General features: G+C 39.7%; 50 protein-coding genes, 8 tRNA genes and 1 riboswitch. Of the genes, 38 read left to right on the top strand and 20 right to left on the bottom strand.

The features are described 5' to 3' along the window. Positions 1 to 251: 251 nt before the first annotated feature. From lexA to PULV_RS15230, 5 genes are all read left to right on the top strand, one after another. The gene (gene lexA, locus PULV_RS15250) at positions 252 to 869 is read left to right on the top strand and encodes a transcriptional repressor LexA (RefSeq protein ID WP_193332177.1); all 618 of its coding nucleotides are present in this window, start codon (positions 252 to 254) and stop codon (positions 867 to 869) included. Positions 870 to 1,118: 249 nt separating this feature from the next. After that, the gene (coxB, locus tag PULV_RS15245) at positions 1,119 to 2,246 is read left to right on the top strand and encodes a cytochrome c oxidase subunit II (protein ID WP_086743105.1); all 1,128 of its coding nucleotides are present in this window, start codon (positions 1,119 to 1,121) and stop codon (positions 2,244 to 2,246) included. A 4-nt stretch (positions 2,247 to 2,250) separates the two neighbouring features. Then, a complete protein-coding gene (gene ctaD, locus PULV_RS15240; protein ID WP_193332176.1) occupies positions 2,251 to 3,828 on the top strand; it encodes a cytochrome c oxidase subunit I in 1,578 nt (525 codons plus the stop codon). Beyond that, complete coding sequence (locus PULV_RS15235; protein WP_086743107.1) at positions 3,828 to 4,400, top strand: cytochrome c oxidase assembly protein; 573 nt, start codon at positions 3,828 to 3,830, stop codon at positions 4,398 to 4,400. The genes ctaD and PULV_RS15235 overlap by 1 nt, the downstream gene beginning before the upstream one ends. Then, positions 4,384 to 5,265: a cytochrome c oxidase subunit 3 gene (locus tag PULV_RS15230; RefSeq protein ID WP_193332175.1), complete on the top strand. Its 882-nt coding sequence runs from the start codon at positions 4,384 to 4,386 to the stop codon at positions 5,263 to 5,265. Before PULV_RS15235 ends, PULV_RS15230 begins: the two co-directional genes overlap by 17 nt. Here PULV_RS15230 and PULV_RS15225 read toward each other — a convergent pair. Next, the gene (locus PULV_RS15225; protein ID WP_086743109.1) at positions 5,165 to 5,470 is read right to left on the bottom strand and encodes a DUF2909 domain-containing protein; all 306 of its coding nucleotides are present in this window, start codon (positions 5,468 to 5,470) and stop codon (positions 5,165 to 5,167) included. The genes PULV_RS15230 and PULV_RS15225 overlap by 101 nt on opposite strands. 19 nt (positions 5,471 to 5,489) lie before the next feature. Between PULV_RS15225 and PULV_RS15220 the strand changes: the two genes are divergently transcribed. The 13 genes from PULV_RS15220 (at position 5,490) to PULV_RS15160 (ending at position 18,354) form a co-directional block, all read left to right on the top strand. After that, a complete protein-coding gene (locus PULV_RS15220; protein WP_176365132.1) occupies positions 5,490 to 6,227 on the top strand; it encodes an SURF1 family protein in 738 nt (245 codons plus the stop codon). Next, positions 6,220 to 6,717 carry a hypothetical protein gene (locus tag PULV_RS15215; RefSeq protein WP_086743111.1) on the top strand — a complete coding sequence of 166 codons (498 nt, stop codon included), beginning with the start codon at positions 6,220 to 6,222 and terminating at the stop codon, positions 6,715 to 6,717. Before PULV_RS15220 ends, PULV_RS15215 begins: the two co-directional genes overlap by 8 nt. A 15-nt stretch (positions 6,718 to 6,732) precedes the next feature. Continuing rightward, complete coding sequence (locus PULV_RS15210) at positions 6,733 to 7,728, top strand: COX15/CtaA family protein (protein ID WP_086743112.1); 996 nt, start codon at positions 6,733 to 6,735, stop codon at positions 7,726 to 7,728. A gap of 13 nt (positions 7,729 to 7,741) precedes the next feature. Further along, positions 7,742 to 8,659 (top strand): heme o synthase, encoded by a 918-nt coding sequence (cyoE, locus tag PULV_RS15205; RefSeq protein ID WP_086743113.1) that lies wholly within the window; start codon positions 7,742 to 7,744, stop codon positions 8,657 to 8,659. Beyond that, positions 8,659 to 9,252, top strand: a complete 594-nt coding sequence (locus PULV_RS15200) for an SCO family protein (protein ID WP_193332174.1) — start codon at positions 8,659 to 8,661, stop codon at positions 9,250 to 9,252. The genes cyoE and PULV_RS15200 overlap by 1 nt, the downstream gene beginning before the upstream one ends. 175 nt (positions 9,253 to 9,427) lie before the next feature. Then, positions 9,428 to 9,697 (top strand): STAS domain-containing protein, encoded by a 270-nt coding sequence (locus tag PULV_RS15195; protein ID WP_086743115.1) that lies wholly within the window; start codon positions 9,428 to 9,430, stop codon positions 9,695 to 9,697. An 11-nt stretch (positions 9,698 to 9,708) separates the two neighbouring features. Further along, entirely contained in the window at positions 9,709 to 10,071 is a 363-nt protein-coding gene (locus PULV_RS15190) for a response regulator (RefSeq protein WP_086743116.1), read from the top strand. A gap of 18 nt (positions 10,072 to 10,089) precedes the next feature. After that, positions 10,090 to 12,177, top strand: a complete 2,088-nt coding sequence (locus PULV_RS15185) for a chemotaxis protein CheA (protein ID WP_086743117.1) — start codon at positions 10,090 to 10,092, stop codon at positions 12,175 to 12,177. Then, entirely contained in the window at positions 12,178 to 12,690 is a 513-nt protein-coding gene (locus tag PULV_RS15180; protein WP_086743118.1) for a chemotaxis protein CheW, read from the top strand. A gap of 24 nt (positions 12,691 to 12,714) precedes the next feature. Further along, complete coding sequence (locus PULV_RS15175; protein ID WP_193332173.1) at positions 12,715 to 15,792, top strand: methyl-accepting chemotaxis protein; 3,078 nt, start codon at positions 12,715 to 12,717, stop codon at positions 15,790 to 15,792. 71 nt (positions 15,793 to 15,863) lie between these two features. Further along, positions 15,864 to 16,679 (top strand): CheR family methyltransferase, encoded by an 816-nt coding sequence (locus tag PULV_RS15170; RefSeq protein WP_193332172.1) that lies wholly within the window; start codon positions 15,864 to 15,866, stop codon positions 16,677 to 16,679. 2 nt (positions 16,680 to 16,681) lie between these two features. After that, positions 16,682 to 17,299 (top strand): chemoreceptor glutamine deamidase CheD, encoded by a 618-nt coding sequence (gene cheD / locus PULV_RS15165; protein ID WP_176365141.1) that lies wholly within the window; start codon positions 16,682 to 16,684, stop codon positions 17,297 to 17,299. 11 nt (positions 17,300 to 17,310) lie between these two features. Next, complete coding sequence (locus PULV_RS15160) at positions 17,311 to 18,354, top strand: protein-glutamate methylesterase/protein-glutamine glutaminase (protein WP_193332171.1); 1,044 nt, start codon at positions 17,311 to 17,313, stop codon at positions 18,352 to 18,354. On the opposite strand, the gene PULV_RS15155 is transcribed toward PULV_RS15160, so the two are convergent. Beyond that, positions 18,351 to 19,409 (bottom strand): polysaccharide deacetylase family protein, encoded by a 1,059-nt coding sequence (locus PULV_RS15155; RefSeq protein ID WP_193332170.1) that lies wholly within the window; start codon positions 19,407 to 19,409, stop codon positions 18,351 to 18,353. The genes PULV_RS15160 and PULV_RS15155 overlap by 4 nt on opposite strands. A 27-nt stretch (positions 19,410 to 19,436) precedes the next feature. Here PULV_RS15155 and PULV_RS15150 point away from each other — a divergent pair, with 27 nt between their 5' ends. Next, the gene (locus tag PULV_RS15150) at positions 19,437 to 20,708 is read left to right on the top strand and encodes an MATE family efflux transporter (protein ID WP_193332179.1); all 1,272 of its coding nucleotides are present in this window, start codon (positions 19,437 to 19,439) and stop codon (positions 20,706 to 20,708) included. Here PULV_RS15150 and PULV_RS21995 read toward each other — a convergent pair. Both PULV_RS21995 and nfuA read right to left on the bottom strand, forming a co-directional pair. Continuing rightward, on the bottom strand, positions 20,659 to 20,931 hold the full coding sequence (locus tag PULV_RS21995) for a hypothetical protein (RefSeq protein WP_405127495.1): 273 nt from the start codon (positions 20,929 to 20,931) through the stop codon (positions 20,659 to 20,661). The genes PULV_RS15150 and PULV_RS21995 overlap by 50 nt on opposite strands. A 17-nt stretch (positions 20,932 to 20,948) precedes the next feature. Beyond that, positions 20,949 to 21,524 carry a Fe-S biogenesis protein NfuA gene (gene nfuA, locus PULV_RS15145; RefSeq protein WP_086743124.1) on the bottom strand — a complete coding sequence of 192 codons (576 nt, stop codon included), beginning with the start codon at positions 21,522 to 21,524 and terminating at the stop codon, positions 20,949 to 20,951. A gap of 142 nt (positions 21,525 to 21,666) precedes the next feature. On the opposite strand from nfuA, the gene PULV_RS15140 reads away from it, so the two are divergent. Further along, positions 21,667 to 24,222, top strand: coding sequence for a M14 metallopeptidase family protein (locus PULV_RS15140; RefSeq protein ID WP_086743125.1), 2,556 nt, complete (start codon positions 21,667 to 21,669; stop codon positions 24,220 to 24,222). 4 nt (positions 24,223 to 24,226) lie between these two features. Here PULV_RS15140 and PULV_RS15135 read toward each other — a convergent pair whose 3' ends face one another. After that, entirely contained in the window at positions 24,227 to 24,910 is a 684-nt protein-coding gene (locus tag PULV_RS15135; protein WP_193332169.1) for a ComF family protein, read from the bottom strand. Positions 24,911 to 24,977: 67 nt separating this feature from the next. Between PULV_RS15135 and bioH the strand changes: the two genes are divergently transcribed. From bioH to PULV_RS15120, 3 genes are all read left to right on the top strand, one after another. Next, complete coding sequence (gene bioH, locus PULV_RS15130) at positions 24,978 to 25,718, top strand: pimeloyl-ACP methyl ester esterase BioH (protein ID WP_193332168.1); 741 nt, start codon at positions 24,978 to 24,980, stop codon at positions 25,716 to 25,718. Positions 25,719 to 25,835: 117 nt separating this feature from the next. Further along, the gene (locus PULV_RS15125; protein WP_086743128.1) at positions 25,836 to 26,123 is read left to right on the top strand and encodes a hypothetical protein; all 288 of its coding nucleotides are present in this window, start codon (positions 25,836 to 25,838) and stop codon (positions 26,121 to 26,123) included. A gap of 2 nt (positions 26,124 to 26,125) precedes the next feature. Continuing rightward, positions 26,126 to 27,061, top strand: a complete 936-nt coding sequence (locus tag PULV_RS15120) for a putative metalloprotease CJM1_0395 family protein (RefSeq protein WP_086743129.1) — start codon at positions 26,126 to 26,128, stop codon at positions 27,059 to 27,061. A 3-nt stretch (positions 27,062 to 27,064) separates the two neighbouring features. On the opposite strand, the gene yrfG is transcribed toward PULV_RS15120, so the two are convergent. Next, complete coding sequence (gene yrfG, locus PULV_RS15115) at positions 27,065 to 27,721, bottom strand: GMP/IMP nucleotidase (RefSeq protein WP_086743130.1); 657 nt, start codon at positions 27,719 to 27,721, stop codon at positions 27,065 to 27,067. Between the two features lie 63 nt (positions 27,722 to 27,784). Here yrfG and nudE point away from each other — a divergent pair, with 63 nt between their 5' ends. The 11 genes from nudE (at position 27,785) to PULV_RS15060 (ending at position 30,666) form a co-directional block, all read left to right on the top strand. Next, positions 27,785 to 28,351, top strand: coding sequence for an ADP compounds hydrolase NudE (gene nudE / locus PULV_RS15110; RefSeq protein WP_086743131.1), 567 nt, complete (start codon positions 27,785 to 27,787; stop codon positions 28,349 to 28,351). A gap of 1 nt (position 28,352) precedes the next feature. Beyond that, the gene (cysQ, locus tag PULV_RS15105; RefSeq protein ID WP_193332167.1) at positions 28,353 to 29,147 is read left to right on the top strand and encodes a 3'(2'),5'-bisphosphate nucleotidase CysQ; all 795 of its coding nucleotides are present in this window, start codon (positions 28,353 to 28,355) and stop codon (positions 29,145 to 29,147) included. A 163-nt stretch (positions 29,148 to 29,310) separates the two neighbouring features. Then, positions 29,311 to 29,387, top strand: a tRNA-Met gene (locus PULV_RS15100). A gap of 59 nt (positions 29,388 to 29,446) precedes the next feature. Beyond that, positions 29,447 to 29,523 (top strand) — tRNA-Met (locus tag PULV_RS15095). Between the two features lie 61 nt (positions 29,524 to 29,584). Then, a tRNA-Met gene (locus tag PULV_RS15090) sits at positions 29,585 to 29,661 on the top strand. 61 nt (positions 29,662 to 29,722) lie between these two features. Then, a tRNA-Met gene (locus PULV_RS15085) sits at positions 29,723 to 29,799 on the top strand. Between the two features lie 61 nt (positions 29,800 to 29,860). Continuing rightward, positions 29,861 to 29,937 (top strand) — tRNA-Met (locus tag PULV_RS15080). Between the two features lie 61 nt (positions 29,938 to 29,998). Continuing rightward, a tRNA-Met gene (locus PULV_RS15075) sits at positions 29,999 to 30,075 on the top strand. A gap of 61 nt (positions 30,076 to 30,136) precedes the next feature. Further along, positions 30,137 to 30,213: transfer RNA gene (locus PULV_RS15070), tRNA-Met, on the top strand. A gap of 61 nt (positions 30,214 to 30,274) precedes the next feature. Further along, positions 30,275 to 30,351, top strand: a tRNA-Met gene (locus tag PULV_RS15065). 135 nt (positions 30,352 to 30,486) lie between these two features. Next, positions 30,487 to 30,666: a hypothetical protein gene (locus PULV_RS15060; RefSeq protein WP_086743133.1), complete on the top strand. Its 180-nt coding sequence runs from the start codon at positions 30,487 to 30,489 to the stop codon at positions 30,664 to 30,666. Between the two features lie 53 nt (positions 30,667 to 30,719). Here PULV_RS15060 and hemB read toward each other — a convergent pair whose 3' ends face one another. The 10 genes from hemB to ubiE all read right to left on the bottom strand — a co-directional run bounded on the left by hemB (position 30,720) and on the right by ubiE (position 39,357). Next, positions 30,720 to 31,730: a porphobilinogen synthase gene (hemB, locus tag PULV_RS15055; protein ID WP_086743134.1), complete on the bottom strand. Its 1,011-nt coding sequence runs from the start codon at positions 31,728 to 31,730 to the stop codon at positions 30,720 to 30,722. Between the two features lie 8 nt (positions 31,731 to 31,738). Continuing rightward, positions 31,739 to 33,565, bottom strand: coding sequence for a sensor domain-containing diguanylate cyclase (locus PULV_RS15050; RefSeq protein ID WP_193332166.1), 1,827 nt, complete (start codon positions 33,563 to 33,565; stop codon positions 31,739 to 31,741). A 44-nt stretch (positions 33,566 to 33,609) separates the two neighbouring features. Further along, positions 33,610 to 34,398 carry a TatD family hydrolase gene (locus tag PULV_RS15045; protein ID WP_193332165.1) on the bottom strand — a complete coding sequence of 263 codons (789 nt, stop codon included), beginning with the start codon at positions 34,396 to 34,398 and terminating at the stop codon, positions 33,610 to 33,612. Beyond that, the gene (locus tag PULV_RS15040; protein ID WP_086743137.1) at positions 34,398 to 34,934 is read right to left on the bottom strand and encodes a hypothetical protein; all 537 of its coding nucleotides are present in this window, start codon (positions 34,932 to 34,934) and stop codon (positions 34,398 to 34,400) included. Before PULV_RS15040 ends, PULV_RS15045 begins: the two co-directional genes overlap by 1 nt. Before the next feature lie 3 nt (positions 34,935 to 34,937). Further along, complete coding sequence (gene tatC, locus PULV_RS15035; RefSeq protein ID WP_086743138.1) at positions 34,938 to 35,690, bottom strand: twin-arginine translocase subunit TatC; 753 nt, start codon at positions 35,688 to 35,690, stop codon at positions 34,938 to 34,940. Beyond that, positions 35,683 to 36,003 carry a Sec-independent protein translocase protein TatB gene (tatB, locus tag PULV_RS15030; protein ID WP_193332164.1) on the bottom strand — a complete coding sequence of 107 codons (321 nt, stop codon included), beginning with the start codon at positions 36,001 to 36,003 and terminating at the stop codon, positions 35,683 to 35,685. Before tatB ends, tatC begins: the two co-directional genes overlap by 8 nt. A 3-nt stretch (positions 36,004 to 36,006) precedes the next feature. After that, positions 36,007 to 36,249, bottom strand: coding sequence for a Sec-independent protein translocase subunit TatA (gene tatA / locus PULV_RS15025; protein WP_086743140.1), 243 nt, complete (start codon positions 36,247 to 36,249; stop codon positions 36,007 to 36,009). Between the two features lie 105 nt (positions 36,250 to 36,354). Next, positions 36,355 to 37,971, bottom strand: coding sequence for a ubiquinone biosynthesis regulatory protein kinase UbiB (gene ubiB, locus PULV_RS15020; protein WP_193332163.1), 1,617 nt, complete (start codon positions 37,969 to 37,971; stop codon positions 36,355 to 36,357). Positions 37,972 to 37,978: 7 nt separating this feature from the next. Further along, the gene (locus tag PULV_RS15015) at positions 37,979 to 38,590 is read right to left on the bottom strand and encodes a ubiquinone biosynthesis accessory factor UbiJ (protein WP_193332162.1); all 612 of its coding nucleotides are present in this window, start codon (positions 38,588 to 38,590) and stop codon (positions 37,979 to 37,981) included. Positions 38,591 to 38,601: 11 nt separating this feature from the next. After that, a complete protein-coding gene (gene ubiE / locus PULV_RS15010) occupies positions 38,602 to 39,357 on the bottom strand; it encodes a bifunctional demethylmenaquinone methyltransferase/2-methoxy-6-polyprenyl-1,4-benzoquinol methylase UbiE (RefSeq protein WP_086743143.1) in 756 nt (251 codons plus the stop codon). A gap of 180 nt (positions 39,358 to 39,537) precedes the next feature. Here ubiE and PULV_RS15005 point away from each other — a divergent pair, with 180 nt between their 5' ends. Then, positions 39,538 to 41,484, top strand: coding sequence for an EAL domain-containing protein (locus PULV_RS15005; protein WP_176365134.1), 1,947 nt, complete (start codon positions 39,538 to 39,540; stop codon positions 41,482 to 41,484). Here the strand turns inward: PULV_RS15005 and PULV_RS15000 are convergent. After that, positions 41,468 to 42,475, bottom strand: a complete 1,008-nt coding sequence (locus tag PULV_RS15000) for a GGDEF domain-containing protein (protein WP_227009422.1) — start codon at positions 42,473 to 42,475, stop codon at positions 41,468 to 41,470. The genes PULV_RS15005 and PULV_RS15000 overlap by 17 nt on opposite strands. 301 nt (positions 42,476 to 42,776) lie before the next feature. Here PULV_RS15000 and PULV_RS14995 point away from each other — a divergent pair, with 301 nt between their 5' ends. Continuing rightward, positions 42,777 to 44,522, top strand: a complete 1,746-nt coding sequence (locus tag PULV_RS14995; protein ID WP_227009421.1) for a DUF885 domain-containing protein — start codon at positions 42,777 to 42,779, stop codon at positions 44,520 to 44,522. Positions 44,523 to 44,631: 109 nt separating this feature from the next. Then, a riboswitch (cyclic di-GMP riboswitch) is annotated at positions 44,632 to 44,717 on the bottom strand. Between the two features lie 155 nt (positions 44,718 to 44,872). Continuing rightward, a complete protein-coding gene (locus PULV_RS14990) occupies positions 44,873 to 45,940 on the top strand; it encodes a potassium channel family protein (RefSeq protein ID WP_193332160.1) in 1,068 nt (355 codons plus the stop codon). A gap of 5 nt (positions 45,941 to 45,945) precedes the next feature. On the opposite strand, the gene PULV_RS14985 is transcribed toward PULV_RS14990, so the two are convergent. Together PULV_RS14985 and PULV_RS14980 are read right to left on the bottom strand one after the other, a co-directional pair. Beyond that, entirely contained in the window at positions 45,946 to 46,194 is a 249-nt protein-coding gene (locus PULV_RS14985) for a hypothetical protein (RefSeq protein WP_086743147.1), read from the bottom strand. A 310-nt stretch (positions 46,195 to 46,504) separates the two neighbouring features. Beyond that, the gene (locus PULV_RS14980; protein WP_193332159.1) at positions 46,505 to 46,969 is read right to left on the bottom strand and encodes an EVE domain-containing protein; all 465 of its coding nucleotides are present in this window, start codon (positions 46,967 to 46,969) and stop codon (positions 46,505 to 46,507) included. Positions 46,970 to 47,069: 100 nt separating this feature from the next. Between PULV_RS14980 and tesB the strand changes: the two genes are divergently transcribed. Further along, positions 47,070 to 47,939 (top strand): acyl-CoA thioesterase II, encoded by an 870-nt coding sequence (tesB, locus tag PULV_RS14975; RefSeq protein ID WP_086743149.1) that lies wholly within the window; start codon positions 47,070 to 47,072, stop codon positions 47,937 to 47,939. Here tesB and plsB read toward each other — a convergent pair. After that, complete coding sequence (plsB, locus tag PULV_RS14970; RefSeq protein ID WP_193332158.1) at positions 47,932 to 50,385, bottom strand: glycerol-3-phosphate 1-O-acyltransferase PlsB; 2,454 nt, start codon at positions 50,383 to 50,385, stop codon at positions 47,932 to 47,934. The two genes, tesB and plsB, sit on opposite strands and share 8 nt — an antisense overlap. Positions 50,386 to 50,682: the final 297 nt, after the last annotated feature.

The raw sequence follows: 50,682 nt of genomic DNA, 5'->3' as shown, positions 1-50,682 counted from the left end.
GACATCGCCAGGCTCCTATTAAGAAAAGCCCGACTCATTGAGTCGGGCTTTTTGCTGTCTGGTGTTTAAACTCACTTTTAGTATTCACTCTACCCCTTTGAACTTTGTATAGTGTTTTTAGTTCTGTTCAATTTTTATTTTACTCATTTCATCATTATTTCTTCAATCTTTTAAGAATTTAGATAATAGATTGCGATTTATATTACCCTGTATATAATCACAGTTATCTTTACTGTATGGAAATCCAGTGTATGCGACCACTTACAAATCGTCAGGCTCAAATACTTGAGCTTATAAAGGTATTTATTAAAGATACAGGTATGCCACCGACTCGAGCAGAGATTGCCAATACGCTAGGTTTTAAAAGCGCAAATGCAGCTGAAGAGCACTTGAAAGCCCTTTCAAAAAAAGGCTTTATCGAAATGGTACCAGGTGCAAGCAGGGGCTTAAGACTAGTTGAAGAAGAAGAACCGGAACAATTAGGTTTGCCATTAATTGGCAAAGTTGCTGCAGGTGAACCTATTTTGGCTCAAGAGCATGTCGAAAGCCACTATCAAGTCGATCCCATGTTATTTAAACCTGCGGCAGATTTTCTGCTCAGGGTGAATGGCATGAGTATGAAAGATATTGGTATTATGGATGGTGATCTTTTAGCTGTTCATCGATGTGCCGTTGCGCGTAATGGACAGGTTGTTGTTGCTCGTGTAGGTGAAGATGTTACGGTTAAGCGATTTGAGCAAAGAGGTAAAAAAGTTTTCCTTCATGCTGAAAATGATGACTTCAATCCTATTGTTGTTGATTTGTCGGAAGAATCTCTTGATATTGAAGGACTTGCTGTTGGTGTAATCCGAAATGCTGATTGGATGTAAAATTTTTGTTAAATTTTGATATTGTTAGTTATTACAACTAACATATTGATTAATATCTTTTTATTTTAGTGCGCTTGCCGCACTTTCTTTTTTATAGTTAAAAATCCCCTCTCCTTTCTTGCTTAACACACTATCCTTGACTAGTTTTCAATTACGGTTGGTTGAAAAATCAACTTTTGGATTCTAATTAATAATAATAATGAAGAAATTACTCGTTGTGCTTAAATTTCTTCACTAAAGGAGTGTGCTATGGGTAAGGTCTTTATGTCCTTGCTCGTTATGTTCGTTTTGCCATCGTTTGTATTTGCCCAAAGCAACTATAATATGACGACCGGCGTGACTGACATCAGCGAGAATGTTTATAACCTACATATGACAATTTTTATAATTTGCTGTGTGATAGGTGTGATTGTTTTCTCTATTATGTTTTGGGCTTTGTTCCATCATCGAAAGTCAAAAGGTGTTACCGCTTCACAATTTCATGAAAGCACCAAAGTCGAAATCTTGTGGACAGCTATTCCATTTGTAATTTTGATTTTAATGGCTATTCCCGCTACAAAAACTTTGATAGCGATGGAAGATACGACAAAAGCAGATCTCACCATTAAGATTACGGGTTCACAATGGAAATGGCATTATGAATATCTTGAACACGATTTAAATTTTTACTCCATCCTATCTACACCTCAAGAGCAGATCAAAAATCAAAAAGATAAAACAGAAAATTACCTCCTCGAAGTTGATAAGCCTCTTATTATCCCTACAAATCGTAAAGTTCGTTTCCTCATGACATCTGATGATGTCATTCATTCTTGGTGGGTGCCGGACTTTGCGGTAAAAAAAGATGCTAATCCTGGATTTATTAATGAAGCTTGGACAAGAGTCAACGAAACGGGTATTTATCGAGGTCAATGTGCTGAACTTTGCGGTAAAGATCATGGCTTTATGCCTATCGTTGTTGAGGCTGTTACTCCTGAATCTTTTGAGTCTTGGCTTATCAATACCAAGAATGAAAGCGAACAGGCTGCTCAAGCTGATAGGCAACTATTAGATCAAACTTTATCTGAAGATGAGTTGATGACCTTAGGCGAACAAGTTTATGTAGCTAGTTGTGCAGCTTGCCATCAAGTGACAGGTTTAGGGTTAGGTGGCGTTTTCCCTGCATTGAAAGATAGCCCTATTGCAAAGGGTGAAATAAATGATCACATCGATATTGTATTGCACGGTAAGCCTGGCACAGCGATGCAAGCTTATGTAAAGCAACTTTCTTTAAAACAATTAGCTGCTGTTATTACCTATGAACGAAATGCTTGGGGTAATAACACTGGTGATCTCGTTCAACCGAGTGATGTTAAGAATAGAATGAAGGAAGAATAATAATATGACAACTCTGACTCACGATCATTCAGAATCTCATTCTGTTCCAAAAGGTATAAAGCGTTGGTTATTTACCACAAACCATAAAGATATTGGTTCATTGTATTTGATATTTTCACTAATCATGTTTCTAGTCGGTGGGGGCATGGCGATGGTGATTCGAGCTGAGCTGTTTCAGCCCGGATTACAATTAGTTGAACCTGATTTTTTTAATCAGATGACGACGGTACATGGATTGATTATGGTATTTGGTGCTGTTATGCCTGCTTTTACAGGTTTAGCTAACTGGATGGTGCCTATGATGATAGGGGCGCCAGATATGGCACTACCCAGAATGAATAACTGGAGTTTTTGGATTTTACCTTTTGCATTTTCAATTTTGTTAATGTCGCTATTTATGGAAGGTGGAGGCCCTAATTTTGGTTGGACTTTTTATGCACCTTTGTCGACCACTTATAGTAACGATAGTACAGCTTTTTTTGTGTTTGCTGTTCATATAATGGGAATAAGCTCCATTATGGGGGCAATTAACGTCATTGTTACCATCGTAAATTTACGAGCGCCAGGCATGACTTGGATGAAACTCCCTCTATTTGTGTGGACTTGGTTGATCACCGCGTTTTTATTAATCGCTGTGATGCCCGTTTTGGCGGGTGCTGTAACTATGGTTCTGACCGATAAGTATTTTGGTACCAGCTTCTTTAACGCGATGGGAGGTGGTGATCCGGTTATGTTCCAACATATCTTCTGGTTCTTTGGTCATCCAGAAGTATACATTATGATTTTGCCAGCGTTTGGGATCATTTCTTCGATTGTACCGACATTTTCTAGGAAGCCTTTATTTGGCTATGCCTCTATGGTTTATGCAACTGCTTCAATCGCATTTTTGTCTTTTATTGTTTGGGCGCACCATATGTTCACTACAGGTATGCCCTTAGCTGGTGAGTTATTCTTTATGTACAGCACTATGCTGATATCAGTACCGACAGGTGTTAAGGTCTTCAACTGGGTCGCAACAATGTGGCGAGGCTCGATAAGCTTTGAAATACCGATGCTTTTTAGTATCGCATTTATTGTGTTGTTCACTATAGGAGGGTTTTCTGGTTTGATGCTGGCCATCACTCCGGCAGATTTCCAATATCATGATACTTATTTTGTAGTGGCTCATTTTCATTACGTACTGGTGACTGGGGCGGTCTTTTCTATTATGGCTGCAGCGTATTATTGGCTACCTAAATGGACTGGCAACATGTATCACCAAGGGTGGGCGCAAGCGCATTTTTGGCTATCTCTCATAAGTGTCAATGTATTGTTCTTTCCTATGCATTTTGTTGGTTTAGCCGGTATGCCACGACGTATTCCTGATTATGCTCTTCAGTTTGCTGATTTTAATGCAATCATTAGTATTGGTGGTTTTGCGTTTGGTTTATCACAACTGCTGTTTGTGTGGGTTGTCATTAAATGTATTAAAGGTGGCGAAAAAGCTACATCACGGGTGTGGGAAGGTGCACAAGGGCTTGAGTGGGAAGTTCCTTCACCAGCTCCATACCATACTTTTGAAACCCCTCCGGTGATAAAATAATGGCTTCTTTACACCAAAAGCTGTTAACAAAATTACTTGTCACATGTGCAGGAATGTTTGCATTTGCATTTGCACTTGTTCCTTTATATGACGTGTTTTGTGACATTACTGGTCTAAACGGCAAACCTTCTTTAGAAGAAGCAGAGCAAAGTACAACAGTGGATAGCGAGCGATTAGTTGATGTGGGTTTTATTACTCATATTCAGGGAGCGGCACCATTTAAGGTATCGGCAGAAGCTCAGCGAGTAACTGTTCAGCCTGGTGCGATGCATAAGATTGTTTTTAAAGCTAAGAATATGAGTGATACAGATAGAATATTGCAAGCTGTACCCTCTGTCTCTCCTGGCTTAGCCGCTAAATATCTCCATAAAATAGAGTGCTTTTGTTTTAATCAGCAACCTTTGTCTGCAGGTGAAGTCGCTGATCTTCCACTTATGTTTTATGTTGATACTGCACTTCCTCTCAAATTTGAAGAAATAACTTTATCCTATACTGTTTTTGATATCAGTGAGCAAATTCAGCAAGCAGTAACTGCCTCAACTAAGGAGACTGTGAATGAAACAAGAATATGAAACATATTATGTCCCAGCACAAAGTCGCTGGCCTATCGTCGGTGCATTTGGGATGTTTTTTATCGCTGTGGGGGCTGCGAGTACGGTTATTAACTCGACCAAAGAAGAGTCAACAGGGCTAACACATTACCTACTTTATGTAGGTATTGCGACTATCATTTATATGCTTTATGGCTGGTTCAAAAATGTAATAGAAGAATCTGCATCGGGGCTTTATTCGAAACAAATGGATCGCTCTTTCCGACAAGGTATGAGCTGGTTCATTTTTTCTGAAGTGATGTTTTTCGCTGCATTTTTTGGTGCTTTATTTTATGCCAGAGTGCTTTCGGTTCCTTGGCTTGGAGGGGCAAGTAACAATGCGATGACTCATGAATTACTTTGGCCTGCTTTTGATGCTGTTTGGCCTTTGCTTACGACACCTTCAGGGGAAACTACCCAAGCAATGCCGTGGACTGGCTTACCATTAATTAATACGGTTATCTTATTAACATCATCCGTGACAATTCATTTTGCGCATCAAGCCTTAGAGAAAGATAACCGCTCACAATTAAAGCTTTTTTTGGCATTAACGGTTGTGTTGGGGATTATTTTTGTTGGTTTGCAAATCGAAGAGTATGTTCATGCATATCAAGATTTGGGACTGACTCTTGATGCTGGGATTTATGGAAATACCTTCTTTTTGTTGACGGGTTTTCACGGCATGCACGTAACACTGGGCAGTCTGATCTTACTGATCGTGTTATTACGCATCTTTAAGGGGCATTTCACATCTGAGAATCATTTTGCTTTTCAAGCTGCTGCTTGGTATTGGCATTTTGTAGATGTAGTGTGGCTGTGTTTGTTTGTATTTGTTTATGTTTTATAAACGGATTTTGGTTTGGAGTGATCCAGCCAAAAGCCATAGCAATTAAAATACAGAGTAAAACTAAGACGGAGATAAGTACTCGTCGACCCAAATACTGAGACATTGAAGGGGCTTTTGGGTCGGCTCGCATCATAATTAGTAATGCTTTAAACAAACTAAAAAGAATAAACAATAATAATAAAATAATAATTAGCTTAATTACCATGGGCTTTCCAAAGGTGTTTATGGATATAAGATTACAGCATCAGTCGTTTCACTTCTCATTTATAGCACTATTAATCACCTTATTAATAGCCTTATCTTGTGGCGGTCTTGCAAGGTGGCAATATCACCGCGCAATCGAAAAGCAGCAATCGTTAAGTTACCTTGCAGATAAAGCAAGTTTGGGCGAGTTACAGTTGGCTGAAGCGTTGTTGATGCCTGACGAATGGAATAAAACAGGAGTTATCGTTCATCTTAAAGGGGTTATCGAAAAGCACAAATACTGGCTGTTAGATAATAAAGTACTTAATGGTCGGGTTGGGTATGATGTTTTGATAATTGTTAAAGTTGCAAATGAACCTCGTGGCTTAATTGTAAATTTAGGATGGATCCCAGCTAGCGATGAGCGAAATTTTTTACCTGCTGTTAGTTTTGCAGATACTGAAATTAATATTAAAGCTCAAATTAAAGATGGAGACCTTGCTGGCTTCTATCTAGCCCATGAAGAAGAGAAATCATCAAGCTGGCCAAAAAGAATTCAATATATTGATATTGATAAATTGGCAAGACAATCAGCTGAATCTTTATTGCCATTTATGGCGTACTCAAAAGACTCAATTTTAGATATTCAACCACATTACGAGCCAGTAGTCATGACACCACAAAAGCATAAAGCGTACGCTTTACAGTGGGGGTTAATTGGCATAGCAGCTGTTGTTGTATTTGTTTTTGCGTCAAAAGTAAGGGGGAATCATGAGTAGAAAAATGGTCGTGAGTTTATTTTTGGTTTGTTTTATTACTCCTTTAATCAGTGCTTATTTGTTTCTTCAAAGTAATTGGAGCCCAAATACAACGGTCAACAATGGCCTTTTAGTGACAGAGAATATAATCATTACTGATTGGCAGACTCCGGAGCGGAGGCTTTGGTCCATCGCTGTTATGGCTCCTAATGGATGCTTGGGTATGTGCATTGCAACGATTGAATCAGTTAACAAAGTTCATTTAGCTTTAGGAAAGCATAATGAGCATGTAGGTGTCGTTTTATTGAGTGAGACAGAGGCAGCATTCAATAAGACTGAAATTGTCAAAACACAATTAAATCGCTTAAGTGAAGATTCTATTTATTTGGTGGATCACATGGGGCTAATTGTTTTGGAGTATCCATTATCAAGTGATATTAGTGAAGAAATAGTATTTAAAGGGCTGCTAACAGATATAAAAAAATTACTAAAATATGCTCGAAGTAGTTAAATAGGGATCATTAACATGATAAAAAAATATAAAAAATTAGTGTTGATTTGCTGTTTATTTTCAATATGTGTGGTGGGTTTAGGTGCATATACTCGTTTAAGTGATGCTGGTTTAGGGTGTCCGGACTGGCCTGGGTGTTATGGCTTTTTAAGTGTTCCACATCATGAGATTCATGCAGAGGTCGTAGCTGAAAATTTTCCAGGTATGGTGATTGAAACAGCCAAAGCGTGGAAAGAAATGATTCACCGATATTTTGCCGGGGCGTTAGGTCTTTTTATTTTATGTATTGCTGTTTGGGCAGCTTATATCAATAAAAGAGAATTAACGCCTCTTCGCTTGCCTATTTTTTTAGTGCTGCTGGTAATATTTCAAGCAACGTTAGGAATGCTGACTGTGACCATGCAATTACAACCATTAATTGTAATGGGTCACTTACTCGGAGGGTTTGCAATTTTTAGCCTCACAGGATTGCTTTATTTGAGGTTAACGGCTCAATCCATACCTGGAGGGGATGCTGGGGCGAGGCGTTTCCAGGGCTTATGTTTAATCTCTCTTTGGGTGTTGATAATACAAATCGCTTTAGGTGGATGGTTGGCTGCGAATTATGCTGCGCCTCATTGCGCAGATTTGCCATTATGTGGCCCAGATTCCTTGGTACGTTTTTCTTTTTCTGATGTATTTCATTTACCTCTTGAGCATAGTAACTACGAATATGGCGTATTGTCTGCCGATAGCAGGATGTCGATCCATTTGTTACATCGAATCTGGGCTGTCATTACCAGTGCGGTACTTTTAATTACTTTGTTTCAGTTATGGCGTAATTGCTATTCAAGAAAAATAAAGGATTGTGCTTTAACAGTTTTGATTGCATTAGGTGCTCAATTGTCTTTGGGAGTTTTGTTAATTATTTGGCAGTTCCCGCTCTCAATTGCGTTAGCACATAATATTATGGCTGCTTTTTTGCTCTTAAGTGTTGTCCGTTTATGTTATTACGTAAAATCACGTTGTTAGAAGGAAATGTCTGATGAATGCAATATCATATAGTGAAAAAATAAAAATAAACCTCTCTCAAGTGATTGGCACTGCACAAGATTATTTAGTGTTATGTAAAATAAAAGTGGTTGCTCTATTAGTGTTAACGGCCTTAGTTGGGGTTGCTTTAGCTCCTGAGTTAATGACTCAAAGAACCGTTATTCAACAATTCATGAGTTTATTTGGCATCGGTCTGCTTGCAAGTAGTGCGGCTGTTATCAATCATGTGGTTGATAGTGGTATTGATAGTAAGATGGCGAGAACCCGCCATCGACCTTTGGTTAAAGGGCGAGTATCTGAAACTCATGCAGTGATCTTTTCATTACTAATAGGTTGTCTTGGTTTTATTGTTTTATGTGTTTTTTCGAATTTACTGGCGGCAGTGTTAACTTTGTTGGCATTAGTTGGGTATGCGTTTGTTTATACAATGTTTTTAAAACGCGCCACGCCACAAAATATTGTCATAGGGGGATTAGCTGGAGCTATGCCGCCTTTGTTAGGCTGGGTATCTGAAACTGGGCAGTTAGCGGCTGAACCTTGGTTGCTTGTCATGATTATTTTCACTTGGACCCCACCTCATTTTTGGGCATTAGCAATCCATCGTAAAGATGATTATGCCAGAGCGAAAATTCCTATGTTGCCAGTCACTCATGGAATTGATTTTTGCAAAACATGTGTGCTGCTTTATTCAGTCTTACTCGGTGTGGTGTGTGTTATTCCGTATTTAATCGGTATGTCGGGCTGGTTGTATTTGGTTATATCTGTGATGTTGAACGGGGTGTTTATTTATAAAGCAATTCAATTAAAATGGTACGCCAATCAAGGGACTGCAATGAACTTATTTAAATATTCTATTGTGCAATTGATGTTACTATTTATAGGTTTATTTTTAGATAAATGGTTCCTTTAATGAAAAAAATTGCTTTATTAATTACTTTATTTATTTTGCTTATTGGCTGTAAAGAAGAAGCTATCGACACGGATGCCCTCGTTTATGAGGAAGCGCGAAAGCTTAAACCTTTTACTTTGATAAACAAAAATAACGAAAAAATCGATAATAACGCCTTCACAGGTGGGTGGAACTTATTGTTTTTAGGTTATACCAGCTGTCCTGATATCTGCCCTATGACGCTGTCTAAATTAAAATCTGTAAAGTCATCTTTGCAAGCAGATTATAATATTAAAGTGTGGTTAATATCTGTTGATCCAGCGCGGGATACAGCAGAAAAATTACTCCAATATACCAATTATTTTGATCCTGAATTTATTGGCGCAACCGCGGGGCATAAAGACCTTTTTCCATTTGTGAGAGATCTTGGTTTGATGTATGCGATGGCCGATGAAAATAGGGATAATTATAGTGTCGATCATAGCGCATCCATTGCGTTGGTCTCGCCTCAGGGAGAGTTAAAAGCGATATTTAAACCTGAATTCAAAGTAGGTAGTGCTCCAACGATTAATACAGCGTCCTTGATTGCTGATTTCAAAAAAATTGTAAAATAAATTAAGCAATTTCACATCTTTGTACTCCAGCTAGGGAAGGATATTTCTAGCTGGATTTTGTGTTCCTGTTCAGTGCTAATCTTCTAATTAAATTAAAAAAAGCATGCATAAATGTGGCAAATCGGTTAACTGCGGCTAAGCTTTTTATTAGATGATATACAAGGATTGAACATACATGTATCAGTTGCCAGAAGAGCTTGTCATTAACAATATCAACACCTTTCATCAGACCATAATTGGTTTGTTAAACGATGGTGGTGATATTGTGCTCGATATAAGCCAAGTTTCTCAAGCGGACACTGCTTCAGTACAAATGTTGTGTGCTCTTCAGAAGCACTTACTCTCTACAGATCATCACATTCAATGGCATGGTAATAGTAAAGCATTACTATCCTCAGCTAAGACCCTTGGGGTAAATGAGTTTTTATCACTTGAACACGTATAAATGAGGTCGATATGAAAAAAATCTTGGCAGTCGATGATTCTGCGTCAATGCGTCAGATGGTTGGCTTTACTTTAAAAAAAGCAGGTTTCGATGTAACCGAAGCTAAAGATGGAAGTGAAGCATTAGCGATAGCTAAGCAAAATTCATTTGATGCGATCATTTCTGACGTCAATATGCCGATTATGGACGGCATAACCCTGATCCGAGAGCTAAGAGGCTTACCAGAATATAAATTTACCCCGATGTTAATGTTGACCACCGAATCAGGTTTAGACAAAAAAACAGAAGGCAAAGCTGCTGGAGCCACAGGTTGGATAGTCAAACCATTTAATCCCGAGCAGTTGTTGGCGGTTATCAAGAAAGTAATACGTTAACGTTAACAAGGAGATGTTATGAGTATCGATCTCAGTCAATTTTTTGAGGTTTTTTTTGAAGAAAGCTTCGAAGGGTTAGATACCATGGAGTCAGAGCTGTTAAACCTGCAGCCAGGAGATCTAGACTCAGAAACCATTAACACTATTTTTAGAGCCGCTCATTCCATAAAAGGTGGAAGTGGTACGTTTGGTTTTTCTTCTGTTGCCGACTTCACTCATGTTCTTGAAACTTTATTAGATCAAATACGCGATGGCCGGCGTGCATTAGAGCCTGATCATGTGAATTTGCTTTTGCAATCAGTTGATTGCCTTCGTTTGCTTTTATCAGCCTTGCAGTTAGAGCAAGAACCAGACTTATCTCAATCGATTGCGTTAAGGCAAGAGTTCGAAAGAATTCTAAATAATGAGCAACCAGCAGCTCAGTCAGATACCCCGTCTTCACCTGCGCCAAAAGCCCAAGGTGGTCCTTCATCTGTAGATACATTTGAGATCATTTTTAAGCCGCTCCATCACCTGTTCAAGACAGGAAATGAACCGCTATTCATGATTACTGAGCTATCTGAGCTAGGTCAACTTGATGTAAAAGTGAACCTTGATGGGATTGCAGATATAAATGACATGCAGCCTGATGATTGTTATTTAGCATGGACATTTTATTTAGAGACAACTGAGTCTGAAAGTAGGATAAAAGAGGTTTTTGAGTGGGTTGAAGATGATGCAGAAATTACTATCACTGTTTGTGGAGGGTTGTTTGAAGAAGATGATGAGTTGATAGCTGCACCTCCTGAATCAGAAACTAATAGCAAGCCAGAGCCAGCTGTAAAAGTTGAACAGAGCAAAGCGGTCAAATCAGAATCTGAAACAGCTAAGCCTGTAGCAAAAGCCGCAGAATCTACTTCAATTCGAGTCAGCATTGATAAAGTTGATTCGTTGATCAATATGGTTGGTGAGCTTGTAATAACACAAGCCATGTTAACTCAGCTTGGTGAGGGTGAGATAACAGATAACAAATTAATGGCACTCCAAGAAGGATTAGCGCAACTTGCACACAACACTAGAGATTTACAAGAAAGTGTTATGCGGATCCGGATGCTTCCAATTAGCTTTGTTTTCAGCCGTTTCCCGCGGTTAGTTCGAGATACATCGCAAAAATTAGGCAAACAAGTTGAGCTTAAATTACTGGGTGAGCAAACTGAATTAGATAAAACAGTGATGGAGAAAATTTCTGACCCTATGGTTCATTTAGTTAGAAATTCTCTCGATCATGGTTTAGAAAGACCAGATGTACGTGAAGAGGCAGGTAAAGATCCTGTCGGGAAAGTCACACTCAATGCATTCCATCAAGGCGGCAATATTGTTATTGAGATAATGGATGATGGAAATGGCCTAAATACACAGAAAATCCGCAGCAAAGCGTTACAGAATGGTTTAATTTCTGAAACTGATGATCTTAGCGACGACAAAATTAACGAACTCATTTTCATGCCTGGCTTTTCTACAGCTGATGAAGTGAGTGATATTTCTGGGCGTGGTGTTGGGATGGACGTCGTCCGAAGGAATATTCAAGCTTTAAATGGATCAATTGAAGTGACTTCCGAGCAAGGGGTTGGCTCAACATTCACCATTCGTTTACCGTTAACTTTGGCTATCTTGGATGGTCAACTCGTCACTGTTGGTCAGCACACTTATATTATCCCTCTTATTTCCATTGTCGAATCTCTGCAAGTTGATATCAAAAAAGTAAACAGTGTGGGTGGTGGTTTAGATGTGCTTAGGCTTCGCGATGAATATGTGCCTATTTTACGTCTTTATCAAATATTTAATCACCGTGGGGCCATCGAAGATTTAGAAAAAGGGCTGCTTGTTGTTGTTGAAAGCGATAACCAAAAAGTGGGCTTGTTAGTTGATGATCTTTTAGCCCAACAGCAGGTTGTTATTAAAAGCTTAGAAGCCAACTACCAAAAGGTCGAAGGGGTATCAGGTGCCACTATTTTGGGTGATGGCAGAGTGTCATTAATCGTTGATATTACAGGCCTTATAAAACTTGCAGGGTTAAAAAAAGCAGGACGGCAAGAGTTAGTGATTGATGGCTTGGAGGCGCATTAAATGGATGATTCTACTTTAGAGTCGGATGCATTATCAGAAGAAGATACATCTATTCGTCAGTTTCTGACTTTCATAATGGATGAAGAAGAATATGGTGTGGATATCTTAACTGTGCAAGAAATAAGAGGGTGGGAAGAAATCACAACCATTCCAAACTCTCCTCGTTATGTAAAAGGGGCGATTAATTTGAGGGGGACAATAGTCCCTATCATCGACTTGCGACTGCGATTTGGCTTGAAAGTCGCAGATTACGGCCCGTTGACTGTCGTAATTGTTGTAAAGGTTGAGCTTGCGCAAGGATCAAAGATTATGGGGCTAGTGGTTGATGCAGTATCAGATGTTTACAGTATTGCGGAAGAACAAGCAACTGACGTGCCTGACATTAACAGAAGCGACAATGCAGAGTTTGTCCATGGGTTAGTGAATGTCGGGGAAAAAATGGTGGTACTACTTAAGTTAGAGCGTGTACTAAACCTCAGACATGAAACAGAACAAGAAGTTGTTATTAATTAGTTGATCTTTGCACAAGGGGGCAAGATGGAAACTGTCAATTCAAAGGCTAAAGTGTTGAACAAACTGCTTATTGCGACCTCGGTTGTACTGATCTCGTTCATTGTGAGTTTGCAACTAGCAGGGGTGGAAATGGGGCAATATTCCATAATTGCAATACTTGTATTTGGTATTGCTACTATTGGGGCGATGGCTTTTTTATACAAAGCAGTAGAGCAAATTGCTGATAAACTCAATGTGATTGAGGAAGCACTTCCGCTGCTACAAGAGAAAAATTTTGATGCGTTGATAGAACTGAATCAGAGTGTATTTCCAGCTTTTTTCAAAACCATAAAATCATTAATTAAAGTACCGGTTACGACATCAACTGATTCGCAAGCATCTGTTGAAAGCTTATTAAAAGCCTTAGATGTCTGCCAGGCAAATGTAATGTTGGCCGATAGCGACTGCACAATTACCTATGTTAATAAGTCCGTTGTCAGCATGTTGCAAAGTAATGAAAGCCAATTAAGAACAGCCGTTCCGAGTTTAAATGTTGCGTCACTGGTAGGCACGTGTGTGGATCAATTCCATAAAACACCAAGCCATCAAAGAGGTTTATTACAATCTCTACAACAACCTTATAAAACCAAACTTGAATTATCAGGCCTTACCTTTAGCTTAATCGCGACACCATTGTTTTCTGATGCAGGAGAGCGTTTAGGAACTGTAGTTGAATGGAAAGATCTCACTGAAGAGGTTGCCGCTCAAAATAGAGAGCAAGAATTACTCGCAAAAAGTGCAAGAATTTCAAGTGCTTTAGATGTATGCCAAGCAAATGTGATGATGGCCGACAACGACTTAAATATTGTATATATAAACCGAGCGGTAGAAGAAATGCTTCGGGGGAATCAAGACCAACTAAGAACAGTTCTGCCTAAATTTGATATCGACAATGTGATTGGTACCTGTATTGATGATTTTCATGTAAATCCTGCACATCAACGTGGTTTGCTTAAATCACTCAATGCTGTTTACAGAACGGACATCAAAGTTGCAGGCTTTACTTTTGGTTTAATTGCAACACCTGTCTTTGACGATGACGGTAACCGTTTGGGTACTGTGGTTGAGTGGGATGATAAAACAGATCGGCTAGAAGCGGAATTATTAGCCAAAGAAGAAGCTGCTAATAATGCGCGTATTGCCAGTGCACTTAAAGTGTGTAAAGCCAATGTTATGATGGCAGATGCAGATTTGAACATTGTTTATACCAATGATGCTGTCATTGAGATGTTAAGTTCGAATGAAGCTCAGCTTCATTCGGTGTTACCGAAATTTAGTGTTGCCAACTTGATTGGTACCTGTGTTGATGATTTTCATAAAAATCCGAGTCACCAGCGTGCCATGCTTGATAAGTTAACCTCGACATATACAACCAATTTAGAATTAGCTGGCTTCACTTTTGGTCTTACTGCAACACCCGTATTTTCGGATGATGGTGAGCGCTTAGGGACGGTGGTTGAATGGGAAGATAAAACTGAGCGTTTAGCACAAGAAAAAGAAGCTAGAGAAATAGCGGAAGAAAACTTACGAGTAAGACAAGCACTTGACACCGTAGCGACAAATACAATGATCGCTGATGCAACAAATACGATTGTCTATATGAATAATGCAGTCTTAAGTATGATGCAAAATGCTGAAAGTGACCTTAAGAAAGACTTACCTAACTTCGATAGTCGAAAACTGTTAAATGCAAATATCGACCAATTCCATAAAAACCCAGCTCATCAGCAAGGCATGTTAGATAAATTAAAAACCACGTACAAGACAGAAATACAAGTTGGAGGGCGTACCTTTGGCTTAATTGCAAATCCAATTGTTTCTGATGAAGATGTGCGCATTGGCACTGTAGTTGAGTGGGTCGATCGTACCGAGGAGGTCGGCATTGAGCGTGAAATAGCTGAGCTAATCTCAGCAGCAGGAGAAGGCGACCTCAATGCTCGCATAGAAGAGCAAGGCAAAAAAGGGTTTGCGTTAAATCTTGCGCAAGGGCTGAATAGCTTAGTTGATATCGTCGATGATGCAGTCTCTGAAACTGCAAGAATGCTCGATTCTATGGCTCATGGGGATTTAACTCAACGCATCGAAAAAGAATACAAGGGCTCATTTGATAAGTTAAAACGAGATATAAATACAACTGCCGATAAGTTAACAGAAGTGATTGATAAAATTAATTCTTCTTCTAATTTAGTGGCAAGTGGTGCGGAGGAGATATCACAAGGAAATGCAGATTTAAGTCAACGTACCGAAGAGCAGGCTTCTTCTTTAGAAGAGACAGCTTCAAGTATGGAAGAAATGACCAGCACGGTAAGACAAAATGCAGATAATGCCAAAATTGCCAATGAATTAGCGGCAGATACTCGAGATAAAGCATTACAAGGCGGTGCGGTGGTTGAGCGCGCTGTTTCGAGTATGGCCGAGATCAATGAGTCGAGTAAAAAGATATCCGATATTATCGGTGTGATCGATGAAATCGCTTTCCAAACTAATTTACTTGCGCTGAACGCTGCGGTAGAAGCTGCAAGGGCCGGAGAGCAAGGTCGTGGTTTTGCGGTTGTTGCAGGTGAAGTCAGAAATCTAGCGCAGCGCTCTGCTGCTGCTGCAAAAGAAATAAAAGAGTTAATTAGAGACAGTGTGAGTAAAGTTGAAGATGGTACCATTTTAGTCAATGAGTCAGGCAGTACACTTCAAGAGATTGTAGCGGCCGTACAAAAAGTGACAGAAATGATAGGCGATATTTCAACCGCGTCTGAAGAACAAAGCTCGGGCATTGAAGAGGTCAATAAAGCGATTACGCAAATGGATGAGATGACTCAGCAAAATGCTGCATTGGTTGAACAAGCGTCTGCCGCAAGTGAGTCTATGTCAGAACAAGCGAAGGGAATGAGGCAGCTATTGAGCTTTTTCAATATAGTGGCTGGCAGTCCACTTAGCGTCGCTCAAAAAGCAGATTATCCAGTAGCCAAACCACAACGACCTGCTATTCCAAGCCGTTCAGCACGACTTAGTAGCCCTCCTGTTGGTGATAACTTTGTTGATTCTTCTGAGGAGTGGGAGGAGTTTTAATCTCTATGTAATGATAGGCCTACCCATGTGGTGGGCTTTTATTTCTTTATCTGTACAGAAAGGACCCTATTGTGGCGAAAGAATTTTTACTAACAGATGATGAATTTAAACAAATAGTCGCAATGGTCTATAAAGCATGTGGCATTGTACTTGGAGATCATAAGCGAGAGATGGTTTACTCGCGTTTAGCTAGACGAGTAAGGAAGCTCGGATTTGATTCTTTTTCGCGGTATTTAGGTTATTTGGACTCACACAAAGAAGAAGAGTTTAGTCACTTTATTAATTCAATTACGACTAACTTAACTTCATTCTTTCGTGAAAATCACCACTTTAAATTCTTAAGTGACACCATCATCCCTGAGTTAATTCAAAAAAATCAACAAACCAAACGAGTCAGGATATGGTCAGCAGGTTGCTCGACAGGAGAAGAGCCTTATTCCATTGCAATGACCCTAGCTGGGTTATTTCCAAGCAATTGGGATGTGAAAGTTTTAGCCACTGATTTGGACTCTAATGTGTTGCACAAAGCGAGTACGGGTGAATATTCAGCGTCATCGGTGACTGGGTTGGATAAGTCACATTTGGAGAATTTCTTTCTTCGCAGTAAGTCAGCAGATATCTACAAAGTTAAAGAGCAACTGAAAAGCAAAATTCATTTTAAACGCCTAAACTTATTACAAGAGTGGCCAATGAAAGGGCCTTTTGATCTGATTTTTTGTCGTAATGTGGTGATTTATTTTGATAAACCAACAAAAGAGAATTTATTTGAGCGTTACGCCGATATTCTTGTCCCTGATGGATATTTATTTTTAGGTCACTCTGAAAGTATGGGGAAAGAGCAAAAGCGATTCAAAAGTTTAGGCAAAACTATATATAGGAAGGTATGAGCTTGCACGAACATTTTAAACCCGTCTTATCAGGCTTCGAACATGTTAAACGATATTGGGATCGACAACGTGAGCGAGTGGTTGCAAAAATTTTGCCTGGAGAGTTTTATGTCACGAAGCAGGATGAAGTGATTTCGACGGTATTAGGCTCATGTATTTCAGCATGTATCTATGATTATAAAATGGGTATAGGTGGAATGAATCACTTTATGTTGCCAATCAAAAAAGGGCATGCTGATGATTTTGAAGATCCACTCAGTTGTCGTTATGGTAACTGGGCAATGGAATTTCTAATTAATGAAATTTTGAAAAATGGTGGTTGTCGAGACAATCTCAAAGTGAAGTTATTTGGTGGTGGCAAAATCATTAGTTCGATGACAGATGTTGGTGAAGGGAACATTCGATTTGTCTCTGATTTTTTGAAACAAGAGGGTTTAAAAGTCGAATCTCATGATGTTGGAGGCCCGTGGCCACGTAAGGTGCTATTTAATCCGACCACAGGAAAAGCACAGGTTAAAAAATTACGAAGTATGCATAATGACACGATTAAAGAGCGAGAAATTCGTTACTTTAGCGAGATTGAGCAGCAGAAATCGCATACTGACATAGAGCTATTTTAGAGGTGAAAAGTATGATTCGAGTATTGATTGTTGATGACTCTCCTTTAATTCGGGCTTTAATGACACAAGTTCTTGATCAGGCCAACGATATTGAAGTGGTTGGCGCTGCAGAAGATCCGTTTCATGCAAGAGAATTAATTAAGTCTTTAAATCCGGATGTGCTCACTCTGGATGTTGAAATGCCAAAAATGGATGGCATTAGCTTTTTAAAAAACCTGATGCGTTTGAGGCCTATGCCGGTTGTGATGGTGTCTACTTTAACTCAAGAAGGTGCACCAACAACATTAGAGGCATTAGAGTTAGGTGCAATTGATTTTGTCGCTAAGCCAACTAAAAATGTGGCAGCAGAGCTTAATGCCTATGCTGAAATCCTTCACGATAAAATCCGTGCAGCAGCTAAAGCCAAAGTGAGGATTTACTCACAAACTCCATCTTCGACCCATGCGAATAAAGTCAGTTCGCCAGAAAGTTTAGAGTTTAAAGCAAATCATTTGGTTGCTATTGGTGCATCAACCGGGGGGACAGAAGCAATAAAAGAGGTATTAATTCGCTTACCAGCACATTTTGTACCTGTTGTTATTACGCAGCATATTCCTCCGGTGTTTAGTAAGTCATTTGCAGAAAGGATGGATAGAGTCGCAAAAATGACGGTAAAAGAAGCGGAAGATGGTGATGTGCTAAAAGCTGGTTTTGTTTATATTGCACCAGGTGATTTTCACTTGAGATTACAACCGCAAGGCTCAAAACTGGTTTGTCGGTTAGACAAAGGTGCGCCGATTAATCGACATCGGCCGGCTGTGGATGCGTTATTTGATTCTTTAGTTAATATTGCCCCTAAAAAAACAACTGCCATCATTTTAACTGGCATGGGAGCTGATGGAGCAAAGGGGTTGCTTCACTTAAAAGAAGCTGGCGCAACTACGTTTGCTCAAGATGAAAAAACATCGGTAGTATGGGGAATGCCCCGTGCTGCTGTTGAGCTTGGGGCTGCAGAAAAAACAGTGCCTTTAGAGCAGGTGGCCGATATTTTGATGCGTTCCATGATTAAACGTTAATTATTTTGTTCAGCAACCACGACCCATGGTTGTGAGAACCAATAATAACGCCCGTTTTTTCGCTTAGATGGGGCTGTGCAATTATAGCGTGTACGGCCTTTTCTGAGAGGTTTTAACGCTCTCACAGTGACGCTTTTATTATCTTCACTCCATATAAGATCAGCGCTATTCCCTCCAGATATAAAACACTGAAATTGATTTGGTGTAAAATCAAGCTCTGAAAAGTGCAGCGTTATGCTGGGCTTCAGTTCACTTGTCACCGAGTCGACCATAATTTTTTTACTTAAAGGAAAGGCCAGAGAATCTAACTTAGTCGTTAATGTACTGATATCGCTATAGTTCCCTGAAGCTGGATATCTAGGTAAGCGTGTAAAATCGTTAGTATGTGTAATCGCCCCTGAGTGTTGGCCAAATCCAATGAAGCCGATTTCTTCGACCAATTTTTGCAATTCTAAATTGAACTCACCATAAGGGTAGGCAAGATATTTAAAATTGTGCCCTGTTTCATCTGCGATTCGCTGTTCGGATGTAAGAATATCAGCTCGGATCCGTGCTAACCAATCAGCGTTAGACTCGCCAGGATGTTTATGATGCAAGTAATCATGAGACATACTGTGGTTGGCAATAGTGGCCCCCTTGTTAACTAAAACTCTTAATTGTTCCCAAGATATGATCTGCTGAACATTCTCATCTATCAGTTTGGGGTTTACAAAAATAGTATAAGGGAATTGATATTTTTCGAGTAAGGGAGCTGCTTGTTCATAGTTATTTTTAAAACCGTCGTCAAACGTAATTGCGACGGTTTTATCGCTGAGCTTCTTCTTTTCTTGTAGTGCTGCGATTAATTCGGGCAATGAGATGACGTCAAATTGATTGTTTTTAAGGTATAACAAGTGCTGCTCAAAATCAGATGCGCTAATACTCGTCACTTTTGGTAAAGTGTCGCTGACATGATGATATTGTAGAATAACAGCAGCAGTAGCATTGAGTGGTAATAGCAAAAGGGTCGCAATAATTGCATGGTAAAACTGTTTAAAACTGATTGGCAGCATCATAAAAGCCTGTTGTTTCTTGCTTGGCCAATGATCTTATCAAATATTAGTGTGCCACTGTTAGGATTAGTCGATACTGCGGTCATTGGGCATCTTGATAATAGTGCGTTTTTGGCAGGTGTGGCGCTGGGCTCGATGTTAATCAGTATTGCATTTTGGTTGGCTGGATTTTTGCGTATGAGCACGACTGGGCTGATTGCTCAGGCTTATGGTGCTAATGATGTAAAGCGTCAAATGCAAATCCTTAAACAAGGTTTGGTGATTGCTGTCGTATTGGGAATATTATTAATTTTATTGTTGCCCATGTTTCGGCTGCTTATTACTGAATTTTTTAAAGCCAGCCCAGATGCCATTGAGTATGCGCAAAGTTATGTAGCTATTAGGTTGTTTAGTGCGCCAGCCGCCTTGATGAATTTAGTGTTATTAGGTTGGATGCTCGGCATGCAATTTAGCAAAGGCCCTTTTTATTTGGTTTTAGTTACCAATATCACCAATATTATTTTAGATATTATCTTCGTAGTGGTATTCCAATGGCAAGTTGAGGGAGCTGCATTGGCATCTGCGATATCTGATTATCTGAGCTTATTCTTTGCATTATATTTAGCTAATCATGTCGCAAAGCAGCATGGTTATAGTCTCAAACTATCGTTTGCTATGCCGCTTTCGAATGTTTCTGCGTTGCTAAGAGCAAATGGAAATATCTTTTTTAGATCTCTATGTTTGCAACTCTGTTTTGGATTTATGACCTATTACGGTGGGGTGATGGGAGATCATTACTTGGCTGCTAATGCGGTGTTGTTGAATTTTTTAATGTTAGTGAGTTTCGCATTGGATGGAATTGCATATGCGGCAGAGTCAAAAGTAGGGCATGCTTGTGGGCAGAAAAATGTCAGAGAGATTCATAGTTGGGTTTGGGTCAGTGCTTGTTGGGGCATGATATTTGCTGTGATATATAGTGTGTTTTTTTCCGTTTTTGGCGCAAGTTTAATTGCTCTTTTAACCGATATTCCAGAAGTTAGATCTACAGCAACGTTGTATTTACCTTGGCTTATTGTACTCCCCATATTTGCTTCGATGAGTTTCATTTTTGATGGTGTATTTGTCGGGTTAATGAAAACGAAAGCCATGAGAGATTCAATGGCGATTTCTGCACTGGTGGGATTTGCTGCGGTTTTTTATACTTTCAAAGAGCATGGTAATGATGCGTTATGGGCTGCGATGAGTAGTTTTATGCTTTTAAGAGGGATAACACTTATGGTTGTTTATGCTTGTTTGTATCGACAGGATCGTTTATTGAAATGACTTGAGAAAAACGATTTGCAAATAGCCCTATATACCCATAAATCGCAAAAAATAATGCAGGGGCTAATAGTATGAGACCTGCAAGTTGATATAGGGGTTCTTCAAAATAGCCATACATGATAAACCCAGCCGAAAACACAAATAAGCACAGGCCAATCAAAAAGCGTTTCAAGCTAAGCTTGGGTGTATTACCCAAGCGATAAATACAATACTTAAAACGCACAAGTGAGCCGCTGGTGATTAATAATATGAGTGCTCGCCGTGATCATGATCGGTGATATCTCTGACGCCTTTAATTTCATCGAATTTTGCGAGCATTTCTTTTTCAATGCCATCTTTAAGCGTAACGTCAATCATTGAGCAGCCATTACATCCACCGCCAAATTGAAGGATTGCAATGCCATCTTGTGTTATTTCAACTAGGCTTACCTGACCACCATGATTGGCTAACTGTGGGTTAACTTCAGTGTCGATCATGTGCTGTACACGTTCAGCTAATGATGCACCATCAGACAACTTTTTCGCCTTTGCATTTGGTGCCTTTAGCGTCAGTTGTGAACCCATTTTGTCGGTCACAAAATCGATTTCAGCTTCACTTAAAAAAGGTGCGCTTTCAGCATCGACAACCGCGTTAAAACCATTAAATTCTAAGTGAATATCGGTGTCTTCGACTGCATCTGCTGGGCAGTATGAGACGCCACATTCGGCCTTTGATGTGCCAGGGTTGACCACGAAGACGCGGATATTTGTACCTTCAGCCTGATCGGCAAGAAGTTTTGCAAAGTGATTTTGAGCTGTTTCAGAAATTGTAATCATAAGAGACGGTATAGTTGACTAAAATACTCAGGTATCATACTCCGCTCATCTTGTTCTCGCTAGTACTCACCGAAAAAAGTTGGTAATAAAAATAAGCAGTGTTAGTTTTTAATCACCTCTAAAATTTTTAAATGACCTCCCTATGCGTTTGTTTCAATTTATTATTATAACGATAGCTAGCTTAGTAAATTGCTTGCATGCTAAGCCAATTGATTATTATTTTCCTGCTGATGTTGAGTTTAATCCTGCGATTCCCACACCTGATAAAGTATTAGGATATGAAGTAGGGCAGTGGCATGTTCGTCACGATCAGTTGGTGCAATATTTACATGTGTTAGCCAAGGCTAGTGATCGGATTAACATTCAAACCATAGGGTACAGTCATGAACAGCGCCCGTTACTGTTATTAACGGTATCTTCAGAAAATAAAATGGCCAATATTGAGCAAATACAGTCGGCTCATGTTAATCGTCTCAATATGAAAAACCCTGATAACTCAGGGCCTGCAGTTGTTTGGATGGGCTACAGTGTTCATGGTAATGAATCGTCTGGCAGTAATGCAGCGCTGTTGGTTGCTTATTATTTAGCTGCAGCAACAGGGCCTAAAATTGAACAGTTGTTAGATAATACGGTTATTTTACTCGATCCCTCTCTAAACCCAGATGGCTTAGCTCGTTTTGCTCAATGGGCTAACATGCACAAAGGGTCGGCACTCAATCCCGATCCAAATCATAAAGAGCATAATGAAGCGTGGCCAAGTGCAAGAACAAATCATTATTGGTTTGATTTAAACCGTGATTGGTTGTTACTTCAACATCCAGAATCTAAAGCGAGAATTGCTCAGTTTCATCAATGGAAACCCAATATTCTTACGGATTTCCATGAAATGGGGCCGCATAGTACCTTCTTTTTTCAGCCTGGGATCCCAAGTCGAAAGCATCCACTTACACCTGTTGAGAATGTGACCCTGACAGAAAACATCGCCCAATTTCATGCCAAAGCTCTGGATGAGCAAAAGTCATTGTATTTTACACAGGAAAGCTTTGATGACTTTTATTATGGAAAGGGATCAACTTATCCAGATATTAACGGCAGTGTGGGTATTTTATTTGAGCAAGCGAGCAGCAGAGGTCATCAACAAGATACGATCAATGGTTTGTTAACATTTCCACAAACCATAAAAAACCAGCTAGTGACATCTTTATCAACGTTTGATGCTGCCATTGTCAATAAAACCTCGCTGTTAAACTATCAAACAAGCTTTTATGCTAGTGCGTTAATTGAGGCAGATAATGACTCTTTCAATGGGTACGTTGTTGATGGGTCAGAAGATAGAAGTCGCACGCATGCTTTTCTCTCTATTTTAAAACAACATCAAATTAATGCTTATCCATTAACAAAAGAGTTGAAAGTTGATGGGCAAGTTTATCAGGCTTATACCAGTTACTATGTTCCATTTGAACAATCTCAATATCGCTTGATTAAGGCGATTTTCAGTGAACAAAAAACCTTTGAAGATAATACCTTCTATGATGTTTCTGGTTGGACATTAGCGCATGCCTTTAATTTACCATTCAGTGCGATTGATACAAAACGAGGCTTAAAAACGGCTGAGGCAGCGTGGTATTTAAAATCATCTGCACCAATTGAGCTTTTACCTAATAAATATGCATATGCCTTTGAGTGGAATGACTTTTTAGCACCTAAATTACTCAATGCGCTATTAGCTAAAGATATTAAAGTACGCGCAGCTCTTAAGCCTATGATAGCAAAGATTTCGACTGGTAATAAGCAACTAAATGCCGGCGCAATTGTGATCCCGGCAGGACTGCAAACAGCAAAAAATTGGTTTGAAGATTTGCAGCGTTTAGCCTCCGAGTTAGCGATACCTGTGATTGGAATTGAGTCTGGCTTAACGTCGAGTGGGATTGACTTAGGTTCTAGGCAGCTTGTGCCTATTCAAAAGCCTAAAGTCCTACTCATTGGCGGTAAAGGAACCAGCCAATATGAAGTTGGTGAGGTTTGGTATTATTTAGACAAACATGTTGGATTGGCACCGACGATAGTCGATTTGAATGATTTAGGTCGTATTGATTTGTCGGATTATAGCCATGTCATTCTTGCTGACGGACGCTATACAGGTGTTACGGAACCAGTAAAAAATACCATTCGTCAGTGGGTGAAACAAGGCGGAGTTATCTGGGGTCACAAAGGAGGAGCAAAGTATTTAGCACAAAATAAGCTGCTGCAAGCAAGTTATATTTCAAGCAAAGATATGGCTGATAATTTTAGTCATGAAGGCTTAACATATGGCGATAAGGACTCCTTGGCAGGTCAGCAACGCATTGCGGGCGCGATCTTCAATACCCATATAGATTTATCGCATCCATTAAGTTTTTCATTGCAACGTGACACATTACCGATGTTTAAAAACAGCACTTTTTTACTTGAGCCCATGGATGTGCCCTTTGTAAACATTGCTACGTATCAATCGGCGCCCTTATTGGCTGGTTTTGCAGATGATAGAAATGTAACAAAAATAGCTGGTGGACTTGCCGTGGTGGCGCACAACTACGGGCAAGGGCGAGTGATCGCGATGACTGATAACCCTGTTTTTCGCGGTTACTGGTATGGTACGAGTCGACTATTAAGTAATGCACTGTTTTTTGGGCATGCATTTAGCGCAAAACCAGAGTAACTCATTATCTAAATGGAGTAATGCAGGTCGCCCACACGCTGACATGGATTGCTCCAGCTTGTTTTAAACAATCAGCTGCAGAATTTATTGTTGCCCCCGTTGTGATGACATCATCGATAATGGTGATTTTTTTCCCTTGAAGGTTAGTTTCGCATTTAAAAGCTGATTTAAGGTTCTGCTTACGCTGCTTTTTAGTTAAGGTTGTTTGTGCTTGAGTGGCTTTATTTCGGGTTAAAAGCGTGTGTGAAATAAGATGCTTAGGTAGCAGAGGTTGCCACACTTGAGCCACTTGATTAAAACCTCGGTTTTTAAATCTGCTGGGATGCAAAGGTAAAACAACAAAATAATCAGGCCATTCAAACCCTTCTTGTTGAGTATACTCAGGCAATTTTTTTCTAATTAATTGAATCAAAGCTATTTTATAGTGGATTTGATCATGAAATTTCAATCCTCTTATCCAGTTCTCGACCGGTGGTTGATACCATGATAGGGCAAATAACGCATCGAAAGAGAGATTGTCAAATAACCTCGAAATATCGGGCCTATGGAGTAAATTCCCCGACTCAGGCAATAAAATTATCTCGATATCATTCAAGCAATGTGTACAAAGTTGCTGACTTTTTTGTAATTCATCATGGCAAAGTAGACATCGCGTTGGAAATAACCAATCAAAAAATCCTTGATACATCGACCATTCCTTTGTGATTCACAGTCATTTAAAATGGTGTTCTAACTATTAGCAAAGGCTCTTATAAATGCAAAAAGAATGTGTATTACTTCATGGTTGGGGTATGAATCAGGGGGTGTGGCATCAATTGCTTCCTAAGTTGGCAACTTTGAAATCTGACTATGTGTTTAAAGCCCTTGATTTACCTGGCTTTGGACAAAATGATTTTTTGCCAGAACCTTATACATTAGAAAACGTAGCAAAGAGTATTGTTAAAGAAATAACCGATCAAACATGTATTATTGCTTGGTCGCTTGGTGGACTCGTTGCGCTTTATATTGCTAAACATTGGCCTGAAAAAGTGTCGAAAATAGTTATGGTGGCATCGTCTCCTTATTTTACGCAACAAGATAACTGGCCTGGGATTAAAGTAGAGGTTTTAGATAATTTCGTCGTGCAATTACAGCGAAATACACAGAAAACCATAGAGCGTTTCCTAGCGATTCAAGCGCTTGGAAGTGAGCATGCAAAAGAAGATATTAAGGCTTTGAAGTTGAGTATTAATGATCACCCAGATCCTAACCCTATTGCATTACAAGCAGGCCTAAATATATTACTCAATGATGACTTAAGGAATGAGTTCTCGACCTTGTCCGTTCCTGTTTATGGTATTTTTGGTCGGTTAGATTCGCTTGTTCCCAAAGAGGCAATTAAATGCATGCATGATTTAAATCCCCGCTTCGAAAGCCAAATATTGAATAAAGCGTCGCATGCACCTTTTATTTCTCATTCGGATGAATTTATTACTGCATTGAAAAGGTATGTGTAACATCAGCTTAGCTTTAAAGCGTGAGTTTATACTTAGCTTCAGTATTATAAACTTTATTTTGTCTGTTTTTTGAGCGATAATGTAAAGTACACCCCATAGGTCATTTGGAGAGTTATTATGAATGTTAACTCCGCTTTTAATGCTGGTGTTCAAGGCCTAAACAAGGCGAGTCAAGGTGTCGAAAAAGCGTCTCTTGATATAAGCAGGGCTACTACTGAGTCACAGCAAGCTGAATCGCAAACCTTAAAAGCTGCACCTCCAGAAGCTGCAACAGGTCAAGCCCCTGCGCGTGTAGATGAAGCTGTAGTTAATTTAAGGGTTGAGCAATTTAATGCGCAAGCAAATACTCGTACCATTCAAACTGCAGATGAAGTACTCGGAACACTTATTGACGTTAGAGTTTAATTTTGAACATTGTTACCAGTTACCCCACGATTAATCTTAATACGGCGAATGTTCAAACAGAAGTCGCTAAAAAAGATAATCAAAATAGAGAACTGATTCCTCAAGCGAAAGAGCTTACCGCTATTTCACCTGAGGCGCGTTTGGTTGCGGATACAGAAAAAGCTAAAACACCGGGCTTGTCTGTTGCGTCTAATCAAGAGTCTCTAACTCCTGATAAAAATGAATCAAAAACAATTAATGGTAAGCAAGAGCAAAGCTCAGATCAAGGTGAGCAAAGTTCAGAGCAAGATAAAGAAGAGCAACAACAGCAAGCAAAGCAGCAAGTCCAGCAAGAGCTAGAGCAAAAAGAATTAGAGCAGATTAAGCAGCTTAAATCTCGAGATTTAGAAGTAAGAGCACATGAACAGGCCCATGCAGCTGTAGGTGGCAGTTACGCTGGTTCACCCAGTTATGAGTATGAAAAAGGCCCAGATGGTAATCGGTATGCAGTTGCAGGTGAAGTGCCAATAGATGTTTCTGAAGTGCCTAACGATCCTCAAGCTACTATTGAAAAAATGCAACAAGTTCAAGCTGCTGCATTGGCACCAGCAGAGCCCTCTTCTCAAGATCGTAAAGTGGCAGCGTTGGCAGCTCAAACACTGAGTAAAGCAACTAGTGAGCTCCTTCAGGAGCAAAATAAGGCCGAAGAATCAGAGAAGTCAACTGAAGAAACTTCAGAATCTGATCCAGAAGCTTCTGCAAATATTAAAGACGATAGCCAAAGCAGTTCAGCATCTCAGGTGAACAATTCATCAGAGAGTGTGAGTTTTTCAGCTGTTTTGGCTCAAGAAAAGATTCAGAGAGATCCGGCTATTGAACAGCGTGCAGAGCGCATTGCTAATCATTATTTATCTGCGACTGCACCACAACAAGCTTCACAGTTTGCTCGTCAGATTTAAACTTTATTCAATTGGCAGTAAGGTTCGATAATCTGTAATTCCTAAAAATTCCATAGTCTGCACGTGTTGTTTATTGCTATCAGGGTTAGCGACTGCAAGTAAGTGGGCGACACCAAATTCTTTTGCTGCCCGTAATATGGTCAGGCTATCATCAACAAACAATGTTCTGCTGGGGTCAAACTCGATTCTTTGTTGTAGTTGTTTCCAAAGCTCTTGATGTTCTTTTGAGATACCAAATTCGTGAGTAGAAATGAGTAGATCGAGATACGTGTCTATTTGTGTACGTTCAATTTTTAAACTTAAGCTATTTGGGTGGGCATTGGTGAGCATGACTAAATTTTTTCCAGCATTTTTCAGTGCAGTAAGAAATTCAGGAACATCTGGGCGAATACTTATCAAGTGCTGTATCTCGGCTTTTAGCTCAACAATCGGTAAGTTAAGTTCTTTTTGCCAGTAATCTAGGCAGTACCATTCTATTTGCCCTTCTACTTTTTGATATCTCTCAAACAGCTCTGCTTTTGCTTGTGTAAAACTGATGCCTTTTTGTTCTGAAATTTTTTGTGGAATTAATTCTAACCAAAACTGGTTATCAAAATGAAGGTCTAATAATGTACCGTCCATATCTAATAGAACGGTGTCGATTTGCTGCCAATTTAACATAGGTTTTTAGCCATAAAACTATTATGATTAATATATTAGCAGCATGATATCAAAAGAAGTGTTATGGCACAGAAAAAGGATCACTCGTTGCCAGAAATACTGGCAACGTCAAGCGCAGCCCAAAGCCGTTTATTTACAATCGAGTCATTGGAATTAAGCTTTTCAAATGGAGAGCGTCGGCAATATGAGCGGATTAAAGGCTCAGGCCGTGGTGCAGTTATGATTGTTCCAATTACCTCCGATGGACAGCTAATTTTAGTGAGAGAGTATTGTGCTGGAACTCATGATTATCAATTAGGGTTTCCTAAAGGTTTAATCGACCCAGGTGAAACACCTATTGAAGCCGCAAATCGAGAGTTAATGGAAGAGGTTGGATTTGGTGCTGAGTTATTTCATCCCTTAAAGCAAGTGAGTATGGCGCCAAGCTATTTTAATGCCACTATGCACATTTTAATTGCTCAAGGGTTATATGAAGAAACAAGAGAAGGCGATGAACCTGAACCGTTAGAGGTTGTTTATTGGCCTATATCGAAATGGCCCTCTTTACTTGAACAAGCTGATTTTACAGAAGCGCGAAGTGTCGCTGCGTTGATGATGGCAACACACTATCTCGACAAACTAGGAGAATAAAATGAAGTCACTCCTTGAGCCTTGCATTGCCCTAGCAGAGCAAGCTGGTAAAGCCATTCTAGCTATTTATGATTTAGATGATATTGGCCAGCAAGAAAAGGTAGATCATACACCTGTAACTAAAGCTGATTTAGCAGCTAACGAAGTGCTGGTGGCTGGTCTGCAATCTTTGGCCCCTGATATCCCAATTATGTCAGAAGAAACGCCTATTCCTCCTTTGTCTCAGCGTCAAGCTTGGTCGCGCTACTGGTTATTAGATCCTATGGATGGAACGGGGGAGTTTATTTTAAAAAGTGGTGATTTTGCTGTAAATATTGCGTTGGTTGAAAATAATAAACCTGTGCTCGGCGTGATACATTGGCCAACTAAGGGAGTCACTTATTTTGCTGCAGAAGGATATGGTGCATTTAAGCGTAAAAATGGCCATGACAAAGCAATTTCGGTTGCAAAGCCAGATAGTTTAACTTTAGCTGTCAGTCGCAGGCAAAAAATAGAGGCTGTGAGCTGCTTTATTAAGACACAGTTTGATACTATTCCACTTGGTTCATGTTCATTGAAAGCGTGTATTGTCGCTGAAGGGAAGGCTGATTTTTTCATGCGGATTGGTCCTACAGGTGAGTGGGATACAGGTGCGTCTCAAGTTATTGTCGAACAAGCTGGTGGCTCAATTGTAGACGCAGAGTTCAATCCGCTTTCATACAATCAACGAGAAACAACAGAGAACCCAGATTTCATTGTTATGGGGCATCCTGAGTGGGATTGGTCTAATTTAATCAAGCCCCACCATCGCGGATAAAAATGTAATTTTTGGCGGCTTAGTTAAATTTAGCTTGCATAATCTTAGTTTTTCTATATTATGGCGCTCTCTCTCAGGAATGAAGTTATTAAAGCTCAGGTTTATCTAACTTAATTCTTAGTGAGAAACAATTTTAAGTCATTGATTCTAAATTGTTTACAGGCGCGGGATGGAGCAGCCTGGTAGCTCGTCGGGCTCATAACCCGAAGGTCGTCGGTTCAAATCCGGCTCCCGCAACCAATTTTTTGGTTACTGTATTCTGACGCTAAGACAGAATTAAAACATTTCTTACATACAGGCGCGGGATGGAGCAGCCTGGTAGCTCGTCGGGCTCATAACCCGAAGGTCGTCGGTTCAAATCCGGCTCCCGCAACCAATTTTTTGGTTACTGTATTCTGACGTTAAGGCAGAATTAAAATAACTCTTACACATTCAGGCGCGGGATGGAGCAGCCTGGTAGCTCGTCGGGCTCATAACCCGAAGGTCGTCGGTTCAAATCCGGCTCCCGCAACCAATTTTTTGGTTACTGTATTCTGACGTTAAGGCAGAATTAAAATAACTCTTACACATTCAGGCGCGGGATGGAGCAGCCTGGTAGCTCGTCGGGCTCATAACCCGAAGGTCGTCGGTTCAAATCCGGCTCCCGCAACCAATTTTTTGGTTACTGTATTCTGACGTTAAGGCAGAATTAAAATAACTCTTACACATTCAGGCGCGGGATGGAGCAGCCTGGTAGCTCGTCGGGCTCATAACCCGAAGGTCGTCGGTTCAAATCCGGCTCCCGCAACCAATTTTTTGGTTACTGTATTCTGACGTTAAGGCAGAATTAAAATAACTCTTACACATTCAGGCGCGGGATGGAGCAGCCTGGTAGCTCGTCGGGCTCATAACCCGAAGGTCGTCGGTTCAAATCCGGCTCCCGCAACCAATTTTTTGGTTACTGTATTCTGACGTTAAGGCAGAATTAAAATAACTCTTACACATTCAGGCGCGGGATGGAGCAGCCTGGTAGCTCGTCGGGCTCATAACCCGAAGGTCGTCGGTTCAAATCCGGCTCCCGCAACCAATTTTTTGGTTACTGTATTCTGACGTTAAGGCAGAATTAAAATAACTCTTACACATTCAGGCGCGGGATGGAGCAGCCTGGTAGCTCGTCGGGCTCATAACCCGAAGGTCGTCGGTTCAAATCCGGCTCCCGCAACCAACTGAATGTCAAAATATCTTTTCTATACTTCTATTTTAAATACTTTTCTATCTACAGTATCCTCAACTTGCTATGCTCAATAAGACACGACTACGTTGTCAATTTGATTAATTTTGAACAAGCATAGGAAATGTTTTGCTAGCTATTTATTTGTTTATTTTTGCTTTGTTTGGCATGACAGCCACTTATTTTGTCCGTTTCTTTTATGGCTTTTGGTGGCAAAAAAAAGTTGAACCTAAATGGTTAATCCGAGCGACACTCTGCGTGTGCATGATAGGTTTGAGCTTACTCGTTATGGCGTTGTTAGAACAGTAAATACCGCATCAGTGATGCCTCGACTATGGCAGCACTGAATACGGTGTGTAGCGTTATTTTTCGTTTAACCAAATAGCCACTTGTTTTGCAAAATAGGTGAGGATCCCATCAGCACCAGCACGCTTGAAAGCAAGCAGTGATTCCATAACGCAGGGGCGCTCAGCCAACCAGCCATTGTTAATCGCAGCCATGTGCATTGCATATTCTCCGCTCACTTGATAGGCAAAGGTTGGAACGCCAAATTCATCTTTCACTCTTCTCACAATATCTAAATATGGCATACCTGGTTTCACCATGACCATATCAGCGCCTTCTTGTAAATCTAAGGCCACTTCACGCAGAGCTTCATCAGAATTGGCAGGATCCATTTGATATGTTTTTTTATCCCCACCTTTGAGGTTACCCGCTGAGCCGACCGCATCTCTGAACGGACCGTAATAACTAGAGGCGTATTTAGCTGAGTACGCCATTATGCGAGTGTGGATAAAACCATGCTCTTCTAAAGCTTCTCTAATGGCGCTGATACGTCCATCCATCATATCTGAAGGGGCAACAACATCTGCACCGGCTTGTGCATGGGACAATGCTTGCTTAATTAAAATCTCGACGGTTGTATCATTAATGACATAACCTTCATCATCAATAATGCCATCTTGACCATGAGTCGTGAATGGATCAAGGGCGATATCAGTGATAACCCCCATATTTGGTACTTCTTGCTTTAATGCTCGAACCGTTCGTTGTGCTAATCCTTCAGGATTAAATGCTTCTTCGGCTAAGAGCGATTTTTTATCGCTTGGTGTGACTGGGAAGATAGCTATTGCTGGCACACCTAGCTGTTCTAGCTCTTTGGCTTCTTTGATAAGTAAATCAATTGATAGACGTTCTATGCCTGGCATTGATTCTATCGCTTCACGGCGGTTGTTGCCATCAAGAACGAACACAGGGAAAATTAAGTCGTTGACACTTAATTGATTCTCACTCATCAGTCTGCGAGAGAAATCATCACGGCGCATTCTGCGCATACGAGTGTAAGGGAAAAGGTCTAAACCAGATTGTGACATATAAAATCCTACTCAGATTGACTTGGTATAGGGTGCTCAAAGCTGCAGACTTGATCGCGGCCCTGATGTTTTGCTTGGTACAGAGCTTTGTCTGCAAAAGCGGTATATTGACTTGGCTCTTGTTGACGTTGTGCTATGGCACTAAAAACACCAGCACTGATCGTCATATTCACTACGCCGGCAACCGTTTGCACTGGTTGCGCATTGATCTGTTGTCGAATCGCTTGTGCAACTAAAATAGCGCCTTCGGTATCCGTATTTGGCAATATAATGGCGAATTCTTCTCCACCATATCGACAGACTTCATCTGAAGGGCGTTTTAAACAATATTGAATGCTGTTGGCAACAAAGCGAATTGCATCATCGCCAGCTAAGTGGCCAATGCTATCATTTATTTTTTTGAAATGATCGATATCAAGCATGATAACCGCTAGGGGGGTTTCTTCGCGGTGTGAGCGTCTAAATTCCATGGTGAGCTTTTTATCAAAATAACTGCGATTGCGGATCCCGGTTAATGCATCAAGAGTGTTTTTTTCTTCTAATTCGCGGTTTTTATCTTCTAATTCTCTAAGAGTCACTTGTAATTCAAAAGTATGCTCTTGGATCCTTCGCTCTAAGTCTTCTTCCATATCTTGTTGTAGTTTAATGGTCTCAAGCTGCAGATTATCTTTAATTTTGGCTTCCGCGAGTAATTGCTGCTGGCGATGTATCTTGAAGTCTCGACGGTCAACAAATTGTTGGATCAACAAATATGAGATAAACATGCTGCTGATGAAAAATGTGCCCATTAACATTTTAGGCATATCAGGTAGAAAGGCATCATGACCATTGAAAACCGCAAGGCTAAAAATGACGGCAAAAAGATGGCTAGCCAATGCGATAGTTAGTAAACGAGCATACCGATGCTGTTTAAATGATAAAAATACACAGACGATAAAGCATATGACTAAATTAATTGCGCTTGCGTACAAACTGAGCGCTAAACCATTGGCATAGCTCATCCAAGGTAAGAATAACAGGGCAATACAACAGCTGACAAAAATAACTCGTAAGATACGTAGCAACTTCTTAAATTCACTTTTTAGCTGCAGTAGTCTTTCAGTGAGTTGATTGAGTAATAGTGTGGCCGACAAAAAGAGCAGTGCAATATTGATTGTCTGAAACCATTGATAGTTAAAGTTGAAGTAGCGATAACTGAACCCGAGCACAACGGTGAGTAATGCCCATAAGCTGGCAATGTAACATGCGCCAAGTAAAAATCGTGATTTACGTGTGAGCGCAAATAGCAGAGCGTTACTGAGAACAAGCGCAAGTAAGAAGCCTAAAAATATCCCAGTAATTAAATTGTATTTACTTTTATTTTGTACCAAAGCCTCCGGTGTCCAGAGGCTAAGCGGCAGTTTTATGTTGCCTTCGCTGTTCACTTTGACAAAGAATTGGTCTGTTGCTTTGGCTTTAAGGGTGATAGAAAAAATGAGTGCTTCGTCTTTTATTTGACGATTCTTTAGTGGTTCGCGATCACCAATACTATCAAATTGGCGTAGAGCATTATTGTGTGACTGAAAAAGAGTTACGCTATCAATGAGTGGATGTGCAAGCAGCAGGTATAATTGTTTATCAATATTTGTAGGATTACTGAGCGAAAAATGCAGCCAAGTTGGCTGATCTTGCAGACCTAAATTAAGCGTGCCATCAGTCGATTGATGCCAAGACTCCCTATTGAGATGTACCACTTCTGCAAGAGCAGCATTTGATTGGGTATAGTGAAAATGGAATGGTTTGGAGGATGAAAACTGGTTATCAATGATCAGATCTGCGGCATATCCGATTGGCATAATGAATAAGCAAACGAATAAACATACCCAATAGCGAACCAACATTAACGATCATGCCCCAAATTAAATAAACGCTGAGTATTAGCATAGGTCGCTTTGGCGATATGTGCAGTGCTGCACTGCTTTAAATGTGCGATCATGTCGCAGATATAATGCAAATAAGCCGGCTCATTGCGGTGCTTTTTCGGTTTTGGTTGGATAGTCCTCGGGATGAGATAGGGGGCATCGGTCTCAATAAGCAGGCGATCATCTGGAATGTATTGAATGAGCTGCTGAAGTGGAATACCACGGCGCTCATCGCATACCCAGCCGGTAATACCAATGTACAAACCAAGATCTAAATAACGTTCAAGTGCGTGTTTGTTGCCTGTGAAGCAATGGACAACACCTGTAATTGCATGCTCTTTAATGCAGTGATACAGCTCATCACTGGCATCTCGTTCATGCATGTAAACTGGCATGTTGAGGTTTTTTGCTAGTGATAATTGAGCATTAAATACAGACAACTGTTGCGTTGGCGAGCTTAGGTTTCGATTAAAGTCCAGGCCACACTCGCCAATGGCTTTACACCAAGGACTCTGCGCTAATCGTTGCAGCTGTGCAATAAAGTCGTCACTGACATTACACGCATAATGAGGATGAACCCCAACAGATGCAAAAAGTTGATATTGCTCGGCTAGCTGCAATGCAATGGCGCTTTCATCGACATCTGTTCCAATCACCAGCATATTGTCGATTTGAGCTGCACGCGCTCTGGCAATTATTTCGGGTAAATCAGTCAAAAACTGATGGCTAGAAAGATTTACCCCAGCATCAATGAGCTTCTCGGTCATTATGAAGTACGTTTTACGCGAATGCTTTTATTCTTATCTTCTAGTCTGAGCAAGAAAGAATTGAATGCCCCCCGAGAAATAATCACGGTTTGTCCTGCTTTTACTCTAAAACTGTCCGTGCCTAATTGACGCCAAACTTGACCGTTATCAAGGGTTAAAATGAGTTCACCTCGAGGGGCTTTGTTAACCGTTGAAATGATAGACACTAATTCTTGAGAGTCCCCATCTTTACCAATATTTTTGTGCTCTAGCCCAAATTCGGTGTTAGTTGCACTGTTGGCTACAACTTCCTGCTCTGGATTGGTGGGAGCAACCTTTACCTGTGGGGCTTGGGTTGTAGTAGGTGCAACATTTTTTGCTTGAGCGACAGGAGCCGCGGCGACTTGTTTTTTGTTGAGCGCATCAATGGCAGTGTCATAACACATCAAACGATGCAGATCATTTTCAACTGTACGGCAATCTTCGATTGCAGTTGAGGCAAATACTGACGTCGAACATAAATAGAGTGCAGATAAACTAAGAATTATTTTTTTCATTTTTTATTCCATTTCTTCAGTTTCTTGAGGTTGTGGCTTTTTTGAATAAAAAGAAGCCAATACTAAGCCTAACTCGAACAGAGCAAGCATGGGAATAGCCAGCAGTGTTTGTGATAACACATCAGGTGGAGTTAAAAACATGGCTACAACAAATGCACCAACCACCACGTAAGGGCGTTTTTCTTTCAAATTTTCAATGGTGGTGACGCCACTCCAGCAAAGCAGCATAATCGCGACAGGTATTTCAAAGGCGATACCAAAAGCAAAGAAGAGTTTCAGCACAAAACTTAAATAACTACTGATATCAGGTGTTAAAGTCATTACCTCAGGGCCAATGCCGGTAAAAAAACCTAAAATAATCGGAAAGACTACAAAGTAGCAAAATGAAATACCGCCATAAAATAATAAAATACTCGAGATAAGAATAGGAATGAGCATTTTCTTTTCGGTTTGGTATAAACCCGGGGCGATAAAACCCCATATTTGATGCAAAATAAACGGAAATGAGAGAAATAACGCAGCAAATAAAGTCAGCTTGAAGGGGGCAAAAAAGGGCGCGGTGACATCCGTTGCGATCATGCTGGCATTCTCAGGCAGATGCTGGATCAGTGGATCGGCTACAAAGCTATAAATATCATTGGCAAAATACACTAAGCTCAAAAAGATGAGCAATATAGATAAAAGGGCGCGCATTAAGCGATTGCGAAGTTCAACTAAGTGGCTAATAAAGCCTGATTGGGCCGCTTGGCTAGTCATCTTTTTTGTCTTGTAGTGAAGAAGTGGTAGGTTTGAAACTATGAGTAACCGATTGAGCTGCTTGATTTAGCTCATCAAGTGAGCGTTGTAATTGTGGAGATAAGTTCTCCATTCCTTGCTCTTCAGCTTTTTTTAGATTTTGGTGTAATTCATGCACTCTGAGTTCTTCATTCACCTCAGCCTGAATGGTATTACCAAATTGTTTTACAGTTTTAAACCATCTAGCAACGGTTCTGACTGCGACAGGTAACCGTTCTGGACCTAGCACAATCAAACCAACTACAAAAACAACAACTAACTCCCACATGCCCATGGGTTAGACCTTATCCTGCTCTTTTTGGCTGTTGGTTGGTTTTGCTTCATCTTCTTTTTGTGCGATGTTGGGTGTTTGTGTGCTTGCATCTGTTGTTGTATTGTCATCCGACACTGCTTTTTTAAAGCCTTTTACAGCATTACCTAAATCGCCACCGATATTTCGTAATTTTTTTGTGCCAAATAGCAATATAATGATTGCAAGAATGATCACTAACTGCCAAATGCTGATGCCGCCAATACCCATGATGTTATCCTCTAAAAATTTTGATTATTATACGCCCGAAATATGAAAAATCAGTAGTGTTAATTTGTGCGAGTTCTGCACTTTACGCTTACACAGTTGTTTGAGTTAATTGTTTGTTTTTAACCATGCACCTAAAGAAAAACCAATTGAGCAAGTTAAACCAACAAGTGCTAATGTTGGTTGTTTCTCAAGATAGAACATACAGGCGGCAAGAAAACTTGTACAGCCAAAAAGCCCAAGCAAAATAGGTTTAATCGACGTCGGTCTATGTTCTGTGATGTGCCTGTGTGGGCGCTGGTTGTTTTTCAAACTGTTATAAATAAGATCTGGCAGTTCAGGAAGTTTTTCTCCCCAAAATGGTAGATTCGCTTGAATATGTTTTAAGACGGCCATAGGACCGACTTGATCTTTAACCCACTTCTCTAAAAATGGTTTTGCTGTTTTCCATAAATCAAGTTGAGGATACAGCTGGCGGCCAAGTCCTTCTACATACAGTAACGTTTTTTGCAGCAAAACAAGCTGAGGTTGTACTTCCATATTAAATCGACGGGCAGTGTTGAATAAGTTAACCAACACATGTCCAAAGGAGATTTCCGCTAAAGGCTTTTGGAAAATGGGTTCACAGACAGTCCGAATGGCAAATTCAAACTCTTCGACATTAGTTTCTGGAGGAACCCAACCGGAATCGACATGTAATTCAGCGACTTTTCGATAATCCCGATTGAAGAATGCGATGAAATTTTCTGCCAAATAACGTTTATCTTCTCGGTTAAGGGTTCCGACAATTCCGCAATCAATCCCAATATATTTTGGGTTGTTTGGAGTGTCATAAGACACAAAAATATTACCTGGATGCATATCCGCATGAAAAAAACTGTCGCGAAAAACTTGGGTAAAAAAGACTTGAACCCCGCGCTCTGCGAGTAATTCTAAATTTGTTCCTTGTGCTTTTAATGCGGTTAAATCAGATACTGGAATACCGTATATTCGCTCCATCACTAAAATATTTTTACGACTTAGGTCACTATAGATATAAGGAATATAGAGGCTGTCAGAGTTTTCAAAATTACGACGCAGTTGGATCGCGTTCGCGCCTTCTCGCATTAAATCTAATTCATCTAAGAGTGTTTTTTTATACTCTTTAATCACTTCAACAGGGCGCAAACGCTTCCCATCTGGTAGTAAGCGACTGACTAATTTGGCCAAATCTTGCATTAGTTGAAGGTCGGCTTGGATAGTCTTTTCGATATCAGGACGAATCACCTTAATGACAATATCATCTGTTGAACCATCGTCTTTTTGTAATTTCGCACTGTGGACTTGTGCAATGGACGCTGAAGCAAGTGCTGTGCTGTCGAACTCAAAAAATAACTCATTGATACTTTGCAGTTCAAGGGCTTGCTCTATAATCGCTTGTGCTTGAGAGCCGGAAAATGGTGGTACTTTATCTTGCAGTAAGGCGAGCTCTTGCGCCATTTCGACAGATAAAAGATCTTGGCGAGTCGATAACATTTGGCCAAACTTAATCCATACGGGCCCTAAGTGTTCTAGAGCTAAACGTAGTTTTTGGCCGTTAGGTGTTGTTTTGTGTTGGTTTTTAATCCAAAAAAAACACCACCTAAACCCTTTCAAATACCAAGGTTGCCATTTTTTGGGGATAAGAGTATCTAAGCCAAAATATAATAAAGTGTGGATTATTTTGTAAAGTCTGGCAGCGCGCACGGAAAGGTTATCCTTTTACTTGCTTGAGTAAGTGATCGATACGAAGCTCTAATTGTGCACATTGGGCTTTCAGTGTGCGGTTTTGCTCTTTAAATTGAGATAGCTCAATAGGGTGTATGGCGACTTTTAATTCATCTTGCATCAGAGCCGTCAGCGTGCTTTGACACTTTTGCATTGAGGTGCGTGTTTGTTGTTGTGTCTTGCGTAATAAACGAAACACATTATGGCTTGCAGCATCGCCTAAATAGTCAGCTAAGTGCTCTTCCCAATCGATATTTATTTTTGAAAAAGCGCCGCTATAGGTTTGCGCAAGGTGTAAGTCACCGTCTAAATCGAGTTTATTTTCTCGGATAAGTTGCGTTATTTTATTCGCTTGCGATAGCTGTTGCAGCGTAGCTAAGTCGGTACTGATTATGCAATCAGCTTGACGTTCATCGCTGCTGAAAATGAATAGTTGTGTGCCAGTATAAGTTAACGAAAAAGCTTGTTGCCAGTCACGCACTTCAATCAACAAGGTTTTGTGCTTGGCTGGCTGTAAGGAGTGATGCAAGCTTGTATCAAGCCTAAAGACTTGATTAACCGCTTGTTCAATGATGGCGACTAAAAATTGCGGAATCATCACAGGCGATCCTAAAACTTGAAGCCTCGGTGTAATGCGACAATCCCGCCGGTTAGGTTCTGATAGCTTGTTTGCTCAAAGCCAACATTTTCCATCATTCCTTTGAGAGTGTCTTGATCGGGGTGCATGCGAATGGATTCAGCTAAGTATTGATAGGATTCACTGTCATTAGCGATAACTTTACCCATGGTCGGCAAGATATTAAATGAATAAAAATCATACACTTTTGCTAGTGCTTCAGAGCTAGGTTTAGAGAACTCTAAAACAAGTAAACGGCCACCTGGTTTTAATACACGATACATAGAAGCAAGCGCTTTGTCTTTGTCAGTAACGTTACGTAAACCAAATGCAATGGTAATGATATCAAAAGTATTATCAGGAAAAGGCAGCGCTTCAGCATTCATTTGCACGTATTCGATATTGCCCACAAGCCCTAAGTTACGTAATTTTTCTCGTCCCACTTTGAGCATAGAATCATTGATATCACCTAAAACAACCTGACCTGTTTCACCCGTTATTTGGCTAAATTTGGCGGTTAGATCACCTGTACCACCGGCTAAATCGAGAATTTTATGGCCTTTACGCACACCTGAACTTGCGATGGTTTGTCGTTTCCATAAACGATGTATGCCCATCGACATTAAATCATTCATGACATCGTACTTGGCTGCAACAGAGTGAAAAACGTCAGCAACTAAGCTGGCTTTTTTATCTGCTTCAACGGTTTTGTAACCAAAGTGAGTGGTGTTTTCTTGCTTGTGATCCATGGTTTTTCTCTGTATTTAGCTGCCTAGCTAGTTTACTTTATTGCTCACCACAATACCATTAACTGATGTGAGACACGTACTGATTTACCTATAAAATTCTACATTTTAAGGCGATTCAATTAATACCCACTAGACTATGAGTAGAGTGTATTTATGTTGGTGGTCTTTTTAGGAGGGTCTATGGGTCTTGCGCGTCACTTGATGAGTGTGTTTAGTTTATTTTTATTGACGTTGTTACTTATCAGCGCATGTGCAATTATTTTTTTAGCGCGCTATCAAGTCCAGCAACAGAGTGTTGAGCAAACACAATTTATGGCGAATATGATTGTCAGCCAAGTGCAACATGGTATCGAACATGACTCATCAACTGATATTGCAAGTTTAATAAACACCACCGCCTCAAAAGGGCCGATAAAATTATTATCTTTGACCGATATTTCTAACGAACAGCTTATTCATCAATATTATCATCGCACTAGCCAAGGCCCCGCTTTGCTGGCCGGTGTTAAGTTTTTATACCTGATTTCTCCACCGATAAAAAAATCCTTTACTAATAGTTCAGGGGACAAGTTTGTTTTAACAATTCAATTGCAAAATATCAGTCTTGCGCCGTTTGCTGGTCAGGTCATTGTTAGTCTTTTCATTGGTTATTTGTTGTTAGCGATATGCTTGTCGTTTTATATTCGGCGTTTTTCTCGCTCTATTACGCAGTCATTATCAGCGATTGAGTCTCAATCGAATGCTTTGACAAATAAACACTTTCCGGTATTGAAACCGATTAAGAGTGTTAAAGAAGTTGAGCGGCTAGTACAAGTTCATAATGATATGACAGAGCAGGTTAAGTCTTTTATTAATGAATTGAGTGAACGACTTGAGCATGCCAAAAAGTCACTTTATAAAGATGAGCTGACTCAGCTTGGCAATCGGCGTTTGTTTATTGCCCAGTTAAGCCAGGCATTACATGAATCAGAAACATACAATGGTGCTTTAATTTTCATTCGCTTGAATCAGTTTGAGCTTATTCGTCAGCAAGAAGGATTCAATATTGCGCGCTCTTTACTTGAAGATATTATTCATGCAAGCCAATTGACGTTAAAGCAAGACGGCAACTTTGAGCTATACCGAGTCAATGAATACGAATTTGCAAGTATTTTAAAAGATGTATTGCAGGACGATGTGATTGATCGAATTCATCAATTGTCTGCTGAATTTTCTGAGCTGCAAAATCGTTATCAACGCAAGAAACAAGTCTTGATTGGCGCGACAGTGTTTCAAGCAAAAGAAACGATCTCGGATGTGTTAATTCGTGTTGATGATGCCTTGAATATGGCATCAAAAGAGCCCCATCTATTCCATTTCAATTCAGAAAATAGTGAGTTAAGCAAAGTTAGTTCATTACTGAAATCACGTGAAGCTGTACTCAATGTCATTGAAGAGGCGAGTTTAAAATTTTGCCAACAAAGAGTGGTACTAGCTGATGAAATCAATAATATGTTTGCTGAAGTCTTGAGCTCATTTGAATACAAAAATCAGCCGATACCAGCGCGATTGTTGCAAGCCCAAGCAGAAAAATTTCATTGTGTTGAGTATTTTGATAAGCGAATTATTGAAATAGTGAAGTTGGCTTATTTGAATAGTGAGTTGATTTTACCTGCGAGTATTAACTTATCTCCTTATAGCATGCTTGATGAAAAATTTAATAATTGGCTGACTGAACTGTCTCATTCATACGCTGACTTTTTTAGCTCGGTTATTTGGGAGTTTGATGAAGCCTCTTTAAGTCAGATCAAAAATGCGACATCCATTGTGCATCGTTTGCAGTCCATGGGAAGTAAAGTCGCAGTCGATCATTTTGGCATGGGTGACAATACACTTAAAATGTTGCGCATGTGGCATGTAGATGTCATTAAAATTGATGGCAGTTTTATTCATGATTTGGATGCCGACCAAGCGAATTGGTCATTCTTAGAAACGATCGTGCAATTGGCGCATAGTTTAGGGATCACTGTGGTGTGTGAGCAAATAGAAACAGATAAAGAGGCGCGCTGGGCGCGGCAGTTAGGAATGGATGGGCTACAGGGTTTTCAAATCGCCCATCCTATGACAAACTTTAATTTAAAGAGTTAACAACAGTATTGCGGCCATTGAGTTTGGCTTGCTGTAACGCTTGTGATGCATTACTCGTTAAGAGGCTTAAATCTTCTTCAATGGCATTTTTAGCCACACCCACAGAGACAGTGATCGTGGGTAATCGTTTACCGCTTCGCGAACTTACAAAGCGTAGTTTTTCTACTCCCCCACGGATTTTTTCTGCGATTTCACTGGCTGTATTAATATCAATGTCAGGTAAAAACACCATGAATTCTTCACCTCGTGTGCGTACGGGTAATCCGCTTTCAAGTACGTAAGATTGCACCTTTTTCGCTACTTTATTTAGCACTATGTCACCAATAAGGTGACCATAGCGACTATTAAACTCGTTAAAATGATCAATGTTGATGGCTATCGCGCATAGGGAGTGTGAGTCTTGCTGCCAAAGAGTCACTTGCTGATTCAAATAAGCTTGTTGATATAAGCCAGTTAGCGGGTCGCTATATCGCTCTTTTTTTAATTCATCAATTTTTAACTGTGTTTTATAAGCTTCAGCCTGTGCTTGGAGAATACGTTCTTGAATTTTAAGTTGTTCGGCTTTTAATTCATAACTGGCTTCAATTAGCTCAGAGATAATTTGTCGAGATTGAGTGATATTGGTTTCGTCGATTGCGACTAAGCCAGAATCTAATTGGGCTAAATATTGATTAACCGAGTCAGTGCATTGCTCTGTTGCCTGATTAATTGTATCAACAACGTTATTGGCGCCTTTTAATAAGGCATCATTACTTTTAGTCTCAAATGATAAATATTCATTAAACCAAGTCTCCATTAAAAAATTATCTAAGGTAATGTTATTTGCAATATTTGAGTCGATGGTATTAGACAGGGTTGCTTGAGTGTTGGACACATAAGCATAAGCAACGTGATAATTTATAGGAAGCGGAACTAAGTTATGGCGTTCTAAAAAAAGACAAACTTGTGTCATTTTGTCTTGGGCTATGGCCATGGAATCATGGTACTTCATAATCAACACCGAGAGAGAATTAGCTTTAAATTAAAAAGTGCTCGACCTCCTTATCACGAAAAAACAAGCCTGTTCCTTAGGCTGTGCCTGCATTTAAAAACAAATTCGCGTGATTTGAAACTGTTTTAGATGAATCGCAATCAAATTCATACTTAAGTGGGTAATAATGCTGCAATCTAGGAGGGATCGTGCCATGAGTTGTCTGCTCGTGATGAGATTGAGCGTATTTAGTTGGCAATTCAGTATCGCTGGGGTAGCCTCAAGTAATTCAAAATATAAATGATTACGAATGAATAGAATAATGAAAAAATCACTATTAGCGATAGCGGTCGTCGTATCACTAACGGCTTGTCAATCGACAGTACGCAATGCCGATCACTCTTTTGAAGAGGTGGCGCAACAGGTTCTTAATTTTCGAGATACCCTTGAACCATCCAATGATCAAAAACAACAGCAAGGGTATTATCTAGCTGATTTGTCAGCAGAGTTTTTAGTGCAATCGAATAAGCAGCGCATTGCATTACTTCAGCAGCTTAATAGCCTAGACGAAGCAAAATTAAGTGCTGAGAATCAAATTAATCTCGCCATTTTAAAAGCGCAAATACAAAATAATATTGATGAGTATCGATTCAATGCGCACATGATGCCCTTAACTTCTGAATTTGGTTTTCATTCTGAACTTTCATTTATTGTTGCTCGTTCTGATTTCTCTTCTCGTGAAGGTATCGAATTATATTTAAATCGTTTAGCAGATGTGCCTCGCTTTTTTAATCAAAATATCGGCTGGATGAAAGAAGGGATCAAAATTGGTTTTACTCAGCCGCAGGCCGTCTTGGTAGGTTATGAGTCTTCAATTAGTGCGTTAATTAATGACAGTGCTGAAGAATCTGATTTTTTTGCTCCTCTGAAAGAAAATAAGGCGTTTTTATCTGATGCTGATTTTGCTGTTTTACAGCAGCGAGCAAAAAGCATCATTACCGAACAGGTTAATCCTGCGCTGCGCAATTATTTTGATTTTTTTGTGAATGAATACTTTCCAGCGGCAAGAAAAGAGATTGGGATTGCTTCGACGCCAAATGGCCGTGATTTTTATGAAAACCGTGCACAGCATTACACAACAACACAGATGTCAGTGGCGCAAATCCATCAATTAGGGTTGGATGAAGTGGCTCGGATTCGCCAAGAAATGGAAGAGGTGATTGCACAAGTTGGCTTTAAAGGAGATTTTGCTGAATTTGTACAGTTTTTGCGAACTGATGAACAGTTTTATGCAAAAACACCTGAAGAGCTATTAAAAGAAGCCTCTTTTATCGCTAAGAAAATGGATGCGCAGTTACCTAAATTATTTAAATACTTACCTAGAACTCCCTATGGTGTGGCACCGGTTCCAGATAGTATTGCGCCAAAATATACCACGGGTCGCTATGTCGGTTCTAATCGAGATGATCAGCCTGGGTACTATTGGGTTAACACCTATGGATTAGATAAACGACCACTGTATGTGCTTGAAGCTTTAACTTTACATGAAGCGGTTCCGGGGCATCATTTGCAAATATCGCTCAATGCAGAATTAGATCACTTACCTAGCTACAGACGTAACTCTTATATTTCTGCATTTGGAGAAGGTTGGGGATTATATTCTGAATGGCTCGGTTTAGAAGCAGGATTTTATCAAGATCTATATAGTAATTTTGGGCGATTAACCTATGAAATGTGGAGAGCTGCGCGTCTTGTGGTTGATACCGGCATGCATATGTATGGTTGGAGCCGTGAAAGAGCGATGACATTTATGCAAGAAAATACCGCGCTATCATTACATAATATAAAAACAGAAACAGATCGTTATATCTCGTGGCCGGGTCAGGCGCTGTCATACAAAATTGGTGAGTTAACAATCAAGCGTTTAAGGCAGCAAGCAGAGCAAGAGTTAGGTGAAAAGTTTGATGTACGAGACTTTCATTATGAGGTGTTGAAAAACGGTTCTGTACCTCTATTTATTTTAGAACAGCAAATAGCTCAGTATATTGAAAGTGCGAAGGGAAGTTAAGCTACGGTGAAAATAGGCTGCTTCGTCTTACTCAAAAAAGCTTGAATTCAAGAATTTTAAATGAGTTCAGAGGTACATTCGAAGCAGCCAAGCCCCCGATACTGTTATCGTTGGCGGCCTTGCAATCATAGGTAAAGCACCCTTAGATCAACAGCTTTGCGTCCTTAACTTTCATTAAGTTTGCCTTTGTCGAACTTGAAACAGTTCGCTATTGAGTTTAGCCGCTTAATGCGGTTGTGTCATTAGTACTTGGGTTGTAAGCTCTATTAAATATAAATAGATTATTAGACTAACTATAGGAAATGAGTAATAAAATTGTCGTTTTGACATTTCTTTATTCGAGTAACTTAATGAGTATTTTATTAAAAAAGCTAGTGTTGGTTGTTAGAACACATATTGATAAAGTGAGTTGGCAGTTTGTTATGTTGGCTGTGCTAGGGCATTTGACATTAACTTGGATTATGTTGGTTTTAGCTGGAGAACATGAACTGACCAAAGCTCAGCATTATATTTATTATTATATTGTGACGACATCGACGGTAGGATATGGTGATTTTAGCCCCACGACTGATTTAGGTAAGTGGTGTGTGGCATTATTCCAAATACCTTTTGGTCTTGCTTTATTTGGGGTCTTTCTTGGAAAGACGGGTCAATCAATTACACAAACGATTAAGCGCTCTATGACAGGTGAAAACAATTTTAGCCATTTTGAAGACCATATTATTATTTTTGGTTGGCATGAAACTCGTACAAATAAAATTATTCAGCATATTTTAGCCGATAATAAACGTTTAGCGCGGCGCATTTTGTTAGCTGTCACCGATGATATGCACCATCCATTTCATAACAACCCGTATGTTGATTTTGCAAAGCTAACTAGCTTTACTGATTTAGCTGAGTTAAATCGAGTTGCCATTGGTCAGGCAGATAAAATTATTGTAGACGGTACTGATGATAATCAAACTTTTACAACATCTCTTCGAGTGAGTAAATTGGTTAAGCCACAGTGCCATATTAGCGCTTATTTCATTGATGACTCTAAAATTGAGATGCTAAGAGATCATTGTAAAAATGTAGAATGTAGTAGCTCGAAATCGGCGGAAATATTGGTTCGTTCAATGCAAGACCCAGGCTCAAGCCGAGTCCAAGAAGAACTATTGTCGACTTTATATGGAGACACGCAGTTTAGCTTAGTTATTCCAGATACAGTGAGCAGCTTGACCTTTTCATCTATTTTTCATTATTTCAAAGATAAGCACGATGCAATTGTATTAGGTGTGGCACATTCTAGGATTGCAGACCAACTAGAGTTAAATCCACCTCTGGGCTATACAGTCAATTCAGGGGATATATTGCATTATATAGCGCCAGAGCGTGTATTAACGGATGAAGTTGATTGGAACAACTTAACCTCTTAAAGACCTTATCTTAAAGTAAGGGTTGGATTTAAGTTTACTTCACCTTCAAAGTCAATTGTGGCAAATGCGCTATCACATTGAGCGACAGCTAAGTGTGATCCCGACTCTGCTCGAGTAAACGCTAGTTGGTAGCCATATTGATTGAGTTTATTTAATGCAAGTTTTTGAGCTAATGTTAAAAGATTCCAAAAAGCATCAAAGTTGAGGCTGTCATTCCTACGCTCTTGCTGTGGTAAATTTAATAAAGCTGACATCATATTCCCTGAAATTAAAAGATTCGTTGATATTTTACGTTATTTTCGTAAATTACAAATCGGACTTGTCTCAATGTCACTCTCATGATTGATAGTGACTTGATGATTATCAATCATCCTAAAAGTGAGTGATTCTTTTATACTTTCCCTTGTAAGTATTTAATCATTTCCGAGGCAGTATAGCTTAGCAAATGATACTTGTTGAGCATTTGTAAGTGATCCAGCCATTCTTATTGTGTCAATCACTGTCAAGGTAGCTCAATTGACACGAAAACCTAAAATAGAAACTTAAGCATTATTCTAGTTTAGGCTAAAATTTAATCAAGTATGTATCAATTATATAATTCCAGTGACCTTCATCGAGTGGGATTATAGATAGGCGACTTCCTTTTTTAGTTAATTGAAAATCATCAAGATTGCTATCACTTTTTAATTGGCTTAACGTGATCGGCTTGATAAATTTTTGGTCAAACTTGACGCTTACTTGATACCACCGGGGATCAGTTTGTGACGCTTTTGCATCAAAATAAGGACTAGAATGATCAAACTGTGTTGGATCTGGGTGGGCATCTTTTATAACCGTTGCAATTCCCGCTATAGCAGGGATTTTACAGCTTGAATGATAGATAAATACTTGGTCATTTATAGCAACTTGATCACGCAAAAAATTACGTGCTTGATAATTTCTAACTCCCTCCCAATCTGCTTTGCCAAATTTGCAAAGATCATCGATGGAAAAAACGTCAGGTTCTGTTTTAAAAAGCCAAAATGCCATTTTTCACCCTAAATTATAGATAGTGCTAGTTTTTGTAGTAGCGTATTGAGTAGACTTGATATATTAAATTTACCATGAGTCAGTAAAGTGAAACACAACTATGAGCCAAGTACTCGATGATTTACTCGCATTATTAAAATTAGAAACGATTGAGCAAGGAATATATCGTGGGCCTAGTCAAGATTTAGGCTTTAAAGCGGTATTTGGTGGCCAAGTTATGGGGCAAGCCCTTTCTGCCGCCAAAGAGACCGTTGTTGAGGATCGCAAAGTTCACTCACTTCATTCATACTTTTTGCGTCCAGGAGATGTAACAAAGCCTATCGTTTATGATGTTGAGAATATTCGTGATGGTAAAAGCTTTAGCACACGCAGAGTGAGTGCTATTCAATATGGAAAACCAATATTTTACATGACCGTTTCTTTTCATAGTGATGAGCCTGGGGTTGATCACCAAGCTGCTATGCCGAATGTTCCTGGTCCTGAAAAGTTACGATCCTCATTGGAGTTTTATCGTGAAAATGCTCATCTTATTCCTGAAAATATTCGAAATAAGATTATTTGTGAAAAACCCATTGAGATGAGGCCTGTAAATTTTCAAAACCCATTTAAGCCTGAAGTGACTCATCCTGAACGTTATGTATGGTTTAAAGCAAATGGTGAAATGCCAGACGATCCTCGAGTGCATAAATATTTATTGGCATATGCATCTGATTTTGAGTTTTTACCGACAGCATTACAGCCTCATGGTTTGTCTTTTCTTCAGCCTGATATGCAAGTGGCAACGATTGATCACGCAATGTGGTTTCATCGTGAATTTAGAATGGATGAATGGATTTTATATGCGGTTGACAGCCCTACAGCAAGTGGCGCGAGAGGGCTAGTTAGAGGCCAATTTTTCAATCAAAAAGGTCAATTAATAGCTTCAACCATGCAAGAAGGTGTGATTAGAAACTATAACGCTGCTAAATAGCAGCGTTATGATTTAAAACATTCTGTTCAATAGAAACTAGTATTTGCGGGTTAATTAACGTGCGGATTGTTTTATCAAGTAGCGCTAGCTGCTCGCTTGTGCCCAACAAACCTTGATCATCAACTGTGATTAATGACAAGTCTTTTAAGGTAGAAATAAAGCTCGAGAGTACTTTTTTATCATAAAACTCGGGCGTTTTAATATCGTGAAGTTTACTTAATCGGCTTGCGTGTGATTGGCTTTTTAATTCTAAATTGGCACGGTCGATTTGTTTTTCGCGCGCTAAAACACCAATAACAACAGCATATCTTTGCATAGTGCAATCAAGTACTTTGGCGAGTAAAGATAATTTAAAGTAGCTCTTACTATCTGAATTAAGCGAGATGTTTCCTTGAGAATCTATCTCAATAAGGTGTTGCTTTTCAAAGTGCGACAATATACGTTCAATATAATTGTCCTTTAACTCTTGCATAAACCATTCTGCAGCAAAAAGAGGATACAGCTTCTTTGTTAAATCAATACAGCTTTGTAGGTCTGTATGTCGACTTCTCAGAATATGGGACGCCAGTAAGCTTGGTACGGCAAATAAATGAATGATGTTATTGCGATAATAATTCAGTAGTACCTTTTCATTTTCAGCGATTTCAACGATTTCACCTAAAGGATCGGAAACTAAAGTAACTTTTGAAAGTTTGATTGCATGTGTTAATAATTCATTGGCAGAGCAATTAGGTTGGGAAATATCTTCGCTGTACGATGCATCAAGATTTAAGGCTTGATAAAACTCAATTTGTTCAAGCGTTTCTTTTTTGCTTAAGGCAAGTTTATCCGTCATTAATAAAACCATAGCAAGCATGTTTACACTGTTCAGTGCTGCCGTTTTATTTATATTGATCATCACTTGGTCGGCAATATTGGCAACTTGTTGGCCCAGCCATTGAGGTTTTTGAACTTCTGAAGGGTGGATATTATCACGCCAATCACTTTGGTGCTGATTTAGGTATTGGTTCACATTGATTGGCTCACCAAAACTCACATAACCATGGCCATAGTTTTTAAGGTTTTTAATTGTCTTAAATATCCCAGAAATAGACTCGTTGGTCTTTGAGCTGCCTGCAAGTTCCTTCAAATAGGTATTTACTTCCATCACATGTTCGTAGCCTATATAGACAGGAACCAACGAAACTGGCCTTTCAATTCCTCGAAGCATTGATTGAAGTGTCATAGCAAGCATACCTGTTTTTGGCGGGAGTAAACGACCTGTGCGACTACGCCCCCCTTCGGTATAAAACTTAACTGAATAACCCTTAATAAATAATTGAGATAAATATTCTCTAAAAATAGTCGAGTAAAGTTTATTCCCTTTAAAGGTTCTACGGATAAAGAAGGCACCTGAACGCCTAAAAATAGGCCCCGCTGGCCAGAAATTTAAATTAATACCAGCAGCAATATGAGGTGGGACTAATCCTTGATGGTAAATAACATAAGTTAAAAGCAAGTAATCCATATGACTGCGATGACAAGGTACATAGATAATTTCATGCCCTTTATTTGTTAAATCATGGATCCTCTGAGCATTTTTTATTTCGATTCCATTGTAAAGCTTCGTCCAAAGCCAAGTTAAGATCCTGTCGCCAATTCCTATCATTGCATCGTTATAATTGGCCGCAATTTCATTTAAAAGTATTTGTGCGTTTTCTTTGGCTTGATTAATTGGAATCGATTTAAGCCTAGCTTCGTCTTCGAGTGCGTGTTTAACACTTGGAGCGGCAAGTAAACTTTGAAACAAAGCTTCACGTGATGGCAGTTTAGGACCTGTGGCAGCAAGCTTTTGGCGTTTAAAGTGAAAACGAGCTACACGCAATAAGGTTTGTGGTAGTTCGTCTGAATCCGCACGGCGCTTCATCAAAGTATCTAAATCCAGAGGTTGACTAAATTTAAGTAAGTTACCGCGCCCAGAAAAAAGTACGACAAATACCTTACGTAACCAACTGGGTGCTAATGAGTGAGATAATAAAGTACCAATACCCGCCTTTTCTTTTCCTGGGTTACGGCCCCATAAAATGGTGACAGGAATTATCTGGATTTTTAAATCAGGACTTTGTTTTAAAACATCAAAGATCGTTTCGCCTTGCTTTAATGCACTCGTTGCTTTGACATGCTTAGAAAAAATAGGAGTTGGATTTTGCAAAGCAATAAAGCGATGTATGGTGAGCCCACTTTGAAAATGTTCTTGCTTGAGAGGATTGGGTAAATTTAACACATCGCACGTTTTTGCTAGTGCAGCTAGATCAGAAGCAGAGTTCAAGCGGCTTATATAAAATGTAGGTATCGTTGGATCTAAGTTATATTGACTAACGGGATCATTAGGCAAAAGTTTAGTTCTAACAAAAAGGCGATTCCCTAACTTTGCTAATAGATTGATCATTGCTGCAACAAACTTCATAGATTTATCCAAATAATAGCTATTAATAATAGTTCAGATCCAAATACTGGCCTGACCACACCAAGAATGATCGCATAACCACTAATATAAGCAAAACGAAAAGCTTAATATTCAGAGTAGAAAATACATTTATTAGTTATTTCAGCCTGTAAAACAACCACTCTGTGCATCTTTCAATCAAACGAAGGTTTTTTTTCAAAAAACTAAAAAAAAGCTTGATCAAAAAAAGGATCTCCCTATAATGCGACCCCACTGAGACGGCAGACAGCAACGCTTAGCGAGGCAAGAGTCGAATCA

The sequence above is a fragment of the Pseudoalteromonas ulvae UL12 genome, from assembly GCF_014925405.1.
Classification (GTDB): domain Bacteria; phylum Pseudomonadota; class Gammaproteobacteria; order Enterobacterales; family Alteromonadaceae; genus Pseudoalteromonas; species Pseudoalteromonas ulvae.
This window is presented reverse-complemented; position numbering and strand designations above follow the sequence as displayed.

What these genes read in the sequence shown, in the direction of transcription:
- lexA (WP_193332177.1), top strand. Translation starts at nt 252, where the DNA reads ATGCGACCACTTACAAATCGTCAGGCTCAAATACTTGAGCTTATAAAG.
- coxB (WP_086743105.1), top strand. Translation starts at nt 1,119, where the DNA reads ATGGGTAAGGTCTTTATGTCCTTGCTCGTTATGTTCGTTTTGCCATCG.
- ctaD (WP_193332176.1), top strand. Translation starts at nt 2,251, where the DNA reads ATGACAACTCTGACTCACGATCATTCAGAATCTCATTCTGTTCCAAAA.
- PULV_RS15235 (WP_086743107.1), top strand. Translation starts at nt 3,828, where the DNA reads ATGGCTTCTTTACACCAAAAGCTGTTAACAAAATTACTTGTCACATGT.
- PULV_RS15230 (WP_193332175.1), top strand. Translation starts at nt 4,384, where the DNA reads ATGAAACAAGAATATGAAACATATTATGTCCCAGCACAAAGTCGCTGG.
- PULV_RS15225 (WP_086743109.1), bottom strand. Translation starts at nt 5,470, where the DNA reads ATGGTAATTAAGCTAATTATTATTTTATTATTATTGTTTATTCTTTTT.
- PULV_RS15220 (WP_176365132.1), top strand. Translation starts at nt 5,490, where the DNA reads ATGGATATAAGATTACAGCATCAGTCGTTTCACTTCTCATTTATAGCA.
- PULV_RS15215 (WP_086743111.1), top strand. Translation starts at nt 6,220, where the DNA reads ATGAGTAGAAAAATGGTCGTGAGTTTATTTTTGGTTTGTTTTATTACT.
- PULV_RS15210 (WP_086743112.1), top strand. Translation starts at nt 6,733, where the DNA reads ATGATAAAAAAATATAAAAAATTAGTGTTGATTTGCTGTTTATTTTCA.
- cyoE (WP_086743113.1), top strand. Translation starts at nt 7,742, where the DNA reads ATGAATGCAATATCATATAGTGAAAAAATAAAAATAAACCTCTCTCAA.
- PULV_RS15200 (WP_193332174.1), top strand. Translation starts at nt 8,659, where the DNA reads ATGAAAAAAATTGCTTTATTAATTACTTTATTTATTTTGCTTATTGGC.
- PULV_RS15195 (WP_086743115.1), top strand. Translation starts at nt 9,428, where the DNA reads ATGTATCAGTTGCCAGAAGAGCTTGTCATTAACAATATCAACACCTTT.
- PULV_RS15190 (WP_086743116.1), top strand. Translation starts at nt 9,709, where the DNA reads ATGAAAAAAATCTTGGCAGTCGATGATTCTGCGTCAATGCGTCAGATG.
- PULV_RS15185 (WP_086743117.1), top strand. Translation starts at nt 10,090, where the DNA reads ATGAGTATCGATCTCAGTCAATTTTTTGAGGTTTTTTTTGAAGAAAGC.
- PULV_RS15180 (WP_086743118.1), top strand. Translation starts at nt 12,178, where the DNA reads ATGGATGATTCTACTTTAGAGTCGGATGCATTATCAGAAGAAGATACA.
- PULV_RS15175 (WP_193332173.1), top strand. Translation starts at nt 12,715, where the DNA reads ATGGAAACTGTCAATTCAAAGGCTAAAGTGTTGAACAAACTGCTTATT.
- PULV_RS15160 (WP_193332171.1), top strand. Translation starts at nt 17,311, where the DNA reads ATGATTCGAGTATTGATTGTTGATGACTCTCCTTTAATTCGGGCTTTA.
- PULV_RS15155 (WP_193332170.1), bottom strand. Translation starts at nt 19,409, where the DNA reads ATGATGCTGCCAATCAGTTTTAAACAGTTTTACCATGCAATTATTGCG.
- PULV_RS15150 (WP_193332179.1), top strand. Translation starts at nt 19,437, where the DNA reads ATGATCTTATCAAATATTAGTGTGCCACTGTTAGGATTAGTCGATACT.
- nfuA (WP_086743124.1), bottom strand. Translation starts at nt 21,524, where the DNA reads ATGATTACAATTTCTGAAACAGCTCAAAATCACTTTGCAAAACTTCTT.
- PULV_RS15140 (WP_086743125.1), top strand. Translation starts at nt 21,667, where the DNA reads ATGCGTTTGTTTCAATTTATTATTATAACGATAGCTAGCTTAGTAAAT.
- PULV_RS15135 (WP_193332169.1), bottom strand. Translation starts at nt 24,910, where the DNA reads ATGTATCAAGGATTTTTTGATTGGTTATTTCCAACGCGATGTCTACTT.
- bioH (WP_193332168.1), top strand. Translation starts at nt 24,978, where the DNA reads ATGCAAAAAGAATGTGTATTACTTCATGGTTGGGGTATGAATCAGGGG.
- PULV_RS15125 (WP_086743128.1), top strand. Translation starts at nt 25,836, where the DNA reads ATGAATGTTAACTCCGCTTTTAATGCTGGTGTTCAAGGCCTAAACAAG.
- yrfG (WP_086743130.1), bottom strand. Translation starts at nt 27,721, where the DNA reads ATGTTAAATTGGCAGCAAATCGACACCGTTCTATTAGATATGGACGGT.
- nudE (WP_086743131.1), top strand. Translation starts at nt 27,785, where the DNA reads ATGGCACAGAAAAAGGATCACTCGTTGCCAGAAATACTGGCAACGTCA.
- cysQ (WP_193332167.1), top strand. Translation starts at nt 28,353, where the DNA reads ATGAAGTCACTCCTTGAGCCTTGCATTGCCCTAGCAGAGCAAGCTGGT.
- hemB (WP_086743134.1), bottom strand. Translation starts at nt 31,730, where the DNA reads ATGTCACAATCTGGTTTAGACCTTTTCCCTTACACTCGTATGCGCAGA.
- PULV_RS15050 (WP_193332166.1), bottom strand. Translation starts at nt 33,565, where the DNA reads ATGCCAATCGGATATGCCGCAGATCTGATCATTGATAACCAGTTTTCA.
- PULV_RS15045 (WP_193332165.1), bottom strand. Translation starts at nt 34,398, where the DNA reads ATGACCGAGAAGCTCATTGATGCTGGGGTAAATCTTTCTAGCCATCAG.
- PULV_RS15040 (WP_086743137.1), bottom strand. Translation starts at nt 34,934, where the DNA reads ATGAAAAAAATAATTCTTAGTTTATCTGCACTCTATTTATGTTCGACG.
- tatC (WP_086743138.1), bottom strand. Translation starts at nt 35,690, where the DNA reads ATGACTAGCCAAGCGGCCCAATCAGGCTTTATTAGCCACTTAGTTGAA.
- tatB (WP_193332164.1), bottom strand. Translation starts at nt 36,003, where the DNA reads ATGGGCATGTGGGAGTTAGTTGTTGTTTTTGTAGTTGGTTTGATTGTG.
- tatA (WP_086743140.1), bottom strand. Translation starts at nt 36,249, where the DNA reads ATGGGTATTGGCGGCATCAGCATTTGGCAGTTAGTGATCATTCTTGCA.
- PULV_RS15015 (WP_193332162.1), bottom strand. Translation starts at nt 38,590, where the DNA reads ATGATTCCGCAATTTTTAGTCGCCATCATTGAACAAGCGGTTAATCAA.
- ubiE (WP_086743143.1), bottom strand. Translation starts at nt 39,357, where the DNA reads ATGGATCACAAGCAAGAAAACACCACTCACTTTGGTTACAAAACCGTT.
- PULV_RS15005 (WP_176365134.1), top strand. Translation starts at nt 39,538, where the DNA reads ATGGGTCTTGCGCGTCACTTGATGAGTGTGTTTAGTTTATTTTTATTG.
- PULV_RS15000 (WP_227009422.1), bottom strand. Translation starts at nt 42,475, where the DNA reads ATGAAGTACCATGATTCCATGGCCATAGCCCAAGACAAAATGACACAA.
- PULV_RS14995 (WP_227009421.1), top strand. Translation starts at nt 42,777, where the DNA reads ATGAAAAAATCACTATTAGCGATAGCGGTCGTCGTATCACTAACGGCT.
- PULV_RS14990 (WP_193332160.1), top strand. Translation starts at nt 44,873, where the DNA reads ATGAGTATTTTATTAAAAAAGCTAGTGTTGGTTGTTAGAACACATATT.
- PULV_RS14985 (WP_086743147.1), bottom strand. Translation starts at nt 46,194, where the DNA reads ATGTCAGCTTTATTAAATTTACCACAGCAAGAGCGTAGGAATGACAGC.
- PULV_RS14980 (WP_193332159.1), bottom strand. Translation starts at nt 46,969, where the DNA reads ATGGCATTTTGGCTTTTTAAAACAGAACCTGACGTTTTTTCCATCGAT.
- tesB (WP_086743149.1), top strand. Translation starts at nt 47,070, where the DNA reads ATGAGCCAAGTACTCGATGATTTACTCGCATTATTAAAATTAGAAACG.
- plsB (WP_193332158.1), bottom strand. Translation starts at nt 50,385, where the DNA reads ATGAAGTTTGTTGCAGCAATGATCAATCTATTAGCAAAGTTAGGGAAT.